Genomic DNA, 50,656 nt, shown 5'->3' on the forward strand with positions numbered 1-50,656 from the left:
GCGTGGGAATGCAGGTCTCGACGCTCTGCGTCGCAAGAGGACGCGGAGCTTCCAGAACGGCATGACGACGCGGAGCGTCGCACGATTATCCGAAGGCCTCAACGCCCCGGTTTTTTTCTGCCCATGACGTGCGAGAACACTGCATGCAAATCGTCCGAGGCACTGTCCTGGTCCAGGTTGAGCTTGCCGTCGATGTGGTCCATGTGATGCATCATCAACTCGACGGCGAGCGGCGCATCGCGCGCTTCGATGGCGTCGATCAGCTGGGTGTGCTCGTCGTAGGAACAATGTGTGCGGTTGCCGGTTTCGTACTGGGCAATGATCAATGAAGTCTGCGATACCAGACTGCGCTGGAAGCTGATCAGCGGCGCGTTTCTGGCGGCTACGGCCAGTTGCAGATGGAATTCACCGGAGAGACGGATGCCTGCACCTCGATCACCGTGGGCAAAGCTGTCGCGCTCGTCGCTGACCATCTGGCGCAGCTCGACCAGTTGCTCGGCAGTGGCGTGCGCGACTGCCAGTTCAGTGATTGCCTTCTCGACCATGCGCCGGGCAAAAAATACCTGGCGCGCCTCTTCGACGCTGGGGCTGGCGACCACAGCGCCACGATTAGGCCGCAACAGCACCACACCTTCGTGCCCCAACCGCGATAGAGCGCGACGAATGATGGTGCGGCTGACACCAAAGATCTCGCCCAGCGCCTCTTCACTCAATTTGGTGCCCGGCGCCAGCCGCTGCTCCAGAATGGCATCGAAAATATGCTCGTAAACGATATCGTCCTGAGTAACGCTGCGGCTGGCGCTGGTCGTGCCGCGCGGCTGTTTCTTGAGAGGCAGGGACTGGTCGTTCATGGGCACTCGTGCGCAGATGGATTACGGCTTTGGGACTGGCGCATTGTACACAGGGCAAAACCGGAAACGCGCGCAAAAAAAGGCCCGCAGTGTGGGGCGGGCAAGAGGTACTCAGCTGCCCCGATACGTCGAGTAGCTATACGGCGAGATTAACAGCGGCACATGAAAGTGTTCCTGACCTGCATCAATGCCAAAGCGCAGCACCACTTCATCGAGAAAGGCCGGTGCGTTCAACGCAACGCCTCGTGCACGGTAATAATCGCCAGCCTGAAAATGCAGTTGATAAACCCCGGACTGATAAGTGTCTCCCTGCAACAGGGGCGCATCGCAACGTCCATCGCTGTTGGTGACAGCGCTGACAACGTGCAGCAGCTGCTGGCCTTCGACCCGATACAATTCAATGCGGATGGCACTGCCTGGGCAACCGTGGGCAGCGTCCAGCACGTGTGTGGTCAATTTCCCCAAAACTTCACTCCTCACATCCGGCGACGGTGAAACAGTGCACCAATGAAGTGCTCTGCATGGTGCGATTGCAACCGATTAAGACACTTTCGCGAAAACCTGTACACAATAAAATCTTCAGCGGATTGCAGCTGACGCCTGTGCTGCTCGCCAGGCGTCGAATTACCTGAAAAGAAAGGAAGCAAAGGAAAAATATCAGATTTTTTCCGATTAGCTGACCACTCAGGCAGGTTTCTTGCTTGCGTTATCTGAACAAGCACGACTCGGTGACGAAACCTACAGGGTTACAAGCCGAAAATAAAATTGTATACAATCTGCGCATTGCAGTGCGTTGCCTGCCATTCGCAACGCACTTGGCCAAACGCACATAACGCACAGAAGGAAGCTTGCAGTGAGCGCTGACTACCCACGCGACCTCATCGGTTACGGTAACAACCCGCCTCATCCACGCTGGCCGGGCAACGCGCGCATTGCCTTGTCATTCGTGCTGAATTACGAGGAAGGTGGCGAGCGCAATATTCTGCATGGCGACAAGGAATCAGAAGCCTTTCTGTCCGAGATGGTTGCCGCGCAGCCACTCCAGGGCCAGCGCAACATGAGCATGGAGTCGCTGTACGAGTACGGCAGCCGCGCCGGTGTGTGGCGCATTCTCAAGCTGTTCAAGCAGTTCGATATCCCCCTGACCATCTTCGCCGTGGCCATGGCCGCGCAGCGTCACCCCGAGGTGATCCGCGCCATGGTCGCCGACGGTCACGAAATCTGCAGTCACGGTTATCGCTGGATCGACTATCAGAACATGGATGAAGCCGACGAGCGTGAACACATGCGCCAGGCGATTCAGATCCTCACCGAGATCAGTGGCGAACGGCCGCTGGGCTGGTACACCGGGCGCACCGGGCCCAATACGCGGCGACTGGTGATGGAGGAAGGCGGTTTTCTCTATGATTGCGACACCTACGACGATGACCTGCCGTACTGGGAGCCGAACAACCCTACCGGCAAGCCGCATCTGGTCATCCCTTACACGCTGGACACCAACGACATGCGCTTCACCCAGGTGCAGGGCTTCAACAACGGCGAGCAATTCTTTCAGTACCTGAAGGACGCGTTCGACGTGCTGTATGCCGAAGGCGAAGACGCACCGAAGATGCTTTCCATCGGTCTGCATTGCCGCCTGATCGGTCGCCCTGCCCGGCTGGCCGCGCTCAAGCGTTTCATTGAGTACGTCAAAGGCCATGAGCAGGTGTGGTTTACCCGGCGTGTCGATATCGCCCGCCACTGGCACACTGAACATCCGTTTACCGGCAAGGCCGAGCAATGAGCACGTTTAAAACACTGACACCTTCAAGCCTGGGCCGGGACGCATTCATCGCAGCCTTTGCCGACATCTACGAACACTCACCGTGGGTCGCGCAGCAGGCCTTCGATCAGGGCGCAGGCCCCGAACTGGATCAGGTCGAGGCCCTGCATGCCCGCATGAGCAAAATATTGCTCGGTGCCACACACACGCAGCAACTGGCGCTGATCAATGCCCACCCGGACTTGGCCGGCAAGGCTGCCGTTCAGGGCGAGCTGACTCAGGCCAGTACCGATGAGCAGGCAGGCGCCGGTATCCACCACTGCACGCCTGAAGAGTTTCAGCGTTTCACCGAGCTGAACGAGGCTTACAAGGCCCGCTTCGGCTTTCCGTTCATCATGGCGGTCAAGGGCAGCGACAGACATAAAATCCTGGCGGCGTTCGAGCAACGCATCCACCACTCGCCCGAGGCCGAGTTCGCTTGCGCCCTGGCAGAGATCAACAAAATCGCACTGTTTCGTCTACAGGCGCTTTGAGCGTCGCCGTTATCAACCTGTTCAGAAGGCAGACAACAAGCATGAAAGTTTACGCCGCACCGTTCGAGAAGTTCGTGAACCTGGCCGACGCGCGCCTGGGCACAAAGATTCTTTCGGTCACCGATGACTGGTTCGCAGACGCCAACCGGCTGTTCCAGCCGACCCCGGCGGTCTGGAAGGAAGGCGTGTTCGACGACAACGGCAAGTGGATGGACGGCTGGGAGTCGCGCCGCAAGCGTTTCGAAGGGTATGACAGCGCGGTGATCCGCCTCGGTGTGGCAGGCACCATCAAGGGTGTCGACATCGACACCTCGTTTTTCACCGGCAACTTTCCGCCTTCTGCTTCGCTGGAAGCGTGCTTTCTGGCCTCGGGCGAACCCGATGAAAACACCGCCTGGACCGAAGTGCTGCCGTCTGTGGAGCTGCAAGGCAACAGCCATCATTACCACGAGATCAGCAACGATCAGGCGTTCAGCCACCTGCGCTTCAATATCTACCCGGACGGCGGCGTAGCGCGCCTGCGCGTGTACGGCGTGCCGCATCGCGACTGGTCGAAAGTCAGCGAAGACGAGCAGATCGATCTGGTGGCGGCACTCAACGGTGGCCGGTCGATTGCCTGCTCGGACGAGCATTACGGCAGCATGAGCAATATCCTCAACCCCGGCCGTGGCGTGAACATGGGCGACGGCTGGGAAACCGCGCGCCGTCGCACACCGGGCAACGACTGGGTCATCGTGGCGCTGGGACACAAGGGCGAAGTCGAGAAAGTCATCGTCGACACCCTGCACTTCAAGGGCAATTACCCGGACAGCTGCTCGATCCAGGGTGCTTTCGTCAAGGGTGGCACCGACAGCCAGATCGAAACCCAGAGTTTGTTCTGGCGCGAGCTGCTGCCAAGCCAGAAGCTGACCATGCACGCCGAACACGAGTTCGCCGAGCAGATCAACGCCATCGGGCCGATCACCCACATCCGCCTGAACGTATTCCCGGACGGGGGCGTGAGCCGCCTGCGAGTACTGGGCAAGGTGGCCAGGTAACAACGCGTCGGAAGTCAGCAGAAGGCAACAGGTTATCGTTCCCACGCTCTGCGTGGGAATGCAGTTCCAGACGCTCTGCGTCCAGTCTTGAGTATGTGTGGCGCGGCGTAGAGTTGTGACGCAGAGCGTCACGAAATGCATGCCAACGCAGAGCATTGGCACGATAGTCATCAATACGAATGTGCAAACGACCCACCCTCAAACCATTGAAGAAGAATCCGCATGCGCAAACTGATAATCGAGCCGCTGACCAAGGAAGCTTTTGCGCCATTCGGTGATGTGATCGAAACCGATGGCAGCGATCATTTCATGATCAATAACGGCTCGACCATGCGCTTTCATCGTCTGGCTGAAGTACAGACCGCGCAACCGGATGACAAGGCGATCATCAGCATATTCCGCGCCGAAGCGCTGCCGATGCCGTTGACCATTGGCATGCTGGAGCGTCACCCGCAGGGCAGCCAGGCCTTCATCCCGCTGCTCGGCAACCCCTTTCTGATCGTGGTCGCGCCGGTTGGCGATGCGCCTGAGTCAGAGCTGACCCGCGCCTTCGTGTCCAACGGCAGGCAGGGTGTCAATTACCATCGCGGCGTCTGGCACCACCCGGTGCTGACGATCGAAAAGCGGGATGACTTCCTGGTGGTTGATCGCAGTGGCGAAGGCAACAACTGCGACGAGCATTACTTTGCCGAGAGCCAGTTGCTGGTTCTCGATCCCAACCCACTGGAAGGGTAAAACCGTGCTGGCACATATGATGGAATGGCTGAATCTGGGCGTACGCTGGATTCACATGATTGTGGGCGTGGCCTGGATCGGCGCATCGTTCTACTTTGTCTGGCTGGAGAACAACCTCAACCGCAGCAACCCGCGTGAAGGGCTGTCCGGCGATTTATGGGCGATCCACGGCGGTGGCATTTATCACCTGGAGAAGTACAAGCTCGCGCCGCCGACCATGCCGGAGAATCTGCACTGGTTCAAATGGGAAGCGTATTCAACCTGGCTGTCGGGCGTGGCCCTGTTGTGCGTGGTGTTCTACGCCAACCCTACGTTGTACCTGTTGGCGCCGGGCAGCAGCCTCAGTGGTGCAGAGGGCGTGCACATCGGCCTGGGTTCGTTGTTCGTCGGCTGGTTCATCTACAGCTTTCTGTGCGACTCGCCACTGGGCAAGCGCCCTGCCCTGTTGGGCGTGGTCCTGTTCGTGCTGCTGGTCGCGGCGGCATACGGGTTCAGCAAAGTGTTCAGTGGTCGTGGTGCCTACCTGCACGTGGGCGCGATCATGGGCACCATCATGGTCGGCAACGTGTTCCGCATCATCATGCCGGCCCAGCGCGCCCTGGTGGCCGCCATCGCCGAGAACCGCACGCCTGACCCAAGCCTGCCCGCCAAGGGCCTGCTGCGCTCGCGGCACAATAACTACTTCACCCTGCCTGTGCTGTTCATCATGATCAGCAACCACTTTCCGAGCACATACGGCAGTGAGTACAACTGGCTGATCCTGGCGGGCATCGCACTGCTGGCGGTCCTGGTGCGCCACTATTTCAATACAAGACATGACAGCCATCGATTCGCCTGGACTCTGCCGGTCGCTGCGCTGGGCATGCTCTGCCTGGCGTACGTCACCGGCCCTGCGCAACCTCCCGCGAAAATCGTTTACCAACCGCTGCCCGGCACCGCAGTCGGCGGTCATCGGGCCGACGAGAAACCTACGGAGCCGGTCACCGCGCCGGTCGAGGCCAAGCCTGCCAGCACCGGCGCGGACTTCGCCAAAGTGCATGAAGTGATTCAGCATCGTTGCACGGTGTGCCATTCGGCCACGCCTACCAGTCAGTTGTTCAGCGTTGCGCCTGCGGGAGTGATGTTCGATACGCCAGAGCAGATTCAGCAGCAGGCCCCGCGCATCAAGGCGCAGGCCGTCACCTCGCCGATCATGCCGCTGGGCAACATCACCCAGATGACTCAGCAGGAACGCGAACTGGTCGGTGCCTGGGTCGATCAAGGCGCACACACTAACTGAGTCCCTCGCTAACCAAGCGCCCCTGAAAAGGGGCGCACTCGCCCCACTTTCGCTCCAGACGCCCTGCGCTGGAGCACTTGAGTCAGATGACGCAAGTCAGTATTCTCCGCCGCCGCTGCAAAACCGGACAACCGCTCCCTGTACGCTGACGTTGACCGTACAGCCAACTAGCTGACTGTACGGTCAGGACTCTGTCGACCCGGAAAATGACTTGAAACCGACACGTTGATGCCGGTTTGGGGATTACTTCAACTTTTTTTCACTGTTTGGCGCAGCTCTTGCTAACAACACAAAGCTGACCAGACAGACAAATTACTGCAACCACAGACAAGGCGTCACTTAGAGAACGCCAGTCTGAAAAAATCACGATCTATTTCAAGGGACTCACCGCATGAACCGTACGTTTTCCAGCGTGTTACTGGCCAGCAGTCTGCTGGCCGCTGCGCCAGCCATGGCCGGGGATATCTTCCAGTGGCAGAGCAATAGCCTGACCTATCTCAATGGACGAGACTTTGCCGTCAACCCGGCAAACCAGCAGACGTTCACCTTTGAACATGCTGACAGCTGGAAGTACGGCGACAACTTCTTCTTCGTCGACAAGATCTTCTACAACGGCAAGGGAGACGCAACGGCTGGCGATAACACCTATTACGGTGAGTTCTCGCCACGCTTGTCGCTGGGCAAGATATTTGGCCAGAAGTTCGAGTTCGGCCCGATCAGCGATGTGCTGATTGCGGCAACTTACGAATTTGGTGAAGGCGATAACGAGTCTTACCTGATCGGCCCGGCGTTCGATTTGAAGATCCCGGGTTTCGACTACTTCCAGCTGAACTTCTACCAGCGCCAGACTGAAGGCAACCGTCCGGGCGATGGCGTATGGCAGATTACCCCGGTGTGGTCCTACACCATCCCCATGGGCAAATCGGATGTGCTGATCGACGGTTTCATGGACTGGGTAGTGGACAACGACAAGACGTCGCGTGGTACTTACCACTCCAACCTGCACTTCAACCCGCAGATCAAATATGACCTGGGCAAGGCACTGAATTACCCTGAGCGTCAGCTGTACGTCGGTATCGAATACGATTACTGGACCAACAAATACGGCATCAAGGACAGCCGCTCGTTCGACACCGACCAGAACACCGCGAGTTTGCTGGTGAAGGTGTTCTTCTAAGCACGATCCGGTTGTGAAGCTCGTTCCCGCGCTCAGCGCGGGAACGCATTTCTGAAGCCTCTGCGCCCAACCTTGAGAGGGTGTTGCTGCGCAGATCTGTGACGCGGAGCGTCACGGGATGCATGCCAACGCGGAGCATTGGCACGATATTCAACTCCTGCGCGGCGCCCGCCTCCACTCACTCCCTAGCCGCTTTCCAGACCTTGCCAATCAGCGTCACGACCAACACCAGCACCGCGCCAGCGATAACCCCGGCGACCGCATCGATCAGCGTCGGGACGACCATCGACAGCCCGCCCACCGCACCGGCTGCAGCTTCGGTCACGCCTTCGACCCAATGGTGAGCAAATGGCAGACCGTGAACCAGAATCCCGCCGCCGACCATGAACATGGCCGCAGTACCGACAATCGACAGTACCTTCATCAATACCGGCGCAAGCCATAGCAAAGCACCACCGATTTTCTGCGCCGCAGAGCTTGCAGTCCTTTTCAGGTACAGGCCCAAGTCGTCAAGTTTGACGATACCTGCCACCAGTCCATAGACACCCACGGTAATCAGCACAGCGACAATAACCAGTACACCGACCTGATCCATGAACGGTCGGGCCGACACTACGCCCAGCGCCAGCACGATGATTTCTGCCGAAAGAATGAAGTCGGTGCGAATCGCGCCTTTGATACGGTCCTTTTCGAACGCCACCATGTCCACTGAAGCATCCGTCGCCGCCTGCTTGCGCTGATCATGCTCTTCGCCGGTTTCGGGATGCAGCCATTTATGGGCGATTTTCTCGAAACCTTCAAAGCATAGGAACGCGCCGCCGATCATCAACAAGGGAAGAATCGCCCAGGGCGCGAAGGCGCTGATCAACAGTGCCGCCGGAACCAGGATTGCCTTGTTGAGCAACGAGCCCTTGGCCACGGCCCAGACAACGGGCAGTTCGCGATCGGCTGAAACTCCGGTGACCTGCTGGGCATTGAGCGCCAGATCATCCCCCAGCACACCCGCGGTTTTCTTGGTGGCCAGTGCCACGTCATCCAGCAGGGTCGCAATATCGTCGAGCAGGGTAAGCAAGCTTCCAGCAGCCAAAATAAAAATCCTTGAGCAAGTAAAAAAAGGAAATAGCACTGATTGAATCATGCGCCAGGGTCAATCGTGTGGCAGTCAACAACTCTGACCTTCATCAGACGTGAACGTTTGACGCTGCGTAGTACAAGCAGGCCACGTCGAGCAACCGGTTAAATGGGTAATTGCGTGGTCGACACCACCTGACGCAGTCCCATGAACGAGCGGATCTGTCTGACACCGGGCAAGTACAGCAGCTGTTCGGCATGCAGGCGGTTGAAACTCTGACTGTCTTTGGTGCGCAGCAGCATGAAGTAATCGAACTCGCCGGTGACCACATGAAACTCCATGCAGCCGGACACCTTCTGCGCGGCTTCTTCAAATTGGGCAAATGAATCCGGGGTCGAGCGGTCGAGCACCACACCGATCAGCACCACCATGCCCGCGTCCAGAACGTCGCCATTGAGCAACGCCACCACGCCCTTGATAACGCCCGCCTCCTTCAACCGCTCGACGCGCCGCAAGCACGCAGGCGGGCTCAGCTTGACCTTCTCGGCGAGCGCCACATTGGAAATCGAGGCATCACGTTGCAGGGTCTTGAGAATGGCGCGGTCAATCCTGTCCAGCAGCGGCGCTACATCGCCAGCGGACTTTTTAGTGCGTTCATTTATTGCTTTCATGATGGCTTTCACAAAATAAAAGTTTGCGTTAGTGCTATGACACTAACGCTGATTTTGCAAATAGACAATTCTTTGCAACCACGATTATTCAGCTATTTCCTATGATAGGAACCACTTCAGGCACACCGTTCAAACGTCGAACTCATTCCTTGCAGGCCTGAATCAACTTATCAACGGAGCCCCGATATGAACCTGAGCAAGTTCAAGCGCTACCCTCTGACCTTCGGCCCCTCGCCCATCACCCCTCTGAAACGCTTGAGCGAGCATCTGGGTGGCAAGGTCGAGTTGTATGCCAAGCGCGAGGATTGCAACAGCGGTCTGGCCTTTGGCGGTAACAAGACCCGCAAACTGGAATACCTGGTGCCGGAAGCCATCGACGGCGGCTACGACACACTGGTGTCGATCGGCGGCATCCAGTCCAACCAGACCCGCCAGGTGGCAGCCGTCGCGGCGCATCTGGGTATGAAATGCGTACTGGTTCAGGAAAACTGGGTCAACTATTCAGACGCCCTGTACGACCGGGTCGGCAATATCGAGATGTCACGCATCATGGGGGCCGATGTGCGCCTGGACTCGGCAGGCTTCGATATCGGCATTCGGCCGAGCTGGGAAAAGGCCATGTCCGACGTCGAGGAAAGCGGTGGCAAGCCGTTCCCGATTCCTGCGGGCTGCTCGGAACACCCTTATGGCGGCCTGGGATTCGTGCGTTTTGCCGATGAGGTGCGTCAGCAGGAAGAAGAACTCGGCTTCAAATTCGACTACATCGTGGTCTGCTCGGTGACCGGCAGCACTCACGCAGGCATGCTGGTGGGATTCGCTGCCGATGGCCGGGCACAGCGTGTGATCGGTATCGACGCGTCAGCCAAACCGGAAAAGACCCGCGCGCAGGTTCTGCGTATCGCTCAGAACACCGCAAAACTGGTGGAACTGGGCCGCGAAATCAGCGCCGAAGACGTGGTGCTCGACACCCGCTACGCCTACCCCGAATACGGCCTGCCGAACGAGGGAACCCTTGAAGCCATTCGCCTTTGCGCGCGTCTTGAAGGCGTATTGACCGACCCGGTCTACGAAGGCAAATCCATGCACGGCATGATCGACATGGTGCGCAATGGCGAATTCCCCGAGGGCTCAAAAGTGCTCTACGCCCACCTCGGTGGCGTGCCGGCGCTGAATGCCTACAGCTTTTTGTTCAAGGATGGTTGAGCCGAAAGCGTTCCTGCAGTCGATAACACACTTCGGCTGCAGTGTTCCCGGCTAAACCCGAAAATACTTCTGTAGCGCCTGCGCCAGCAGGCTCACCGCCTCGTCGTTGTGTGACGACGGCGAGCGCAGGAAGACGATTTCGTGCTCGGGAATTTCAGGCAGGTCATCGAGAATCTGCATGGCTTCCGTGACTCCGCTCCGATCAATAAGGCTGATCGCCAGGCCCGCTTCCACACAGGCTTTGATCGCCTGATTGGACGGGCTTTCGAGAACTACACGGATTTTGCGGCCGTTGTCTTTGAGCGACGCCATCATGGCTTCACGATAAGGACATTGCGCTGCGTGAATGGCCAGCGGCAACGGGTCCGCAGGTCCCAGTGCGACGCTGGCCGGCCCGACCCAGACCGGCTTGGTAGATACCAGAAACTGCGTATCAGCACTTGGCTGCCCTTTGGGTTGCGCGATCACTGCTGTCTGTAACTTGCCGCGCGCAACCTGCTCGCGCAGGGTGTAGCTGGGTGCGGTTTTCAATTCCAGCACCACATTGGGCCAGGCCGCAGCGAACACCGGCAGGATGTCGCGGATGACATGAACGGCGTACTCATCCGGAACACCCAGCGTGATGCGCCCTGCCAGATGAGTCCCCTGCAGGTCAGCCAGCACCCGGTCATGGGTGGACAACAACTCCGTCGTCGACAGCAACAAACGCTTGCCCAGCGCAGTCAGAGACACCGCCTGGTTGTCCCGATTGAGCAAGCGCCCGCCCGCCACCGTCTCAAGTCGCTGGATATGCACACTGACTGCCGCCGGGCTTTTGTGAAGTTGCTCGGCAGCCGCCGAAAACTTCCCTATTCGCGCCACTGCATGAAAAGTACGTATCAGTTCGATATCGAGAATTGCGCTCATGATTCATAAAACCTGAATAACTTATGCAGTTAATTTTGATTTATTAGATTACGCTGACTTCGTAACCTGTGTCCATGAACCAGCACTTATCGATTTGTCCGAGCGTAACGCGGCCTGCCTGGCATCAGGCCATTCCTCTTATCTTGCTGGAAGCAGCACTTGTCCTGACCTGGAGCTCAGGTTTCATCGGCGCACGGTTTTCGCTTGATTACGCACCGCCACTGCTGGTGGTGTTCTGGCGTTGTGTGGTGGTCACGTTGATCCTCTTGCCTTTCGTCGCCAGGCAACTGAGATCGATACCGCCTGCCACGCTGTTGAAAAATGCGGGCATCGGTCTGCTGGCCATGGCGGGCTATGTAGCAGGCGTCACGCAGGGCATCGCGCTGGGCGTACCCGCAGGACTCGCGGCGCTGTTTGCCGACTTGTTGCCGATGGGCATGGCGCTGCTGGCTGCCGCCGTGCTCGGGCAGCGACTTGTCTGGCAAATCTGGGCGGGGCTGGTGGTCGGTCTGGTCGGCGTGGTGCTGGTCACGTACAGCGCGCTGGCGGTGGGAGATGCGCCATTGTGGGCCTACGGCCTGCCACTGCTGGGCATGTTGTCATTGGCCATCGCGACACTGTGGCAAAAACAATCGACCCACATGCAGCCCATGGGCTTGCTTCCCAACCTGTGGCTGCAATGTTTTATATCGAGCTTCGCGTTCGCCATCATCCAGGGAACACAGGGCAGCCTGGCCCCCATTCCCAGTACCGGGTTTGCGTTGAGCGTGATCTGGACGGTGGGGCTGGCGACGCTTGGCGGCTACGGGCTTTACTGGGTGTGTCTGCGCCGCGCATCAGCCACCCGCGTTGCCAGTGTGCTGTACCTCAGCCCGCCGGTGACAATGCTCTGGGCCTGGGTGATGTTCAACGAGCCGCTGTCCTGGCAGATGGCGTCAGGCATGGCGGTGTCGGGCGTCGGTGTGTGGATGGTCGTACGGGCGGAAGCGCGGCAGGTCGCCTCGTGACCGAGTCACAAGGCGCCTGGTACAGGGAAGTTAAATCTTGAAACGCGCCACCATGCTCTGCAAATCGCTGCCCAGGCGGGCCAGTTCTACAGTCGATGCGGCGCTTTGCTCGGTTGCCGAAGCCGATTGATCAGCAATGTCGCGCACGCTGAGCACGCTGCGGTTGATTTCGTCGGTCACGGCGCTCTGCTGCTCGGCCGCAGCAGAAATCTGCTGGCTCATCTGCTCGATCGTACCGATGGACTGATTGATCTCAACCAGTGCCTGTTCGGCCTGTCGAGCCAGCACCACTGTGCCTTCGGTGCGTTGCAGGCTGGCATCCATCAGACCCGATGCGGCACCTGTACCTTTTTGCAACGCCTGAATCAGCGCTTCGATTTCCGTGGTGGAGTTCTGGGTACGCTGAGCCAGCGAACGTACTTCGTCAGCCACCACCGCAAAACCGCGGCCCTGCTCACCCGCACGTGCAGCCTCGATGGCCGCGTTGAGCGCCAGCAGGTTGGTTTGTTCGGCAACGGCCTTGATCACGTCAATCACGCTACCGATCTTGCCACTGTCTTCGGTGAGGCGCTGCATGGCTTCGCCCAGCTGTTTCACTTCACCGGCCAATTGGCCGATTTCGCGAGTGGCGTGCTGCACCACACTGCTACCGTGAGCGGCACGCTCGCTGGCCTGTTTGGCCGCCAGCGAAGCGTCTTCGGTGTTGCGTGCTACTTCCTGCACGGTCGACGCCATTTCGTTCATGGCGGTGGCAACCTGGTCGACTTCGTTTTTTTGCAACGTGACGCCGGCACTGGTCTGTTCGCTGACAGCAGACAACTGTTCGGCTGCCGTGGCGATCTGCGTCACACCGTTGCCGATGCCGCCGATCAGGCCGCGTAGAGAAACCGTCATGTGCTGCATGGTGTTCTGCAACAGGCCCAGTTCGTCCTGGCGGGTGGTGCTGCTGTCATGGGTCAGATCGCCGTCGGCAATCCGGCGCGCCGCAATTACGGTGCTGTTCAACGGCACGGTAATCTGACGCGTGATCAGGAACGCAGCAAAGATGCCGACCAGCAGCACTACCAGCGCAACACTCAGCAATTGCACAACAGCGGTTTGTTGTTCCTTCTTGGCACTGATGACCTGCAACGCCGCCAGATCATCTGCACGGGCAGCGGTCGCTATGGATTGCTGTTGCAGATCGGTACGGACTTGCTCGGTCTGCTGCAGCATGTCCGAAATCGACGTCATCAGCACCTTGTACTGTTTCAACGCGACCAGCGCGGCATCCACTGCAGTATTTGCCTCGATAGGCAACTGGCTGCGAGCGGCGTCCACTTGCGCGATCAGGGCGTCGGCGGCCTTATAGGTGGCCTGACGGTTGTCGGCATTCGGAACACTCAGGTAGCGGCGAAACACCAGACGGAAATTGGTCATGCCGTTACGCAGGTCGCCAGCGATCTTGACCTGCCTGATGCCGGTTTCATTCGGCGAACGCAAGGTGTCGTCAATGGTCTTGTTCAGCAGATTCTCAAAGGTCGCGCTGACATCATCGGAAACCTTGATGATCGGTTTCAACGCCTCGTCGACTTTCTGATTGATGCCGACCAATTGGTTGAACGTCTGCTTCAGACCGCCCACCTGCTCCTTGATCTCGCGCAGCTTGGCCAGGTTGCTCGATATCACGAACACCTGCAGGCCCTGATCGACACTGCGGTCCAAGGTATCCAGCGCGCTGGCGTAGTTCTGCACACCTGCGGCGGTAGGGCCGGTCGCATAGGCTTGCGCAGCAATCCGGGCATTCAGAACGTCAGCCTTGATCTCGGCGACCTTGCTGCTTTTGCCCATGCGCTCGATCAGCAGGTTGGTGCTGGAGTAACCGATGGCGGTAACGGTCAGCACGCCCAGCAAAATAGCGGCAAAGCCCAGCCCTAATTTCTTGCTGACTTTCAAGTTGTCCAACCATTTTGCGCTCATTGCGTGTGTGCCTTTGATTTTTCGGAATACCCGTGAGTCGGCGCTGAAAGATTTAACTTGATAGTTAACGTTATCGGAATCACGCACGCGCCAATCGAAGGCACCCTGAAGCCCAAGAATTACGTGGCCGGCGCGCGATGATGAATATTTATTTAAATCGCCTGAGCAGAATTTTTCCGATGATTGGCACCGCGCGAAACCGGAAGATCACGCAATGAAACTGCCTTGATCTTCGCCTGTACGGAGCCATCGGAGATTGGCAACAGCGTCAGACGTTGCGGTCGGTGAAATGAACATCCAGCCGGATGTTTTCCGGCTCGTTGATCGCCGCCAGATACTCGTCCACGGTGATCTCTCCAACGCACGCCCGTGCGCCTGGCTGCGGACGGTAGCCGCCGGCCATTTTGGCGCTCAGGGCGACGGCAGCACTGCCGGGGATCTCCGGACCCTTGTCGTTCAGTGCAGTCAATTGCGCACGCATGTGCAACGGCTGGCCGGTGAGGTCGACGCCATCGACATCGATGTACATCGCGCTCTTTCGATCACCCCACTGTTCAAAGCGCGCGCCCCAACGGTACAGGCGCTCGGCCCATGACGCAGGATCGCGCAGCAGCCCACAGCGAATCGCCAGCGCCAGCAGCCAGGTCGCGATGCCGCCGGCCTTGAGCGCGGAGCCGGCCTTGAAGCTCAGATGCTGCGCGGCATAACGTGTCGCGAATACATCCAGGTCCGGGACGTCGACATTGGCCACCAGCCGTGTGCCCATGCCGGACATCCGGCGCAGGGTCAGGTCCATCCAGCCATGGACTTCGTGAACCTTGCCGTTGCGCAGTTGCCTGATCGGCCGCCCGGCATTGGCCAGTACGCCACGCACGGTCGACAGACCGGGCATTTTCGCTGCCGAGGAGATGCCATGCTCTATCGAATCGATGCGCAGAAAACGCTGGCGATGCTGATCGATGATGGCCGCCGAAAGCGTCGGCACCGAGCTGCAACCGCTCAGCACGCTGACACCTGCCTCACGCGCCTGGGCATCAAGGCTGGCGATACCGGCGACAAACGCCCGGCAATCCGCCAGGTCGCAATAATTCACACCCGCCTTGATGCAATGCCGGGCCACGGCATACGACTGCCCCTGAAAAGGCCCCGCCGTGTGGATAAGCAGATCAATGCCCAATTCACCCAGCTCACTGCCCGCGCCGTCCTGCATGATGTCCACGCACCAGCTCTCGCAGAATCTGCCAGCCAGTGTTTGCAATGCGGCAACCTTTTCCGCCAGCTTACGCGGGTCGCGACCGGAAATGACCAGTTCGATGTCCGGCATCATCGCCAGATGATTGCAGATAAGGCTGCCGAAGTTACCGTAGCCACCAATGACCAATACGCGAAGTGCCATTTACTCGTCCCTGAAATGCTGAAGGGTATGACCATGCCTTGCTGCTCAGCGATTGCCGCGAGCGATGGCGATGAAATGCGCGTGCATTATTGATCATTGGCCGAATGCCGAGTACAAAACCCTGTGCCTTTTTCATCGTGCAAGGAGCAACGGATGCTGAAACTACACACCGAACGGCTTTATCTGCGGACCCTGTTCGCCAGTGACTGGCCGTTGTTTCTGAGGCTGCACTCCGAGCCTCAGACCATGCAGTACGTCTTCGGGGAAATCGAAGAAGCACAAGTTCGCAAAGGCTTTGATCATCGCCTTCCGGTATGGACGCCAGAGTCCGATCACTGGCTGTGCCTGGTGGTCGTCGACAAGCAGAGCGGCGTGGAGCTGGGGGTCAACGGCTTTCGCATCATGTCGCCAGGGCATGCCGAAGTGGGCTGTCTGTTGCTGCCGGAACATCAAGGCAAAGGCTTCGGCACCGAATCCCGCCGGGCAATCATCGACTACGCTGCCGCCATCGGCCTTGATTCACTGGAATCGACCGTGACCGATGGCAACATTGCCTCCTGCAAGGTGCTGGAGAAATGCGGTTTCTCTTTCGAACGCCGCGTCCCGCATGCCTATCAGATCGGCGATCAGTGGTTCGATGACCTGAAATATCACCTGCGACTGAGGTGACAAGCCCGCAGCCAAGCGTTAGCCAGGCTGCGGCAAGCGGCTCAGGCTTTGGGCCGCCCTCCCAGAATCGTCACCCGCTCGCCATAGCGCGAGTGCGGGAAGTAATCCCACACCGCGTGGTGCTGGGTGCAGCGGTTATCCCAGAACACCAGCGTGTTCGGCTCCCAGCGCACACGACAACTAAGCGAAGGTTCGCGGGCGATCAGATCGAACAGCATGTTCAGCACCGCGCGGCTCTCGCCGGGCGAGAGTTGCACGATATGCGAGGTGAACCCGGAATTGACAAACAGGCTGCGGCGTCCGGTTTCAGAGTGGCGAACCACCACCGGGTGCTCGCTTTTGGGAAGGTTGGCAGGCGGCTGGTAGCCCTTCCACGGAATCTCGCCATCGTGAATGGCCGTCAGTTCGCCAAGAAACGCCTGCATCGCAGGCGAGAGCATTTCTATGGCCAGGTGCATATTGGCAAACAGCGTGTCGCCACCGGTTCCAATGGCGGGCGTCTCTTTGACATACAGCATCGAGCCCATCGACGGCTCCAGGTCAGCGGTGCCATCGGTGTGCCACAGCTCGCCAGCAGCGAAGCGTGACTGGGCGTTAGCGCGCACCACGACCAGCTCCGGGTCATCGCCATCAATGCTCTCTACCGGCAACGCACGTAACGGTCCAAACAGCCGGCCAAAGGCTTTGTGCTGTTCGACCGTCAGGTGCTGATCACGAAACACCAGCACGTGGTTTTCCAGAAAAGCGCGGCGAATTTCCTTCAGTTGCTCCTCACCCGGAGGCTGCGACAGATCGACCCCGCTGACCTCTGCACCGATTATGGGTGTCAGGCGGTTGACCGTGATGCTGTGATACGGCGCGCGAGGCGCCCCCGCGATGCCTTCGATGGCCTTGAGTGCCATTTGATCCATGATCCCTCACCCTTGAATGGTTGGCATGGCCGATCACCATGTCCGTGGTTCGTCTACGGGAACGTCAGCCCCGCCTGAAAAACGTGCCGCTAACGCGTTCAGCCCTCCCCCACTGGCAGATCTGCGTTGATCATCTCGGCAATCATTTGCACCCAGGGCGCTGCGACAATGCCGTAATGATCAGTGTCCAGAGGCTGCCAGCTCAGCAGGTGCGGCAACATGTCCTGCCAGGCACGCTGCAGGTCTGCCATTTGCCAGGCGCTGCCCATGCCATATGGATTTGGACGCGTGGCAATGAACAATCGCGCTCTGGTATCAGGCAGTTGCGCGGGCCGATGATCAGCCATGCTCGCCATGTTGTTCTGGCAGCAGACAATCAGGCTTTGCAGGTAACGTGACGCCTCTTCGCTGGCCGTGCTGGCGGCAGTGTTGAGGGCCCGCCGTGCAGAAAACTCGCGCTGGAAGACCTGCTGAATATGTTCTTCGTCGATCCGCGCCAGCTCGGTGCCAGCGTCCGGCGCAGGCGGATCGATCAGGTACAGCACCGGCTGCTCGCAACCGTCCGCCAGCAGGTTGCACATCGCCTGCGCCACCCACGCGCCGAACGACCAGCCGGCCAGCCGCCATGCTGTGCCGTCGGGGTGATGGGCCTGCAACGCGTCGAGATACAGCTGCGCCCGTTCGGCCAGGCTGATATTCGGCAGCTCGGGCAGGCGCAAGGCCGGGTCGGCGATTACCCACACACCCAGATCAGGGTGCAGCGCCGAGGCCAGCTCGCGATACGCCTGAACATCGCCGCCCACCGGATGGATCAGGTACAGGCGCTCGCGGTCAGCCCCCGCATGCCATTGGTCAATCCTAACCGCGTCGGTCCATTGGTCTTCGACTGCAGCCGCACCGCCCTGCGCTGACTGCACCAGCGCCAGTACCTCGCGCAGGCTGACCTTGTGGCTGAACTGTGACAACTGGAATACCACACCCGTCGCGGCCTGCAATTCGTCGATCAGGTCCAGCAAGGTCAGGGAATCAGCGCCCAGCTCGTACAGCGAGTCATCCGGATCCAGATCGCTTACGCCAAGCCATTTGCACAGGCAGCCATGCAGACGCTCCGGCAGACCGGCTTCTGCCGCAACGGCTGGCGCAGTGTCGACCAGCGTCAAGCCAGCACCGCTATGGCGAGCCGGGTAAAACTGGCGTGCTGTGTTCAGATCGGTCGTCGAAATCAACAATTGCGGCAGTTGTGCAGTCATGGCGGCGTCGAATACCCGGCAGCCCTCTTGCGCCGACATGCCGACCGCCAGGTGCCGCTGATGCGCTTCATCGCCGACGCCGCTGGCAGCGGCCATACCGGTTTCACTCCAGATGTCCCAGTTGATACCCAGCCGCACGCAGCCATTTTCGGCATTCGGGCGGTAATGGGCGAAGCCGTCGAGCACCGCGCTGGCGGCGGCATAATCCAGATGTCCAGCGCCGCCGAACAGTGCCGACATTGATGAGCAGTACAGCACAAACCCTGGCGTCATCTGTTCGATCAACGTTTCGACCGCCAGCATGCCGCGGGTCTTGCTCGCCATCGCTTCAGACAGCATATGAGCATCACGCTGACGGATCAGACTGCCCGCTCCGGTCCCGGCAGCATGGATCACTCCATCAAAGCGTCCATAACGCTCGCGCAGTTGCTCAAGCACCTTGGGCCAGCGTGCCAAATCGGCGATATCCGCCTGAACGCTATCGATACGCGCGGCATAATCGCGCAGCTCCTGCGGACACTCCCCACTGCGTGACAGCAGCACCACCCGCCGCTGGCTTGATTGCAGCAAGTGTTCGCACAACGTACGGCCGATACCGCCTGTACCGCCGAGCACCAGAAACGTGCCGTTTACCGGCAACAGATTCGAAACGACCGTTGGCAACGCGAGCGAGCCGGGCTGCAACTGTGGCTGCCACAGATAACCGTCACGAATGGCCATGCGTCGTGGCAGCGACGTCGGCTCGGCGAGCAGCGTCGCCAGTTGCCGAGCCTGCATGCCCCATTGCGCAGTGGGCAGATCCAGCCAGTGACAACGTATCGGGTACTCCTGCGGGGCCACTTCGGTAATACCTGCCAGCGCCGCCAGTTCCGGACGCATGACCTGACCATTTACCGGGTACGCCTGCCAGGACAGCAGCCAGAGTCGCAAAGCGGTCTTCTGTACGCGTTGCCCCCAGGCCTGCAACAACGCGCTGACCGTGTCCAGACACGCCCATTGCGCGGCCGCCAGGCTTTGCTCGTTGACCACCCCGCCAACCGACAGTGGCAAGGCATGCAGCCAGTCGAGTTCGGTCGCCGCCTGCCCACTCTGATCAAGTTCGGCGATCAATCGGCTAAACGCCAGCGGGTCCAGTGGATCGAGCTCATAACGGTTCGGGCCAAGCTGCTGATAGCCATTACCGGCCTGCACCTCGATGACGTGCCGATAAACACCCTGCAGGCTGCCAAGCAGTGCGGCATCTATGCGCTCGTGACTGCACACCACCAGCCTGTCGCGACGCTCGCCAATCGGTTGTGTGCCCAGACGACGCACCCGCTGCCACTGACGCTGATAAAACCAGTCCGCCATCGGCTGGCGCTCAGCGGTTTGCGGCGGCTGCGGCTCGACAGCGGCGGATGGCTTGAAGCGGAAGGTCTGCAGGTCGAACGCCGAGGGCGGCAAGTTCCACGGTGGCGGTGCCGAACGCGTCGCCACCTCGATACTGGCTCCCGCATACCAGGCTTCCAGCAACGCCTGCGGCGAGTGTTCGCTGGCCTTCAGACGCACGTCCGAGACCGTCACCCGTTTGATCGAAGAAGGTTGCAAGCGCAGCGTGTGACCCGGCTGGCAGATCACCGCAAAGCGCCAGGGCAATGCGCGCCGCCCGTTTTGCAGGTAACGCAGCAACGCAGCTTGTTGTTCGGGAAAGGTATTGAGCCATGCGTCGATTGCCGTGACGTCCCGCTCCAGCGCTGTACGGCTGTGCGCCGACAGCAGCAGGCATGGCGGGCATTCCTCGGCGCTGTCTGCCTGCGATGGCGGCGCGCCGACAATCACGTGCGCATTGGTGCCGCCGATACCAAAACTGCTTACCCCGGCCAGCCGTCGACGGCCCTCGGGCCATGGCCGTGAGGTGGTGGGTATGTAGAACGGTGAGTGCTGCAGGTCGATTTGCGGGTTGATCCGGGCAAAGCCCAGATTGGGCGGGATCACACCCTGAAATACCGCAAGCGTCGCACGAATCAGCCCGACCACACCCGCTGCCGCGCCCAGATGGCCGACCTGGCTTTTCACTGACGCCAGAGCGCAACTGGCGGCGGGCGTTGCGCCGAACGCCTTGCTGAGTGCGGCCACTTCAACCGGGTCGCCCAGCAACGTGCCTGTGCCGTGGGCCTCGATGTAGCCCATGTCAGCCCCTGTGACACCCGCCTTGCGCAGGGCCTCGCTGATCACCGCGCTCTGCCCCGCCACCGACGGCGCGGTGTAGCTCATCTTGGCCCGGCCATCGTTGTTCAGCGCAGAAGCCTCGACCAGCGCATAGATCCGGTCGCCATCGGCCTCGGCGCGGGCCAGCGGTTTGAGCACCACCACCCCGTAGCCGCTGGCCCCGATGGTCCCGCTGGCGTCATCACTGAACGGACGGCACAGCCCGTCACGAGAGAAAATGTGTTGCGGGCGATAGCGGTAGCCATCGGTCAGGGTAGGGTCGACAAGCACCCCGGCGGCCAGCATTACATCACTGTCGCCCTGGCGCAGCATCGCCGCCGCAAGGTGCACGGCAATCAGCGAACTGCCGCACGCTGCCTGAACACTCAGCGCCGGGCCGCCGAGGTCCAGGTGATACGCCGCCTTGGTGGCCAGAAAGTCCTTGTCGTGGTGCAACGCCATCTGGAAGCCGTCCGGCAGATCACCCTCGGCAGTTTCACGCAGCATCTGCTGGAAATACGTGGTTTCGCCGCAACTGGCGATCAGACCAATGCGTGGGCCGTCGGCTGTGGGCGTGATTGCAGCATGTTGCAGCGCCTGCACACAGCCCATCAACAGGTGCCGCTGTTGCGGGTCCATCAGCCGTGCTTCCTGAAGGCTGATGCCGAAATATTCCGGGTCGAAATCCAGCATTCCCGACAATTGACTACGCGCGCCGACCAATCCATCGGCGGCGTCGAACAGCTCGATGCCCAACTCGTTTCCCTGGACCATTGCCCAGAACTCGGCAAGGTTGCCCGCCCCCGCCACATTCACCGACATGCCGATGATTGCCATCGGCTGTTCGTCAGCTTCGGGCCCTTGCGCACGCGCCACCGAGACCGATGGCGAGGCCGAAAGGTGCTGCGCCAGACGGCGCACGGTGACATGTTCGAACAGCGCTGCCATCGCCACCGGTTGTGGCAGTTGCTCGTTGTAACGGGCATGCAGGCGCATCAGGCCGAGGCTGGTGGCACCGGCCTCGAAGAAGGTCTGATCAAGCTCGATATCACGGCCGATGACCGCCACGAACAATTCACTCAGTTGCTGTTCAAGCGCGCTAAGCGGCACTTGCGCAAGTGCACTGCGACGCCGTGGCAGTGCCTCGCCCAGCGAACTCAACGCCTTTCGGTCGATCTTGCCGCTGGGCGTACGCGGCCAGGCATCGACACAGCGGTATTCGTCGATACGCACATGCGCAGGCAAGTGCAGCGTGACCTGACGATCAAGCTGCTGTATGTCAGGCGGCGTGCCTTCGACCTGCAACCAGGCCACCAGACACGGCGGCTCGCCGTGCATGGCCACCACCGCATTGCTTACCTGAGCGTCCTGCATCAGTGCGGCTTCGATCTGCCCCAGCTCAAGACGCTGGCCACTGACCTTGACCTGCTGGTCGTCACGGCCAAGGTAGTGCAGGCAGGCATCGGCATCAGCCCGGGCGAGGTCGCCGGTGCGATAGAACAGCATGTTGCCCTCGGGCTGCGGCAACTCGACAAACCGCGCGGCATTCAGCGCCGGGTCGGCCAGGTAGCAGCGCGAAATCATCGGCCCCGCGACCAGCAGATAACCCCGGCTGCCACCTGGCACTGGCCGGTCGTGTTCGTCCACCAGCAGCAGCCGCGCGTTGTTCACCGCCAGCCCGATGGGCGCTCGCAGTGGCCAGTCCTGAACCGCCGCTGGCAAACGCCAGGCGCTGACCACGTGGGTTTCGGTCGGCCCGTAATGATTGAACAGACGCGCCTGCGGCATGCCACCAAACCAGCTGCGCAGTGCTTCGGTGCAGAGCAGTTGTTCGCCCGCCGTGATCACTTCGCGCAACGCCTGCGGGTAAACGCCCTGGCTGACTGCCGTCTGCGCCAAGTGCTGCAAGGCCACGCACGGCAGGAACAGCCGCTCGATGCGCGCCTGCTGCAGATAGCTCAACAATGCCTCGGCATCCTGCCGCCAGCGTGGGTTGATCAGGTGGTAGCAGCCACCGCCGCAAAGCGTGCTGAAAATCTCCTGAAACGACACATCGAACGACAGCATGGAGAATTGCAGGGTCACTGACTTCGCTGGCAACTGACCCTGGTTACGCTGCCAGTGCAACAGGTTGCACAGGGTTCGGTCCGGCACCTGAACGCCTTTCGGCGTACCCGTCGAGCCGGAGGTGAACAGCGTGTACAACGGTCGCTCGCCCGCATGACGGCGACGCTCGAATGACCGTGGCGCAGCGCTCAGGTCGACCCGATGACGGGCCACCCGACCAGCGTTCAGTTCATCCAGCGCCGCCTCGGTGGCTGTGCTGTACAGCAGGCAACACGGCTGTGCCTGCTGCATGACCTGACGCTGCACCGCCAGCGGATAACCAGGGTCCAGCGGTACGGCCGTGAGGTTGAGTCTGGCCAGCGCCAGCAAGGCCACGATGTGCTCGACCGACGCTTCGAGGTACAGCACCACTTGCTGCGGTGCTTCATACCCTTCCGGTAATGGGCATTGCTCGACCAGGGTCGCCGCCAGGGTGTCGGCCAGCGCATCCAGTTCGGCATAGCTGATACGCTGCTGATCCGCGACCAGTGCCAGGGCATCTGGTGTGCAATTGACCTGATGTTCGAACCAGTCGGCCAGGGTGCCGAACGGCGCCGCATCGCTGCCACCCTGACTGGCGGGCGGCAGGCTGAAGCGGTACGGCGTGAGCAGATCGTCAAGGATGGCCGCGGGTTTTTCCAGAAGCAGATCAAGGCCCTGTTGAAACACCTGGTTGACGGCGGTCATTTGCACGGCGTCGAAATAGCTGCACTGGTATTCCCACCAGCATTCCAGCTGTGAACCGGCATCGACCACCGACAAGGTCAGCGGGCATTTGGCCTGCACGGTCTCGGTGAGTTCGAACGTCGCTCGCAAGCCGGTACCAGCGAGTCTGGCGTAGTCGGTGTTTTCCAGCACGAACATGAAATCGAACAACGCACTGCTCGACGACAGCCGCAGGTCTTCGACCAGATCAGCCAGGGCGACGTCCTGCAAGGCCAGCACCTCCCGCACTGTGCCAGTCTGGCGGTGCATCTGCTGGTCGAGCGTCATGCTGTTGTCGAGCACCGTCGGGATCAGCACGGTGTTGGCAAACATGCCGATTGCGTCTTCGAACTCGGTCAATGGACGGTTGGAGACCGGGCTGGCGATTCGCGGCCGTTCGCAGCCGGTCAGCGCGTACACGCTCCAGGCATAAACGCTGAACAACACTTCATAACGGGTGACGCGTTGCTGGCTGCAAAACCGATCCAGTGCGGCGCTGCGCATGGCACCCAGCGGCTGGCGGTACAGCCGTGCCTGCGGGCCTGGTTCGCGAACCGGCACCAGCGGTGGCGAACACACTTGCTGCTGGCGGTGCAACCCGGCCAGAGCACGGCGCTGGTCGCGATAATCCGGGTCGACACGCCATTGCCGTTGCCAGAGCGCAAATTCCAGCGTGCCCAGCCCAGGCAAAGGCTCGGCACTTGCCCGCCCGTGCAGCGCATCGTCGTACAGTTGCAGCAGATCATCGAACAACAGGTTCATCGACCAGCCATCAATGACAACGTGGTGCAGGTTCATCAGCAAGCGACAGCTGCCATCGGCAAACGGCAATAGCCAGGCCTGGCACAGGGCTGATGTCGCCAGATCGAAGGGTGTATCGAACACCAGCGTCGCGAAGCTGCGCCAGGTCTGTTCGCTGAACGCCCCCACAGCAAAGGTGCGGCACAGCACGTCACGCTCGCAAACCTCCTGATACAGCCCGTCGGCCGCGGACACGAAGGCCGTGCGTAATCCGCTGTGTCGGGCCAGCAGACGCTGCACGGCTTCGGCCAACGCAGGCAATTGAATGCCTGCCGCAAGGTGCAGAATGAGCGGCACGTTATAGGCCGTAGCTTGCGGCGTGCGTTGCTGCATCAGCCACAGGCGGCTTTGCTCGGCAGTGGCTGGCGCACGCCCGACCCTGTTGACGGGTGGCGCGGGTGGGTAGGCAGACGCAGCGCCTTGTTCATCGCTCAGGCGTTCGGCCAGTGCTGCGAACGATTCGCTCAGCACCGCGCCCAGCATAATTTCGCGCCGCCAGTGCGTGCGGATTGCAGAGCGCAGGCGCATGGCCTTGAGAGAGTCGCCACCACTGCCCAGCCAGTCATCCTGGCCGTTGAGGTCGGGCTGCGCCAACAGCCTGCGGGCCTGGGTCAACAGCCAGTCCAGTGCGGGCGAGTGTTGATCGTCAGGCAGTGAGCAGGCTTGCGGTCGCCAGGGTTTCAAAGGCCGGGCCAGCAGCGCACGCTGATCAATCTTGCCATTGGCAGTCAGTGGCAGACGCTCAAGCAGAAACAGCTGATGCGGGCGCATCCATGCCGCCAGGTGTTCGCGCAGGTGCTGGTCCAACTCGCGATACTCCAGCCCTTCGCGTGGCACGATGAACGCCAGCAACTGATGGTCTTCGGCCGCTTGCCTGCGGGCACAGACATGCACCTGCGCTACCCGCGGGTGGTCCAGAATGCGTTGTTCGACCTCGCCCGGCTCGATACGAAAACCGCGCACCTTCACCTGGCGGTCGATGCGGCCCAGGTACTCGATCAGCCCCTCGGCATTGACCCGTACCTGATCGCCGGTGCGGTAATGCAGCACGTCCCCGGCCTCGATTGTCGGCAGGCGCAGGAAATGCTGCGCGGTCTCTGCGGGACGCTGGCGGTAACCCCGTGCCACCCCGCTGCCACTCAGGTAAAGCTCACCCGCCTCGCCTTGAGCAACCGGGCGCTGTTGCGGGTCGAGCACTTGCACGCCGGTGTCGGGCAATGGCCGACCGATCGGCACCGCATCACCGCAAAAGTCGCGGGGGATCGGATAGCACACGGCGAAGGTGGTGCATTCAGTGGGTCCGTAGGCGTTGAAAATCCGGCAGCGGCTATCGGGATTGGCTTGATACCAGGCGCGCACCGCAGCGGCGCTGACTTGCTCGCCGCCGATCAGTAGCTGGCGCAGGCTGGCAAAACAGCCGGGGTCATCCGCACTCAGCGTGTTGAACAGCGAAACGGTCATGAACAGGTTATCGACCTGTTGTGTTTCCAGCACTGTGGCCAGCCGCCGTGCGTCCTGCAGGTCTGCGTCGGCAATGATGACGCAGCAACCGCCATTGAGCAGCGGTGCCCACAGTTCGAAGTTACAGGCGTCAAACGCCGGATTGGACAGGCAGGCGAAACGGTCGCCTGCACGAATCTCGATGTAGCTGTCGGCCCGGGCCAGACGCAACAGGCCGCGCTCGCCCACTTCCACTGCCTTGGGTGTGCCGGTGGTGCCCGAGGTGTAGAACAGAAAACTCAGCTCGGCGAAGTCATCAGGCACAGGCTGCGGCGGCTGATCAGGGTAATCCAGCAGCGCCTCGACGCTGATGTGCCAGCCACGCAGCGTCGAAACGGCATTAGAATCTTGACACAGGGTAACCAGCCCGACACACCCGCCATCTTCCAGCATCAATTCCCGACGCCGTAGCGGGCTGGCACGATCCAGTGGCACCACGACGGCCCCCACCTTCAGGGCCGCCATGATTGTCGCCACCCACTGCCAGCCACGGGGCATACACAGGGCAAGCGGATCACTGCGCCCTGCGCCTTGTGCCAGCAACCCCCTGGCGATGCGCTCGCTGGCGCTGGCCAGTTGCGCGTAAGTCAGCCGTACGTGCTGATCGATCACCGCCAGTGCCTCGGGATCGCGTCGCACCTGCTCGGCAAAGCGCGACAGCAGAGTTGCGGGTTGCCGGGCCATACCCTCCTTGTGGCTGCTCATCATTGCGCCTCCTGCGTGTCGAAACGTTGCAATTCCTGCCTGAGCGTCTGCGAGACCCGATGCACCTCGGCACTTTCCAGCATGTCCCAGTGCCCGCCGTGCACCAGCCTGGCTCGATAACCGTTGCCCGCGCGGCGACGCCAGAACCCGCGCAACTCGTGCAACTGCGCGCGGCTGAAGCCTTCACGGGCCTGAATCAGCACGACGCGCCCGGCGTGCGGCTCGCATTCGTAAGCGGCCATGGCCAGGCGGTTGTGGTTGTAGAGGTGGAAATAACGCTCGACCTGCGCGTCTTCGATACCGGGGTACATGCCGTTGAAGCGCACCAGCTTGTCGCGAAATTCAGCCATGTCGACGGTGCCGATCTGTTGCCGAAAGCCTGGGTCATCCGAGCCCTGGGTATCGAGCAGCACCACCGTGACCTGACGATTGCCAGCAGCCGTCAGGCGCCGGGCCATTTCGTAAGCCACCAGACCGCCGAACGACAGCCCGGTGAGTATCAGCGGTTGAGACGTTAATGGCGCGATGCGCCGTAGATAGGCCTCGGCCATCGCTTCGACGCTCGGCTCGGTGCTCTCTCCAGGGTTCAGCCCCGGCGATTGCACACCGTACACACCGATAGCGTCCGGCAGTTCCTTGGCCAGCGACAGGTAGCAGAACGCAGTGCCGCCCGCCGGGTGAATGCACACCACGTTGCGTTGCCCGGCACCGCGGCGGAATTCGATCAGGTTGCCCTGTGCCGAAGTCAGGCTGGCCCCGGTCCGCAGCCAACCGCCCAGCGCCTCGATGGTCGGGTGGCCGATGATCACGCGCACAGGCACCTCGACGCTGAACGCCCGGCCAATTTCGTAGGCCATCTTGATCGCCGCAATCGAGGTGCCGCCGACGTTGAAGAAGTTGTCGCGAATGCCAATCTGCGGCACCAGCAGCAGGTCTTTCCAGATCTGATACAGCGTCAGCTCGATATGGTCCCTGGGGCTGCCGAGGTTGACCTGCCGTTCGGCCAGGTCCTGATCGGCCAGTGTCGCGAGAGCCACACGGTCGACCTTGCCATTGACCGTCAACGGCAAGGCGTCCAGCCACAGATAAGCGCTGGGCATGACGGCGCTGGACAGGGTCGTCGCCAAATGCGCACGCAGCGCGGACTCGTCCACTGCGCTGTCGGCAACGCAGCACGCCACCAGACGCTGGTTCTGCGCGGTATCGCCAACGATCAGCGCCACACTGCTGCGGATGCCGGGGAACAGGTCGAGCCGCGCCTCGATTTCACTCAACTCAAGGCGGATGCCGCGCAGCTTGACCTGAAAGTCGTTGCGACCGAGAAACTCCAGCTGACCGTCCGGGCGATAGCGCGCCAGATCACCGCTGCGATACAGCCGGTCGCCAGCAACAAACGGGTTGTCGATAAACCGCTCGGCAGTGAGTTCGGCCAATCCCATATAGCCCCGCGCAACGCCGACGCCGCCAATGTGCAACTGACCGGTAACACCGGCTGGAACTGGCGCATTGCGCTCGTCGAGCACATAAAAACGGGTGTTGGCGATAGGTCGGCCGATGGGCAGTTGGCGCGGCGGAACCTCTGCGCCAGGCTGCAGCGTCCAGACACTGCTGATCACTGTGGTTTCGGTCGGGCCATAGACGTTGTGCAAGCGGGCATGCGGCAGACGCTCCTGAAACAGCCTGGCCACTGCGGGCGACAGCTCCCCGCCGCCACTGAACACATCCTTCAGGGAGTGACAGGCGCTGACCTCTTCGACCTCCAGAAACAGTTGCAGCATGGCCGGGACAAATACCATCGCGGTGACGCTTTGTTCGCGTACCACCTGCGCTAGGTAACCGGGCTCGAAATGCCCGCCGGGACGGGCGATGACCAGCCTGCCCCCGGTAAGCAATGGCCAGAAGATCTCCCAGGCCGAAGCGTCGAAACCGAATGGAATCTTGTGCAGCATGCTCCCGCGTTCGCCGCAGAACTGCTGACACCAGAGCAGCAGGTTGCTCAGCCCGCGATGCGTGACCATCGCCCCCTTGGGCAGCCCCGTGGTGCCGGAGGTGTACAGCACGTACGCCAGATGGTCGGCGTTGACCCTGACACGCTGCGGGTCTGGATTGTCTGGCGAGCATTGAGCCCAGAGCACGGCATCAGCCTGCACATCGAGGATCGGCACCTCGCAGTCTGCACCTTGCAGGGCCTCGCGGAGAATCTTGCGCGTCGGCCCGAGAGCAAGCAACACCACCGGGCAAGTGTCGTCGAGAATATGACGCAAGCGCCCTGACGGATAATCCGGGTCCAGCGGCACGTAGGCGCCCCCGGCCTTGAGCACCGCCAATAAAGCCACCGGCAGTTCCAGCGAGCGCTCGATGCAGACAGCTACACGCACGTCCGGGCCGACGCCGAGGGTGAGCAAGTGCTGCGCCAGCCGGTTGGCCTGGCTGTTGAGCTGGCTATAACTCAGTGACTGACCTTCGAAAATGACCGCGCACTCATCTTCGCGACGCGCTACCTGAGCCTCGATCAGGCGATGCACGCAATCGACAGGCTGCGGCAGCGCTGCCGGGCTGTTCCACTCGTGCAGAATCTGTTCACGTTCGGCGTCAGTGATCAGCGTCAATGCGCCGACCGGCTGTTTCGGGTCCAGCGCAACCTGCTCCAGCAGGTGTCGATAATGCCCGCTCAGGCGCTCGATGCTGGCCTGATCAAACAGGTCGGTGTTGTACTCAACCAACAGGTTCAGCGCACCGTCGCGCTCGACCCATTCGAAGGCCAAGTCGAACTTGGCCGTGGCACTGCCGGTGCCATACGGCGTCATGCTCAGCCCCGGCATCTGCGCAGCGTTACCCGGGGTGTTCTGCAGCACCATCATCACCTGAAACAACGGCGAATAACCGGTATCGCGCTGCGGGTTGACGGCCTCGACCACCCGGTCGAAAGGCACATCCTGATGAGCGTGGACATCCAGCAGCGTGGCGCGTACCTCGCGCAACAGTTCGGCAAAGGTCTGCTGCGCATCGAGGCGCTGGCGAATCACCTGGGTGTTGACGAAATGGCCGATCAGCGGCTCGATTTCGGGACGGCTGCGGTTGGCAAACGGCGTACCAATGCACAGGTCCCGCTGACCGCTGTGGCGCCACAGCAGCACGGACAGCGCGCCGATCAACACGTTGAACAGCGTGCCCTGGGTTTGTCTGGCCAGTGCATTAAGGCCGCGCAAGGTGCTGCCATCGACTGTCGAACTGAAGGTCGCCCCGGCGTAACGCTGCACGGTCGGGCGCGGCCGGTCGGCAGGCATGTCGAGCAGCGGCGGCGCGTCGGCCAGCGTGCGCTTCCAGAAGGCCAGTTGCCCCGCCAGCGCCTCGCCGCTCAGACGCTGTTGCTGCCAGCAAGCGTAGTCGGCGTACTGCACCGCCAGCGGTGCCAGACTGGACGCCTGACCGCGCAAAAAATCGCCATACAAGGTGCTCACTTCGTGAAGGATCACCCCCATCGACCAGCCATCGGCGATGATGTGGTGCACGCTGTACAGCCACAGATACTCATCATCGGCCAGCCGCAGCAGCGAAGCCCGCAACAGCGGGCCGCTGGCCAAGTCGAACGGCGCTTTGGCCTCCTGCTCCACCGCCATGCCAACCTGCACTTCACGCATCGCTGGCGACAGGTCACGCAGGTCGACCTTAGGCATCTCCAGCGCCATCACCGGGTGCACAATCTGCCGTGGCTCGCCGTCCACACTGGCAAACGTGGTGCGCAGCATTTCGTGGCGCATGATCAGCTCGTTCAGCGCCTTTTCCAGCACCGGCACATCCAGCGTGCCCTTCAGCACTACCGCAGTGGGCACGTTATAGAACGCATTGCCCGGTTCCATCTGGTCGAGAAACCACAGCTGGCGTTGCGAAAAGGACAGCGGCAACGCCGTTTGCCCGACAGCACGACGGGGGATCGCCGCCGGGTCGGTGCCGCTCAGCAAGGCGATCAGCTCTGCCTTGTGTTGCTTGAGTGCCTGCAACATCTCGTCATTGAGAAACCCGCGTGGAGCCTTGCAGCGCAGTTTGTCGCCGTCCACTTCAAGCACCACGGCGTGACGACCGAACAACTCCAGCAATTGATAGGCATTCATATCTCTATCTCCTCCATGTCGCTGGCATCGTCCGTTTGATCCGCGGCAGAAGCGAACGCCTCGATCTGCGTGCGGCGATGTTCATCGGCAGTGCGCAGGCCGCCCACCATCGAGTAGATCAACTGATGATTCGGTCCCAGATCGAACAACGCCGACAATTGCCGCTCCTCGAGCGAGCCCATGCCGCACAGGCCAAGGCCCTGCTCGACCGCGGTCATGGTCAGCAATTGCGCCATGCCTCCGGCTTCGATATGGCAGAAGTCGCGACTGCGCTCGCCATACAGCGGCCGGATTGCGGCCATGTCGGCGATAAAGAACAGCGAGAAAGCAGCGCTTTCGAACACCGGACGATTGACGAAGTAGTCGTAGGTATCCGGGTCCAGCACGTCACTGTCCAGCCTCAGCAGGCGGTGCTGAATCGGGTCGTAGTAATAGGCACCCGCTGCGACACCGGTTACCCGCTGCGGCTTGACGTACAGGTAGCTCTGAATCGGGTACAGGCCGCCTGCGGACGGAAACTGGTACTTGATCTCTCCATCAAGTTGCCCCTGGGCCAGGCTGGCCAGCAAGCCTGCAAAGGCTGCGGTCGGAATCGGCTGTGCAGCGAACTGGCGTACCGAGCGGTAATCGCTGAAGCGCCGCGCCAACGCCGGGTCATCCGGGCGTGCAAGGTCAAGCGCCGCAACCTGCGCGTTGAAGGATCGACGCCCGCGCTGGTCGGCCTTGAAACGCGCGCGCTGCTGCGGATCTTCAATCACCTGCTCGGGCGCAGCTGCCCGCTGCCGGACGCTGTCGACCACGCTGCCATCAGCCAGAGTCTGGCGGTACATGCCGAGCAGATTGAGCAGGGTCGGCTGCGCCAGCAGTTGCGCAACATTGGGGCGGAACTGCAGTTCGCCGGACAGCGCATTGCTGATCCTGACAATGTCGATCGAGGTTGCACCCAGGTTCAGCAGATTGGCGTCGGCAGCAATCGAAGGACGCTTGAGCACGCCCTGCACAATCGTCACCAGTTGTTGCTCCTGTGGCCCTTCGACTTCAAGCGCGGGGCCTGACGCCTGAGCCTGCGTCGGTTCCGGCAGGCGTTTCTTGTCGACCTTGCCGTTGGCCGACAGCGGCCATTCCTGCACGAAGGTAAACGAGCTCGGCACCATGTAGGCGGGCAATTTGTCTGCCAGGTACTGGGTAAAATCACTGGCCTGCAACGAGACATCGGCCTTAAGTACGTAGCCCGCAAGACGCTTCTCGCCCAGCGCTTCGCCCAGCACCCGCACCACAGCGCTTTGCACGCCGGGATGGCGATTGAGCGCAGCTTCGATCTCGCCCAGCTCGATACGGTGCCCCTGGACTTTGACCTGGGTGTCTTCGCGACCGAGAAACTCGATATTGCCATCGGGCAACCAACGGCCCAGATCGCCAGTGCGATACAGACGCTCGCCGGTCAGCGGGTGAGCGAAGAAGCTCCCGGCACTCAGGGTTTCATCGCGCCAATAGCCCTTGGCCAGACCGATACCGCCGATATACAACTGACCGGCCACCCACGTCGGGCGAACCTGCAACGCATCATCCAGCACATAGAAGCGCTGGTGATCCATTGCCTTGCCGTAGGGAATGCTGCGCCAGTGGGGATCGACCTGTTGCAACGGATACAGGATCGACCAGATGGACGCCTCGGTTGCCCCGCCCAGGCTGATCAGTTGCAAGGTCGGCTGCAACGCCCAGGCGCGTTCGGGCAGCGTCAGGGGAATCCAGTCGCCCGACAGCATCGCCACCCGCAGGCTCGACGGCAATGCACTGCGCTCGCCTTCGGCATACTCCAGCAACATGCCGAACAAGGCTGGCACCGAGTTCCACAGGCTGATCCGATGCCGCTCGATCAGCGCCAGCCAGTGCGCCGGGTCGAGCGCCTGTTGCGGCTCGAGCAACACCACCGCAGCGCCCGCGGCCAGCGTGCCGAAGAAGTCATAGACCGACAGGTCAAAACTCAGCGAAGAAATCGCCAGCGCCCGGTCCGTGGCACCGACGGCAAAGCGCCGGTTGATGTCGAGCAAGGTGTTGACCGCACCGCGATGATCGATGACCACGCCCTTGGGCATGCCGGTCGAGCCCGAGGTGTAGATCACATAGGCGAGGTCGTCTGGCGTAAGGTCTACAGCGTGCAATTCAGGCTGATCGGAAATGGCATCGCCGGATATGACCGGGTCGGTCACGCTGATGACCTTGATCTGCTCGGGCCATTCGATGCGTTGCAGCAGTGCGGGCTGAGTCAGGGCCAGACTCGCTTCGGCACGCTGCAGAATGTGCTCCAGGCGCTCGGTTGGCAGCGCCGGGTCGAGCGGCAGGTAGGCACCGCCTGCGTACTGGATCGCCAGCGTCGCGACGACCTGCTCCCAGCCACGCTCCATGACCACCGCAACCAGCCTGTTGGGCACCACGCCCATACGCTGAAGCCGCGCCGCCAGATGCCGCGCTTCGGCTCGCAGCTGTCGATAACTCAACTGGCGCTGCGTGCCGATCACCGCCAGCGCGTCCGGGGCAGCAAGCGCCTGACGGTCGAACAATTCGTGCATCAGCGTCGAGTCGACAGGAGCGGCATCCGGCACAGGCAAGCGTGCCAGCGGTATCAGCTGCGCGGTGTTGGCGCTCCAGGCATCCGGCGCCAGCAGACGGTCCAGCAGCGCGTTGTAGGCGACGAACATCTGCTCAATCATGCCCGCCGGAAACAATTCGTCGATGCTGTCCCAGTTGAACAGCAGGCGCCCTTCCAGCTCCAGCAACGTGTGGTCCAGCCACACCTGCGGGGTCTGGGTGATGCTGTGCATGTGCTCGGCGTTCAGGGCGTCGGCCAGATTGAATTCGGCCAGTTCCGGTGCGGCCTCCGACAGCGTGCTGTTGAAGACAACCGGCATGGCGGTCTGCTGCACACCGCGGGCCTGTGACAGCTCGCGCAGTACCCGGACCCCGCTGACCACTGAATGGTCGATGTCTTGCCACAACCTGGCCTGCACGGCACGCGCCTTGTCAGTGAAGCTCGCTGTCGCTTCAAGGCTGACTTCGAGCAAGATCAGCGAGGTGAAGTCGCCGATAATGTCATCGACATCCGCGTGCAAGGGCATGCGGTTGAACAGCGGCAGACTCAAGGTGAAGCGCGGCTGCCGACTCCACAGCGCCAGCACTTCGCTGAACGCGGTCAGCAGCATCACCGACGGCGTCACGGCAAATTGTCGGGCCAGTTCCTTGAGTCGCGACCACTGCTGCACCGACAGTTCGCGGTCGCGGCGGGTAAAGTGCGGCTGACTGATGCTTTCCGGTTGACACACCAGCGGCAGGTCCGGTGCGGGCGCCAGCGTGGCAACCTTCTCGCGCCAGTAGCCCAGCGCCTGTTCGTAGCGGCGGTCACTGCGCAAGCGCTGTTCGGCCAGCACGTAGTCGCGAAAGGTCAAACCCGGCTCAGGCAGTTGCAACTGCGGGTCGGCATAAAATGCCATCAGTTCGCGAGCCAGAATCTGCGTGCTCGCCGCGTCGACGATCAGAGCATCAAGGCTGATGTGCAGATGGCTGATGTCGTCATCGAGCAACGACAGACCGAACTCGAACAATGGCCAGCGACTGGCGTCCAGCACCTGATGGGACTGACGTTCGCGGGTCTCTTGCAGGGCCTGCTGCGCGGCGGCGACGGGCAAGCCGCGCAGATCACTGCGTGGCATCCGATACGTCGGTACGCTCTCCAGAACCTGCTGTGTGCCGTCGCTGCGAAACACCACGCGCAGCATGTCATGCCGCTGGATCATGCGGTTCAGCGCCTGCTCGAAACGTGGCACGTCGAGGCCGGGAATGCGCAGCTCTTCGTAGCCGTGGGCACTGACACCGCCGAGGCTGACCGAAGACTCGCGGCCAAACCAGTACGCTTGCTGGATATCGGTCAATGGAAATGGCGCGTAACGTGCGCCGCGATCAGCTTCGATGGGGGTAAACGGCGTTTCAACCGAATGACCTTCGCCACGCCCGAGCCGTACCTGCTCTGCCAGATCCACCAACACAGGCGTCTTGAACAGGCTGCTCAGGGACAACTGCGCGCCCATGCGCTGGTTGATCATGTAGACCATCCGCGTGGCCAGCAGCGAATGCCCGCCCAAGTCGAAAAAGTTATGGTGGAGGCCGACCTGCGCGCATTTGAGCACCTCGGCCCAGATCTGCGCCATCTGCCGCTCGGTCTCATCACGCGGGGCCACGTAAGTGCTTGCGTTCTGGCGCTCTGGTGCAGGCAGGGCTGGACGGTCAAGCTTGCCGTTGCGGGTCAGTGGCAGTTGCGCCAGAGAAACCCAGGCGGTCGGGACCATGTGTTCCGGCAGATGGCGCTGTAGCCCGGCGCGCAGGGTTTCAGCGCTTGCCGGGCCCACCACGTAAGCCACCAGACGCTTGTTGCCCGGCACGTCCTCGCGCAGCAGCACGACCGCTTCCTGCACGCCCGGCTGTTGTTGCAGAAGGCTGTCGATCTCGCCGAGTTCGACGCGAAAGCCGCGCAGCTTGACCTGCTGGTCGATCCGTCCCAGATACTGCACGTTGCCGTCGGCATGGAACCGCGCCAGGTCACCGCTGCGGTACATGCGCGCGCCGGGCTGCGGATCGAACGGGTTCGGCAGGAAGCGTTCGGCGCTCAGCGCCGAACGATTCAGGTAGCCACGGGCCAGACAGGTGCCCGCGATGTACAACTCCCCGGCCACGCCAACCGGCACCGGGTTCAAGTCGCCGTCCAGCACATACAGACGCGCATTGGCGATGGGCCGGCCAATCGGTGGTGCGTCCGGCCACTGTCCGGCTTCGTCACAGTTCAGGCTGAACTGGCTGACCACATGGGTTTCGGTCGGGCCGTACTGATTGTGCAACTGAGCGCCACCAAGGCCGCAAACAAAGGCACGCAGTTCGTCATTGATCAGCAACGCCTCGCCGGCCGTGACGATTTCGCAGCCATCCGCCGGACGCGCGGCATCGGCCTCGCTGAGACCGGCCAGTTGCTGGAGCACGGCAAAGGGTAGAAACGCCCGTTGTACGCCTTCGGCCACCAGCGTCGGACGCAGTGAAGCGAGGTCCTTGCGAGCAGTTTCGCTCATCAGCACCAGACTGCCGCCCTGACACAAGGTGCTGCAGATTTCCTGAAAGGACACGTCGAAGTTCAACGAGGCGAATTGCAACACCCGTTGCGACACGGGCGCCTGTTCCAGTTGCCAGGCGATCAGATTGTCCAGCGCCGCACGACTGTGCGCCACGCCCTTGGGCCGCCCGGTCGAGCCGGAGGTGTAGAGCACGTAAGCCAGATTGCCGGGGCTGACGGGCACGTGCGGATTGGAAGCGGAGCAATGCGCCCACTGCTGCGCATCCACGTCCAGGCAGCAGATCGACAGCGTGTCGCGCAGCGACGGCAGGTCTGCGCGCAGGGAGGCCTGAGTCAGCAGCAGCGTTGGTGCGGCATCATCGAACATGAACGCCAGCCGCTCGGCCGGGTACGCGGGATCGAACGGCACGTAAGCGGCACCGGCCTTGAGAATGGCCAGCAAACCGATAACCATCTGCGCCGAGCGCTCCAGACACAGGCCCACGCGCTGCTCGGGCTTTACGCCTTGCTGGATCAGGTAATGTGCCAGCCGGTTGGCAGACTGATTCAGCTCGGCATAGGTCAACGTTTGCTCATCGGCAAGCAACGCCACGGCATCGGGCATACGCTGCGCGATAGTCTCAAAGCGCGTCACACAATCGGGCTGCCGCGAGGTGTCACGTTCAGTGCGGTTCCAGTCGTGCACAATCTGGCGATGCTGCTCGGCGTTCAGCAGGGCGACCGTCGCAAGGGGCTGCTCACTGTCCTCGACCATCTGCGTCAGGATGCGGCGCAGGTACTCGCCCATCTGCACCACGGTCTCGGGCTCATACAGGCCCGAAGCATATTCCAGACCGCCGACTATCTGCCCGTCACGCTCGCTGAGCGCCAGTTGCAGGTCGAATTTGGCCACTGGCTGACTGCTTTGCAGCACGCTCACGTCAAGCCCGGACAACGTCAGGTCCGAATCCTGATGCTGCTCCCAGGCGAACAGCACCTGAAAGACCGGGCTGTAAGCCAGGCTGCGCGGCGGGTTGAGCACTTCCACCACCTGATCGAACGGCAAGTCCTGATGTTCCTGGGCTGCAAGCGCGACGTGGCGCGCCTGTTGCAGCCAGCTCGCCACTGTCGGGCTGGCGGCGCGGGTCATGCGCAAGGACAGGGTGTTGACGAAGAAACCGATCAAGCCCTCCAGCTCCTGCTGGCTGCGGTTCGCCGAAGGCACACCGATAACCACATCATCCTGACCCGACAGGCGCATCAACAACAGCGACCAGGCGGCCAGCAGGTTCATGAACAGCGTGGTGCCTTGTTGCGTTGCCAACGCGCGCAGCCGTGCGGTCAGCGCGCGGTCAAACATCAGCGGCACGAAGCCGCCACGGTAATTCTGGACCGCTGGACGTTTGTGATCGGTAGGCAACTCCAACAGTACCGGCGCACCGCTCAACGTTTCACGCCAGTAACGTCGCTGCGCTTCCAGCACTTCGCCAGACAGCCACTGGCGTTGCCAGACTGCGTAATCCACATACTGGATCGGCAGGGACGGCAATGGGTCGGCATGTTTGTGGAGTGCTGCTTCGTACAACAACCCCAGCTCACGTGTCAGCACGCCCATCGACCAACCATCCGAAATGATGTGGTGCTGGGTCAGCAGGAGCACGTGATCGTCTTCGGCCAGCTTCACCAGGCTGACGCGCATCAGCGGCCCGACCGCCAGGTCGAACGGCCTGCTGCCCTCCTCGTCCATCAGCTCAAGCAGGCGCGCCTGTGCATCGTGCTCGCCATGCAGGTCGATGATCGGCAAGGCAGCAATCGTTCCGGTCGCAGCAACCCGCTGCCGCCCCTCACCCTCGACGGCGATGAACGTGGTACGCAATGCCTCATGGCGGGCCACCAGCCGGTCGAAACTGCTTTGCAGCGCAGCCACCTGCAACGGCCCGCGCAGGCGCAGATTCAACGGCATGTGATAGGCCGCGTTGCCGCCCTCCATCTGTGCCAGAAACCACAGACGCTGTTGGGCAGACGACAACGCGTGTGCGCCGCAACGCTCTATGGCTGTGATGGGCGGACGAGCGCTGCCCGAAGCGCTGCTCAGTTGCTCAGCAAACTGCTGCAGCACAGGGGCGGCAAACAGCGCAGCCGGCGACACGTCCAGACGCAATGTCTGCCGAACCTTGGCCAGCACGCGCATCACCAGCAGCGAGTGGCCGCCAAGCGCAAAAAAGTGATCCTGACGACCGACCCGCTCCACGCCCAGCACCTCGGCCCAGATCGCCGCGAGGATCGTTTCCAGCGGGCCCTGAGCCGCCTCGAACGCGTGTTGATCGAACGCATCGGCACCCGGTTCCGGCAATGCGCTGCGGTCCAGCTTGCCGTTGGCGGTCAGCGGCAGCGCGTCCATGCGCACGAACGCTGTGGGGATCATGTAGTCCGGCAGGCTGAGTTGCAGGTGCTGGCGAAGGCTTTTCGGCGTCAGCCCTGCATCAGCCTGTTCGTGAAAATAGGCGACCAGCCTGGGCACACCGCCGCTGTCCTCACGCAGCACCACCAGGTTGTCACGCACGCCGGTAACTTCGGCCAGACGCGCCTCGATTTCACCCAGCTCCAGACGCAGACCACGCAGCTTGGCCTGCGAGTCATTGCGCCCGAGAAATTCCAGGTTGCCGTCTGCGCGATAACGCGCCAGGTCGCCGGTGCGGTACAAGCGCTCACCGGCCACGAACGGGCTGTCGACAAAGCGCTCAAGAGTCAGTTGCGGCAAGTTCAGATAGCCGCGCGCGACACCTGCGCCGCCGATATACAGCTCCCCCGTAACACCTGGAGCAACCTGTTCGGCAAACGCATCGAGCAGGTAAATCCGCGTATTGGCCAACGCCCGCCCGATGGGCAGCACCGCATCAACCTCGCTGTTGCTATCGAACTCAAAGCATGTGCTATCGATGCTTGCTTCAGTGACCCCGTAAGCCTGAACAATCTGCACATGCTCGCCACACAGACTGCGCAGTTGCCGCGCGCTATGGGCATTCCAGATGTCCGATCCGCAGACCACCGTGCTCATGAACGACAGGTCGTGCCCGGTCTCCTGCGCCCAGACCAGCAACGGGTTGAGCACCGCAGGCACGAAGTCCGCAAAATCGATGCGCGCCTCGCTCAACAAGCGATACAGCGCGGGCGGGTCCATCAGCGTGTCGCGCGGGCACAGAACAAGCGTGCCGCCAAAGCCCAGTGCGCGAATCAGATCGGCGCTGAACACATCGAAGGAAAACCCGGCCATTTGCAGGTGATTGAGGGGTTTGTGCAGTGCGTATAGCCGCTCCCATGCAGCGCTCACCGCCATCAGCCCGCGATGCTCGACCATCACGCCCTTGGGTGTGCCGGTCGAGCCCGAGGTGTAGATCACATAAGCCAGATGGCGCGACGTGAGTCCGACCTCACGCGGTTCCGGGTTGTGTTCCGGTTGCGCTACCCACAGCCGGGTGTCGGCCAGATCAAGCAGCGGCGCTGACGCCGCACACTCCTCAAGCGCCGCCAACAACGCCGGACGCGCCGCTGCATGGCTCAGTAGCACACGCGGTGCACTGTCCGCCAGCATGTGTGCCAGACGCGCTTTTGGGTAAGCGGGGTCCAGCGGTACATAAGCGCCGCCCGCCTTGAGTATCGCAAGCACGCCGACCAGCATGTCCAGCGAGCGCTCCAGGCACACACCGACGCGCACATCCGGTCCGACCCCGAGGCTGCGCAGGTAATGGGCCAGACGGTTGGCCCGGGTATTGAGCGTCGCGTCGTCCAGCGTGTCCTGTTCGAATCGCGCGGCTATGGCGTCGGGATTGCGCTGCACCTGAGCCTCGAACAGGCTGTGCACACACTGGTTTTCGGCAAAGGGTTGCTCTGTATCAGGATGAGCGAAGCCCGTCCCGCGCGAGGAAGATTTGTCGACCATCAGGAACCACCGTCCGTGAGCAGATTATTTTTATGAACGGACAGAGGCACAGAGCGTCCCGCCCGTCAGGCACGGCATAGGAAATGCCGGATGTACCTCGAGACTCAGGGAGAAGGTGCGGCGCGTGCTCTTGCGCTCACGTCATGACCAGACATGGAAGCGCTTGCGGGGATTGCAGAGAAATGACGGGCGAACGCGGCAAGGCGCGACTCGCATACAGAAAGGGGGGTGGCTGGCTCGTTGACGAGACTGATCGCTCTGCCCTTGAAACTGACGTTTGCATACCGCGTGACCAATTGAAACCTCATCTTCCGTTTGAGGGTCAACGACGGGGAACGGCCTGCGCCGGGTGTCAGCGCCAGGGTGGACCCGATCGGCTGCGACTGCGGGGTTGTAGACCCATGGCAATCATTGACGCTGGGTTTTTGGCCCTGAGCGCCCCGGATAATAACCATGATTTTTGGCAGCGAGGCAAACAAAAAGTTACAAACCCCCAAAGTGTCCGTCAAACGGCACTGCTGCGCGAATCCGACATCTGTTTAAAACCCAGCGTGCGGTTAAGACTTTTCCCGCCTCCGGGTGCAATACTCGACGCCTGAATCAGACGAATCCTGCTTTCATGACCATTACTTACCGACGACTGACACCGACCGATGCAGTGGCTTATCGCGCCTTGATGCTTGAGGCATATGATCGCCACCCGGACGCCTTTACCTCTGATGTAAAAGAACGTGAAACGCTGCCTGGCGAATGGTGGGAAAACAGACTGGATGACAGCAATGCTTCGACCGAAGCGGTGTTTGCCGCCGTTGAAGACAGTCAACTGCTGGGCGTAGCCGGACTGTCAGTTGAAACCCGAAATAAGGCCCGGCACAAGTCAACCCTTTCGGGATGTACGTGCCTCAGGCTCACAGAAAAAGAGGCATTGGCTACCAGTTGATGTGCAGCGTGCTCGAGCATGCCAGATCCCGTCCTGAGCTTCTGGTCGTACAGCTCACCGTCACGCAGGGTAATGCCGCAGCACAGGGGCTTTATGAGCGCATGGGCTTTGTGACCTTTGGCGTTGAACCACTTGCAGTTGCCGTAGGCAGCAGGTTCGTCTCCAAGGTGCATATGTGGAAGGATTTACGGGAGTGAGTTATCCCCTAGCCATTATCTGCGCTCAGCATCCGAGCGCCTCGGCTGCGTCGGTAAGGGAATCGACAATAATGTCCCAGTCCTGTTCGGCAGTAAGGTCAGACGTCTGGCCTGGCCCGTGCTCGGACGGGCGTCGGACGAACACGGTCTTGAAGCCATTCGCACGGGCTGCCGCGAGGTCGGAATTATGCGCAGCCACCATCGCGACTGCTTGCGGGGCCAGACCCACGGCGTCTGCCGATTTCAGGTAGGTCTGCGGCGTTGGTTTGTAAGAGCCCGCGATTTGCGCGCCGACAATCACGTCCCACGGCAAGCCAGCGAACTTTGCCAGGTTGAGCATGCCGGCAATATGCCCGTTGGAAAGCGTGCCAATCGAGAACCTGCGTTTGAGCCGCGTGAGGCCGGCGACGGAATCGGGCCATGGGTCCAGCCGTTCCCAGGCCTTGTTAAGCTCCGTGAGTTCGGTATCCGGAATGCTGCCGAAATCCACCTCGTGCCGCGCCAGCACGGTTTCGAGGCTCTCGCGATTGAGTACGTCGAGTGTCACGAAAGGACGCTCACCCGAGCGAACGCGCTGCATGGAAGGCTGGTAGAGCCCGCGCCATTGATCGGCAAAATCGAGGGGGTCGACGTTCACGCCATGACGCAGCAGAAAGGGCGCCGCGGCGCGTGCCACACCACCTCGCCAATCCACAACAGTGCCGAATACGTCGAACCCGAGAAAACCCACCTGTGCAAATCTGGCCATATTATCGCTCCGGTAATGTGTATCGTCGCTTATAGTTCTACACAAGCAGTCGCTCGGAGGACAGTCGTTTCCGGGCAGACATTGCCCTCGTTGAAGAGGTAATGAGTGATATCGAAACCGGTCGGCGACTGGCCAATCAACGATGGATGGAGAATTCATGAACTACGTGAAGCTTGGAAACACAGGGCTGGATATTTCCAGACTGTGCCTTGGGTGCATGACCTTCGGCGAACCTGATGCCGGAACGCATCCCTGGACACTGGGCGAAGAAGCAAGCAGACCGATCATCAAGCACGCCGTCGAGCAAGGCATCAACTTTTTTGACACCGCCAACAGCTACTCGGCAGGCACCTCGGAAACCATCGTCGGAAAGTTGCTGAAAGAGTTCACGCGCCGCGACGAAACCGTGATCGCCACCAAGGTGTTCTTCCCGGCAAACATGTGGGAAGGCTCGACAAGGCCCAACGAGAAAGGGCTCTCGCGCAAAGCCATCATGTCCAGTATCGATGCGAGCCTGACGCGGCTCGGCACTGATTATGTCGACCTGTACCAGATTCACCGCTGGGACTATGACACGCCCATCGAGGAAACCATGGAAGCCCTGCACGATGTGGTCAAGGCAGGCAAAGCCCGATACATCGGCGCCTCGTCCATGTATGCGTGGCAGTTCGCCAAGGCCCAGCAGGTCGCGGTCGCGCACGGGTGGAGCAAGTTTGTGTCCATGCAGAATTATCTGAATCTGGTGTATCGCGAAGAAGAACGCGAGATGATCCCGCTGTGTATCGATCAGGGTGTCGGCCTGATGCCCTGGAGCCCGATGGCGCGTGGCAGGCTGACCCGGCCCCATGGGCAGCAGACCGAGCGGACCAGGACCGACATTTCCGGTCAGTCGTTTTACCAGGCGACGGAAAAAGAAGACGGCCGGGTGATCGACGTTGTGGAACAGGTCGCAGCAGAACGGGGTGTGCCGATGGCGCAGGTCGCACTCGCTTGGGTATTGGCCAAACGAGGGGTTTCAGCGCCGATTGTCGGCGCGTCCAAAGCGTCCCAACTGGACGATGCCATCGCCGCACTGGAGCTGGTGCTCAGCGACGAAGAGATCCAGCGCCTTGAGGCACCGTATGTACCGCATCTGGTGACCGGCTTCGTCTGACCGGCGCAGCAGAAACCCAACGCCGGCGAACGTTACAGCGTCGCCGGTAACCTGATGGACCGCCGTTGCCCGATAGAACGGTGGCCAGCAACGCTTATCTTATGAACACATCATCACAACCCTCGTAACTGTCACACACTTCTGAAATAACACCTTTCTATCTCGCCGCACGCAAATATCTATTGGGCGACCGACCGGCTGCACGGTATTGTCTGACTATTCGCAATGAATGGCCGTTTGCCAGCGCTTGATTCGACTTTATCCACTTCCCCCGTTCGAGTTCCTTCCATGAAAAATCCGGTTTCTCTGGCTACCCGCATCGGCTTGGGGTTTGCCGCGGTCGTTTCACTGCTCATATTGATCACCGCTGTCGGCATTCAGCGGGTTGGCTTCATCGACAGCACCCTGGAAGACGTTGGAGACAATGCCGCAAAGGTGCAACGCTATGCGATCAACTTTCGTGGCAGCGTGCATAACCGGGCGATCGCCCTGCGCGATGCGGTGCTGGTCAACAATGATCAGGACCTCGCGCTCCATCTGGCAGAGATGACCCGGCTGGAAAAGGACTACATCGATTCGGCTGCACCGATGGATCAACTGTTCTCCAGGCCGACCGTAAGTGCCGAAGAGCGGCAACTGCTGCGTGGCATCAAGGAAATCGAACAGCAGACGCTGGGCTCTACCAAAAGCGTCATTGCCTTGCGCCGTACCGGTGACATCGCCGGTGCCCAGGCCCTTTTGCTGAGCCAGACATCGGGGGACTACAGCGAATGGCTGAAGCGCATCAACGCGCTCATCGACCATGAGGAAGCCTCGATCAGGGTTCAGCTGGATAATGTGCAGGCGACCGCCAGCCAGTTCCGTGGCCTGATGCTGCTGGCAACGGCTTTCGCCGTGCTGCTGAGCATCGTGCTGTCGGTTTTCATCATTCGCTTTGTGAAAAAGACGCTTGGCGCGGAGCCTGTAGAGGTTGCGCAGGCCATTCGACGATTGGCGGCCGGCGATCTGCAGCAAACCATCACCACCGCGCATCCCGACAGCGTCATGGGCGTACTGAAAACCGCGTTGACTCGTCTCTCGGAAACCATCACAGAGGTGAGGACGGCTGCCCAAGAGGTCAGCCAATCATCCACCGTGCTGTCGGCGGCTTCATCTGCCAACAATACCCAGATCATGGTGCAGACCCGTGAAGCCGAACAGGTGGCGACCGCCATCAGCCAGATGGCCGCCACGGTCAATGAAGTCTCGGGCTATGCAGCACAGGCAGCGGACGCTGCACGTTTGGCAGACAGCGAAGTGGCGACCGGTAACCGCCTTGTCGAAGGCACTACCACTGCCATCGAGCAACTGGCGGCCACGCTGACTGAAACAACAAATACTGTGGAGCAGGTGTCCAGGCACAGCGAGCAGATCGAAACGGTGATCGAGGTGATCAACTCGATTGCCTCGCAAACCAATCTGCTGGCGCTCAATGCGGCCATTGAAGCAGCCCGTGCGGGTGAGCACGGCAGAGGCTTTGCGGTCGTCGCCGATGAAGTTCGCTCCCTGGCGAATCGTACCCAGCAGTCGACCCAGGAAATTCAAAACATGATCAGCACGCTGCAAGGCGGTACTGAAACTGCGGCGCAGAACATGCGCGACAGCTGCGAACTGGTCAATCGCGCCGTTGACCAGACACGCAACGCACAAAGTGCTCTGTCCAGAATCAATCAGGAAGTGGGCGCGATCAATCACATGAATGCGCAAATCGCCAGCGCTGCGGTTCAGCAAAGCTCGGTGGCAGAAGATGTTGCCATGAACATCAACAGCATTCACGACTCGACACTCAAGTCCGCCAATGGATCGCAGCAGGTGGCAAGCGCCAGCGAAGAGCTGGCACAGCTTGCAGATCGCCTTACCCGCAAGGTCGCGTTTTTCAAAGCAGGCTGACGGTGTGAGCAGGTATTCGGCGATGGATGCTGCATCGCCGAATACCTCATTAGCGGTTAATCAGTCTGTGCAAATGACCGGCCTGGAGCGGCGCAGCGCCAGCGCAACGGTGATCATGGACAGTGCGGCACATACCGCACCGATGACGATGGCGGCGGTGAAGCCGGCCCGACCGGACACCACGCCGCCGATGAACGCCCCGCCGCCAATCGACAGATTCACCACACAGACCAGCAGCGCCTGAACACCTTCCACGCGATCATTGGAGGCCTCGAAACACCAGATCTGCGTGGTGATGGGGATCATCCCGAAAGCGAATCCCCAAACCAGAATCACCGGCCAGAGCAGCCACGGGTTGCCGACAAACATCAGCAGCGCAGTCAGCGACCCCAGCATCAGCAGGGTCATGATCAGCACCGAGGACGGTGCGCTTCTGGCTGCCAGGGCTCCACCGGCCAGATTGCCTGCCACCGCCGCCAGACCGAAGGCGAACAGCAATGCACCCAGGGCCTGCCCCTGGATATGCGCGAACTCCTGCACGAAGGGCGCGAGGTAGGTGTAAGCCGCGAAGTGCCCGACATAGATCAACAGTGCAGCGGCAAACATGCGGCGAATGCGTTGCTCGCCAGCCAGCGACAGCATCTGACTGATGCCGGCAGAGCGCTCGCCCGGTAGCGCAGGCAGCAAGGTTGCAATCAACAAACCCACGGCAACTGTGACCACTGCCGCTGTTTCAAATGCCGCCCGCCAGCCGAACGCTTCACCGATCAACGTGCCAGCCGGAATCCCGGCAACAGTTCCGATCGAGACGCCCGCCAACACATACGCGGTGGCCTTTACGCCCTCCTTGCCGGGCCTCAAGCGAGGCCCGAGCGAACCGGCAATCGTCCAGAAACCTCCCAGTGCGAAGCCAAGCAGGACCCGGCCGGCAAGCGTCAGCCAGAAGTGCGTCGACAGCGCCACGATCAGGTTGGACGCCAGCAATATCGACAGCAGCCCCAGCAGCAGGCGCTTGCGATCAACATGACTGAACAGAGCGATACAGGAAGGTGCTGAAATGGCCGCTAGGATGCCGGGGACAGCCATCATCAAGCCCGCTTGGCTGATGCTGGTCCCCAGGTCACGAGCAATATCGGGCAGCAGCCCGACAGGGAGAAATTCAGTAGTGACGGTAGCGAATGACCCAAGGGATACACTGCCTACAGCCCACCATGAAGCGGGGTTTATTACGAGGTTTCCAGCAGTTTCAAAACGACTCACAGCGGTTCCAGAATTCGGGGATGTCAGCAGCTGACCCGTCGGGCCAGCGCGTGGATGCGCGTAACCCTACCGTGTAAAGCCTTGACGAAGCCACCTTGCGAGAGAAATTCTGTGTCAACGACCCGCGATAATTTCTGCGGAAACTGGCTATCAGGCCGATGCTCTGCGTCGAGGTTTCGTGGGTGACGCAGAGCGTCACGAACGGCGTTCCCACGCGGAGCATGGGAACGATCACTGACCGACTATCGTGCCGACGCTCTGCGACGGCACGCAGTTCTTGACGCTCCGCGTCGAGGCTCATTGCCTAGCGCAGAGTGTCAAAGGCATTCCCATGCGGTGCATGGGAATGATCACACAGGCAGTCGTGACCTATTTGTTGCGGGTCACTCTCCAGACGGTGTTGGCCAGGTCGTCGGCGATGATGAGTGCGCCTTTCGGATCAACCGTCACGCCCACTGGCCGACCGCGAGTCTTGCCGTCAGCTCCGCGGAAACCGGTTGCGAAATCCACAGGCTCGCCGGCAGGACGTCCATTGCTGAACGGCACGAAGATCACCTTGTAACCCACCGGATTATCGCGGTTCCAGCTGCCGTGCTCGCCAACGAAGACGCCGTCAGCGAACTTGTCACCCATGGCCGGGATGGAGAAATCCACACCCAGAGCGGCAACGTGCGAACCCAGGCTGTAATCCGGCTTGATCGCCGCAGCGACCTTGGCCGGGTTCTGTGGCTGGGCACGCGTGTCTACGTTCTGGCCCCAATAGCTATACGGCCAGCCATAGAACGCGCCCTCCTTCACCGAGGTCAGGTAATCGGGGACCAGGTCCGGGCCCAACTCGTCACGCTCATTGACCACCGTCCACAACTGCCCGGTACCCGGCTGAATCGTCAACGCGGTCGGGTTACGCAGACCGGTCGCATAAGGCTTGTGGGCACCGGTTGCGGCGTCGATCTGCCAGACCATCGCGCGATCGATTTCGACTTCCATGCCACGCTCGGTCACGTTGCTGTTCGAGCCGATGCCAACGTACAGGGAGCGACCATCAGGGCTGACAGTCAGTGCCTTGGTCCAGTGGTGGTTGATCGCCGAAGGCAGATCGGTAACCTTGACCGGCTCACCGCTGGCCTTGGTCTGACCGTCCTGATAATCGAAGCTGACCAGCGCATCCTGGTTGGCCACGTACAGCTTGCCGTTCGCGAAGGCCAGGCCATAGGGCGCATTCAGGTTCTCGGCAAAGACCGTTTTCAGCTCATACTTGCCGTCGCCGTCCGCGTCCCGCAACAGTGTCAGACGATTACCGCTCTTGACCTTGGTGTTGCCCTGGGCCTTGATGACGCTGGCAATCACGTCTTTGGGTTTGAGCTTGGCAGCGCTGCCGCCGCGCCCTTCGGCAACGATGATGTCGCCATTGGGCAAAACGATGGACTGACGTGGAATATTCAGATCACTGGCAATCGCCGTGATACTGAAACCCTCAGGCACGGCAGGCTTTTGATCGCCCCAAGCCGTCGGTTCGGCAATCTTCATGCTCGGCAACAGGCCGCGTTGCGGGTCCGGCAACTTCGGGTCCGGTCCGCGCGCCTGAGTGCTGTCGGCTTCACCACCGCAGGCGCTCAGCAGCAGCGCCATGCTCAATGCAGTCAATGCGTGGATATTTTTCATTCTGCACCTCCGGAACGCAGGCTGGTGAGCCCGGTCCACGTCGCAACGCAGGCCAGAACAGTAACAATGACCGACAGGATCAAGCCAGACGGCATGACCGCCCAGGCGTCTTTCGCATGCTCGAAAGCATTGACCAGCCCCAACACCCAGGTGACCAGCAACAACAGGAAGTACACCACGGGACGACCGGCCTTGTGATCCGCACGCACTAGATTGACCAGTGCGAACAGCAACGCCAGCCCGCAGAACAGCAAGCCTCCGGCAATCAACCAGGCGGCAAAGTTGCTCCACTGAATCTGAAAGGTCTGGTAGTAGGCGATGTCGCTCAGCAATCCGCCAAGAAACAAAGGCACGGTTCCGGCGAGCAGGGTCGCGTGTAGCGGGCCTGGCGTATATCGGTAGTCGGGATGGGTGGTTACGGTCATGACGGCTCCTTTTCGTTCGGCGACCCTGGATCAATGCTCAGTGCGAATGCACTCGCCTGTCGGGGTCGCGCTGAATGCGCATAGAAAGGGATCATTCTGGCGAAGCGATAGTTCAGCACTTTTCATTTCGAAATATTTTGAAAGCGTTACTGGCTCGCCGATGGCTTGTTTCGACGACAGCGTTCAGAGCAGTAGCGCACCTCATCCCAGCAGCGTGCCCACTTCTTGCGCCAGGTAAACGGCAACCCGCAGACCACACAGGTTTTGACCGGCAGCTCAGTCTTTTTCAAAGCGCCTCTCCAGCATCGAGCCTGGCCAGCAACGCCTCGCCCCGCTCCCACAACGCCTGCTGTTTGGGTTCAGCCATGCGATCAAGGTTCTTGTAAATAATGCCCATACGCTGACTGCGCCGCAAAAGATCGCCATGGCGCATCAGAAAGTGCCAGTAGAGCGCGTTGAACGGGCAGGCATCGTCAGTCGTGCTTTCAGTGACCTTGTAAGCGCAGCCACGGCAATAGTCAGACATGCGCTTGATGTACTGGCCGCTTGCGCAATAGGGCTTGGAACCCAGATAGCCGCCATCGGCGTGCATGACCATGCCCAGCGTATTGGGCAGCTCGACCCAGTCGAAAGCGTCCATGTAAATCGCCAGATACCACTCGCAGATCTGGTTCGGCACGATACCGGCAAGCAGCGCAAAGTTGCCGGTCACCATCAGGCGCTGAATATGATGGGCATAGGCGTGCTTGAGGCTCTGACCGATCGCCTGACTCATGCAGTTCATCTTCGTCTCGCCGGTCCAGTAAAACTCCGGCAGCGGCCTGCTGTTGCCGAACAGGTTGCCATCAGCATACTCGGGCATTTTCAACCAATAGACGCCACGCACATATTCCCGCCAGCCGATCAACTGGCGAATGAAACCTTCGGCGGCATTCAGCGCCACCCTGCCCGACCAGTACGCGGACTCCACGTCACTGCAGACCTGACGCAGATCCAGCAGGCCGATGTTCAGCCCAGCGCTGATCCGCGCGTGAAACAAAAACGGCTCATCGGTGGCCATTGCGTCCTGATAATCGCCGAAACCGGCCAGCCCGAAATCGAGGAAGTAGTCCCACAGCGCCTGTGCATCGACATGCGTCACCGGGTAATCGAAATCATCCAGCGAACCGTAGTGACTGGCAAAACGTTCAGCTACCAATGTCAGCACGTCGCGAGTGATCCCGTCTGCCGAGAAGCGCATCGGGTAAGGCGCCGCTACGCCCTTGGGCAGCGCCTTGCGGTTTTCCGCATCAAAATTCCAGGCACCGCCCACCGGTGTGCCATCGCCGTTCAACAGCAGCCTGCTCTTGCGCCGCATCTCCCGATAGAAGAACTCCATGCGCAACTGCTTTTTACCCTGCGCCCACGACGAAAATTCTTCGCGGGAACAGAGAAAGCGCGTATCGGCATGCCATTGAATCGGCAACCCGCTGTCCTTGATCGACTGCTCCAGCCGCCAGTCACCGCACTCGGTGACGTGCAGCTCTTTGGCTTGCAGCAGGGCCTGCCAGCGCCGCAACTCACCCGGCACCGACCCGGTGTTCTGCGGGTCATCAAGCATGACGTACTGCACCCGAATGCCGCGCTCGCGCAGCGCCTCGGCAAAATGACGCATGGCGCTGAAGATCAGCACGATTTTCTGCGGATGATGCGGCACATGGCTTGCCTCCTCCATCACCTCGACCAACAGGACCGTATCGCGCTCTGGGTTCAGGTCTTTCAGGGACGCCAGGTCGAAAGACAGTTGATCACCGAGGACGAGGTGGAGATGGGGGGATTCGGTCAATGGAAAAGGCTCCGCATGGCGTCTGCAAGAATCTGAAAAGCTGTGGCGTCAGACGATTGACCTGTACCTCAGGGCCAGCTATCCAATACTCCGAAGCCGCAAAACTTGTACCAATGTAATTTCATGTACAAGATTTTCATAGCGTTTTTCGATGAGTTACCTGTCATGGTTGTTGCAGGTCTTGACTGGTCCGCGCAAAGCCAATTGTCAGAGATGAGAACACGTGTCAGCGCCATCGCTTTTAAAAGTGCATAAATCTTCTTGTGAATTGACCAGCGCCCTTGTTAGCCATCCCACATTATTAACTGCCGCATCAGGAGTGGCATCGTTGATGACATATCCCTGCAATTTCAAAGTGTAAGCCCGGCAAGAAATGTATAAACTCCTCAATCTCTATCTATACAGCACTCTCAACCGGCAAGAGGCGCTGACTCTATAACGGAGCAACAATGTTAAAGGATCTAACGGCGCTGTTTGCGCCACAAAACCGTCGTTTGATCAAGCTGACGACCGTTGCCCGTGACGAACAGGAACTCCTGCTGGAAAGTTTTTCCGGCACTGAAAGCCTGTCCGAGCTGTTCAGTTTCGAGTTGTCGATGATCAGCCGCGATGCCAGCCTGGAGCTCAAATCGCAGATCGGCCAGCCTGCACAACTGGCAATAGAACTCGCCACCGGCGAATCGCGCTTCATCAATGGCTATATCAGCACCTTCAGCCTGGAAGGCAGCGACGGCGGCCTGGCCCGCTACAGCGCCACGCTAAGCCCATGGCTGTGGATGCTCTCGCGACNGCCTACGGCGCATTGCCCGACTTCGAGTTTCAACTCAGCCAGCCACTCAAGACGCACAGTTACATCACTCAGTACCGTGAAAGCGATCTGACCTTTGTATTGAGGTTGCTGGAACACGAAGGCCTGTTCTTCTATTTCGATCACAATCAGGAAAAGCACAC

28 protein-coding genes and 3 pseudogenes are annotated in these 50,656 nt (G+C 60.8%); 13 read left to right on the plus strand and 18 right to left on the minus strand.

Going from position 1 to position 50,656, the window contains the following annotated elements:
- Positions 1 to 98: 98 nt before the first annotated feature.
- Positions 99 to 851 (minus strand): GntR family transcriptional regulator, encoded by a 753-nt coding sequence (locus AO068_RS19605; RefSeq protein ID WP_058409218.1) that lies wholly within the window; start codon positions 849 to 851, stop codon positions 99 to 101.
- A 111-nt stretch (positions 852 to 962) separates the two neighbouring features.
- Positions 963 to 1,316: a hydroxyisourate hydrolase gene (gene uraH / locus AO068_RS19610; RefSeq protein WP_058401970.1), complete on the minus strand. Its 354-nt coding sequence runs from the start codon at positions 1,314 to 1,316 to the stop codon at positions 963 to 965.
- A gap of 388 nt (positions 1,317 to 1,704) precedes the next feature.
- Between uraH and puuE the strand changes: the two genes are divergently transcribed.
- From puuE to AO068_RS19640, 6 genes are all read left to right on the plus strand, one after another.
- The gene (gene puuE / locus AO068_RS19615; RefSeq protein WP_058401969.1) at positions 1,705 to 2,634 is read left to right on the plus strand and encodes an allantoinase PuuE; all 930 of its coding nucleotides are present in this window, start codon (positions 1,705 to 1,707) and stop codon (positions 2,632 to 2,634) included.
- The gene (gene uraD / locus AO068_RS19620) at positions 2,631 to 3,146 is read left to right on the plus strand and encodes a 2-oxo-4-hydroxy-4-carboxy-5-ureidoimidazoline decarboxylase (protein ID WP_058409219.1); all 516 of its coding nucleotides are present in this window, start codon (positions 2,631 to 2,633) and stop codon (positions 3,144 to 3,146) included. Before puuE ends, uraD begins: the two co-directional genes overlap by 4 nt.
- A 41-nt stretch (positions 3,147 to 3,187) precedes the next feature.
- Positions 3,188 to 4,183 carry an allantoicase gene (gene alc, locus AO068_RS19625; RefSeq protein ID WP_058401967.1) on the plus strand — a complete coding sequence of 332 codons (996 nt, stop codon included), beginning with the start codon at positions 3,188 to 3,190 and terminating at the stop codon, positions 4,181 to 4,183.
- Between the two features lie 222 nt (positions 4,184 to 4,405).
- The gene (locus AO068_RS19630) at positions 4,406 to 4,918 is read left to right on the plus strand and encodes an ureidoglycolate lyase (protein ID WP_004643995.1); all 513 of its coding nucleotides are present in this window, start codon (positions 4,406 to 4,408) and stop codon (positions 4,916 to 4,918) included.
- 4 nt (positions 4,919 to 4,922) lie between these two features.
- Positions 4,923 to 6,197 carry a urate hydroxylase PuuD gene (locus AO068_RS19635; RefSeq protein WP_058409220.1) on the plus strand — a complete coding sequence of 425 codons (1,275 nt, stop codon included), beginning with the start codon at positions 4,923 to 4,925 and terminating at the stop codon, positions 6,195 to 6,197.
- Between the two features lie 391 nt (positions 6,198 to 6,588).
- On the plus strand, positions 6,589 to 7,374 hold the full coding sequence (locus AO068_RS19640) for an outer membrane protein OmpK (protein ID WP_002552796.1): 786 nt from the start codon (positions 6,589 to 6,591) through the stop codon (positions 7,372 to 7,374).
- Between the two features lie 178 nt (positions 7,375 to 7,552).
- Here the strand turns inward: AO068_RS19640 and AO068_RS19645 are convergent, their stop codons facing one another.
- Both AO068_RS19645 and AO068_RS19650 read right to left on the minus strand, forming a co-directional pair.
- Positions 7,553 to 8,461, minus strand: coding sequence for a DUF808 domain-containing protein (locus AO068_RS19645; RefSeq protein ID WP_057402397.1), 909 nt, complete (start codon positions 8,459 to 8,461; stop codon positions 7,553 to 7,555).
- Between the two features lie 149 nt (positions 8,462 to 8,610).
- Positions 8,611 to 9,117, minus strand: a complete 507-nt coding sequence (locus AO068_RS19650) for an Lrp/AsnC family transcriptional regulator (protein WP_002552794.1) — start codon at positions 9,115 to 9,117, stop codon at positions 8,611 to 8,613.
- 186 nt (positions 9,118 to 9,303) lie between these two features.
- Here AO068_RS19650 and AO068_RS19655 point away from each other — a divergent pair, with 186 nt between their 5' ends.
- Positions 9,304 to 10,320, plus strand: a complete 1,017-nt coding sequence (locus AO068_RS19655) for a 1-aminocyclopropane-1-carboxylate deaminase (protein ID WP_058401963.1) — start codon at positions 9,304 to 9,306, stop codon at positions 10,318 to 10,320.
- A gap of 51 nt (positions 10,321 to 10,371) precedes the next feature.
- On the opposite strand, the gene AO068_RS19660 is transcribed toward AO068_RS19655, so the two are convergent.
- The gene (locus AO068_RS19660) at positions 10,372 to 11,226 is read right to left on the minus strand and encodes a LysR family transcriptional regulator (protein WP_058409221.1); all 855 of its coding nucleotides are present in this window, start codon (positions 11,224 to 11,226) and stop codon (positions 10,372 to 10,374) included.
- 74 nt (positions 11,227 to 11,300) lie between these two features.
- Here AO068_RS19660 and AO068_RS19665 point away from each other — a divergent pair, with 74 nt between their 5' ends.
- Complete coding sequence (locus AO068_RS19665; RefSeq protein WP_058409222.1) at positions 11,301 to 12,233, plus strand: DMT family transporter; 933 nt, start codon at positions 11,301 to 11,303, stop codon at positions 12,231 to 12,233.
- Between the two features lie 30 nt (positions 12,234 to 12,263).
- Here AO068_RS19665 and AO068_RS29785 read toward each other — a convergent pair whose 3' ends face one another.
- From AO068_RS29785 to AO068_RS19675, 3 genes and pseudogenes are all read right to left on the minus strand, one after another.
- The gene (locus AO068_RS29785; protein WP_371911635.1) at positions 12,264 to 13,136 is read right to left on the minus strand and encodes a methyl-accepting chemotaxis protein; all 873 of its coding nucleotides are present in this window, start codon (positions 13,134 to 13,136) and stop codon (positions 12,264 to 12,266) included.
- A gap of 33 nt (positions 13,137 to 13,169) precedes the next feature.
- Positions 13,170 to 14,192 (minus strand): annotated as a pseudogene (locus tag AO068_RS29790) (methyl-accepting chemotaxis protein); the annotation flags it as partial.
- 268 nt (positions 14,193 to 14,460) lie between these two features.
- Positions 14,461 to 15,588, minus strand: a complete 1,128-nt coding sequence (locus AO068_RS19675) for a saccharopine dehydrogenase family protein (protein ID WP_058409224.1) — start codon at positions 15,586 to 15,588, stop codon at positions 14,461 to 14,463.
- A 153-nt stretch (positions 15,589 to 15,741) separates the two neighbouring features.
- On the opposite strand from AO068_RS19675, the gene AO068_RS19680 reads away from it, so the two are divergent.
- Complete coding sequence (locus tag AO068_RS19680) at positions 15,742 to 16,257, plus strand: GNAT family N-acetyltransferase (protein ID WP_058409225.1); 516 nt, start codon at positions 15,742 to 15,744, stop codon at positions 16,255 to 16,257.
- 41 nt (positions 16,258 to 16,298) lie between these two features.
- Here AO068_RS19680 and AO068_RS19685 read toward each other — a convergent pair whose 3' ends face one another.
- The 4 genes from AO068_RS19685 to AO068_RS19700 all read right to left on the minus strand — a co-directional run bounded on the left by AO068_RS19685 (position 16,299) and on the right by AO068_RS19700 (position 39,566).
- The gene (locus tag AO068_RS19685) at positions 16,299 to 17,168 is read right to left on the minus strand and encodes a TauD/TfdA dioxygenase family protein (protein WP_058409226.1); all 870 of its coding nucleotides are present in this window, start codon (positions 17,166 to 17,168) and stop codon (positions 16,299 to 16,301) included.
- 98 nt (positions 17,169 to 17,266) lie between these two features.
- The gene (locus AO068_RS19690; protein WP_058409227.1) at positions 17,267 to 26,422 is read right to left on the minus strand and encodes a non-ribosomal peptide synthetase; all 9,156 of its coding nucleotides are present in this window, start codon (positions 26,420 to 26,422) and stop codon (positions 17,267 to 17,269) included.
- Positions 26,422 to 30,534, minus strand: a complete 4,113-nt coding sequence (locus AO068_RS19695) for a non-ribosomal peptide synthetase (RefSeq protein WP_058409228.1) — start codon at positions 30,532 to 30,534, stop codon at positions 26,422 to 26,424. Before AO068_RS19695 ends, AO068_RS19690 begins: the two co-directional genes overlap by 1 nt.
- Positions 30,531 to 39,566 (minus strand): non-ribosomal peptide synthetase, encoded by a 9,036-nt coding sequence (locus tag AO068_RS19700; RefSeq protein WP_058409229.1) that lies wholly within the window; start codon positions 39,564 to 39,566, stop codon positions 30,531 to 30,533. The genes AO068_RS19695 and AO068_RS19700 overlap by 4 nt, the downstream gene beginning before the upstream one ends.
- 619 nt (positions 39,567 to 40,185) lie before the next feature.
- Between AO068_RS19700 and AO068_RS19705 the strand changes: the two are divergent.
- Positions 40,186 to 40,703: pseudogene (locus AO068_RS19705) on the plus strand (GNAT family N-acetyltransferase).
- Between the two features lie 25 nt (positions 40,704 to 40,728).
- Here the strand turns inward: AO068_RS19705 and AO068_RS19710 are convergent.
- Positions 40,729 to 41,451: a haloacid dehalogenase type II gene (locus tag AO068_RS19710; RefSeq protein WP_058409230.1), complete on the minus strand. Its 723-nt coding sequence runs from the start codon at positions 41,449 to 41,451 to the stop codon at positions 40,729 to 40,731.
- 157 nt (positions 41,452 to 41,608) lie between these two features.
- Here AO068_RS19710 and AO068_RS19715 point away from each other — a divergent pair, with 157 nt between their 5' ends.
- Together AO068_RS19715 and AO068_RS19720 are read left to right on the plus strand one after the other, a co-directional pair.
- Positions 41,609 to 42,604: an aldo/keto reductase gene (locus tag AO068_RS19715; RefSeq protein WP_044320592.1), complete on the plus strand. Its 996-nt coding sequence runs from the start codon at positions 41,609 to 41,611 to the stop codon at positions 42,602 to 42,604.
- Between the two features lie 288 nt (positions 42,605 to 42,892).
- Entirely contained in the window at positions 42,893 to 44,533 is a 1,641-nt protein-coding gene (locus AO068_RS19720; RefSeq protein WP_002552778.1) for a methyl-accepting chemotaxis protein, read from the plus strand.
- A 60-nt stretch (positions 44,534 to 44,593) separates the two neighbouring features.
- Here AO068_RS19720 and AO068_RS19725 read toward each other — a convergent pair whose 3' ends face one another.
- The 5 genes from AO068_RS19725 to AO068_RS19740 form a co-directional block, all read right to left on the minus strand.
- The gene (locus tag AO068_RS19725; protein WP_058409231.1) at positions 44,594 to 45,793 is read right to left on the minus strand and encodes an MFS transporter; all 1,200 of its coding nucleotides are present in this window, start codon (positions 45,791 to 45,793) and stop codon (positions 44,594 to 44,596) included.
- A 369-nt stretch (positions 45,794 to 46,162) separates the two neighbouring features.
- Positions 46,163 to 47,455, minus strand: a complete 1,293-nt coding sequence (locus AO068_RS19730) for a PQQ-dependent sugar dehydrogenase (RefSeq protein ID WP_058409232.1) — start codon at positions 47,453 to 47,455, stop codon at positions 46,163 to 46,165.
- The gene (locus AO068_RS19735) at positions 47,452 to 47,880 is read right to left on the minus strand and encodes a DUF2231 domain-containing protein (RefSeq protein WP_058401950.1); all 429 of its coding nucleotides are present in this window, start codon (positions 47,878 to 47,880) and stop codon (positions 47,452 to 47,454) included. The genes AO068_RS19730 and AO068_RS19735 overlap by 4 nt, the downstream gene beginning before the upstream one ends.
- A 146-nt stretch (positions 47,881 to 48,026) precedes the next feature.
- On the minus strand, positions 48,027 to 48,170 hold the full coding sequence (locus AO068_RS27300) for a DUF2256 domain-containing protein (RefSeq protein WP_080394996.1): 144 nt from the start codon (positions 48,168 to 48,170) through the stop codon (positions 48,027 to 48,029).
- Positions 48,167 to 49,705 carry a cryptochrome/photolyase family protein gene (locus tag AO068_RS19740; RefSeq protein WP_058409233.1) on the minus strand — a complete coding sequence of 513 codons (1,539 nt, stop codon included), beginning with the start codon at positions 49,703 to 49,705 and terminating at the stop codon, positions 48,167 to 48,169. Before AO068_RS19740 ends, AO068_RS27300 begins: the two co-directional genes overlap by 4 nt.
- Before the next feature lie 596 nt (positions 49,706 to 50,301).
- On the opposite strand from AO068_RS19740, the pseudogene AO068_RS19745 reads away from it, so the two are divergent.
- Positions 50,302 to 50,656, plus strand: a pseudogene (locus AO068_RS19745) (phage late control D family protein); the annotation flags it as partial.

The sequence above is a fragment of the Pseudomonas sp. ICMP 3272 genome (assembly GCF_001466905.1).
GTDB lineage: Bacteria > Pseudomonadota > Gammaproteobacteria > Pseudomonadales > Pseudomonadaceae > Aquipseudomonas > Aquipseudomonas amygdali.

Bases quoted from the DNA above. Each gene is read 5' to 3' on its own strand.
- AO068_RS19730 (WP_058409232.1), bottom strand. From the start codon at position 47,455: ATGAAAAATATCCACGCATTGACTGCATTGAGCATGGCGCTGCTGCTG.
- AO068_RS19660 (WP_058409221.1), bottom strand. From the start codon at position 11,226: ATGAGCGCAATTCTCGATATCGAACTGATACGTACTTTTCATGCAGTG.
- AO068_RS19715 (WP_044320592.1), top strand. From the start codon at position 41,609: ATGAACTACGTGAAGCTTGGAAACACAGGGCTGGATATTTCCAGACTG.
- AO068_RS19685 (WP_058409226.1), bottom strand. From the start codon at position 17,168: ATGGATCAAATGGCACTCAAGGCCATCGAAGGCATCGCGGGGGCGCCT.
- AO068_RS19680 (WP_058409225.1), top strand. From the start codon at position 15,742: ATGCTGAAACTACACACCGAACGGCTTTATCTGCGGACCCTGTTCGCC.
- uraD (WP_058409219.1), top strand. From the start codon at position 2,631: ATGAGCACGTTTAAAACACTGACACCTTCAAGCCTGGGCCGGGACGCA.
- AO068_RS19695 (WP_058409228.1), bottom strand. From the start codon at position 30,534: ATGAATGCCTATCAATTGCTGGAGTTGTTCGGTCGTCACGCCGTGGTG.
- AO068_RS19735 (WP_058401950.1), bottom strand. From the start codon at position 47,880: ATGACCGTAACCACCCATCCCGACTACCGATATACGCCAGGCCCGCTA.
- AO068_RS19700 (WP_058409229.1), bottom strand. From the start codon at position 39,566: ATGGTCGACAAATCTTCCTCGCGCGGGACGGGCTTCGCTCATCCTGAT.
- AO068_RS19655 (WP_058401963.1), top strand. From the start codon at position 9,304: ATGAACCTGAGCAAGTTCAAGCGCTACCCTCTGACCTTCGGCCCCTCG.
- AO068_RS19675 (WP_058409224.1), bottom strand. From the start codon at position 15,588: ATGGCACTTCGCGTATTGGTCATTGGTGGCTACGGTAACTTCGGCAGC.
- AO068_RS19690 (WP_058409227.1), bottom strand. From the start codon at position 26,422: ATGAGCAGCCACAAGGAGGGTATGGCCCGGCAACCCGCAACTCTGCTG.
- AO068_RS19665 (WP_058409222.1), top strand. From the start codon at position 11,301: ATGAACCAGCACTTATCGATTTGTCCGAGCGTAACGCGGCCTGCCTGG.
- AO068_RS19650 (WP_002552794.1), bottom strand. From the start codon at position 9,117: ATGAAAGCAATAAATGAACGCACTAAAAAGTCCGCTGGCGATGTAGCG.
- AO068_RS19720 (WP_002552778.1), top strand. From the start codon at position 42,893: ATGAAAAATCCGGTTTCTCTGGCTACCCGCATCGGCTTGGGGTTTGCC.
- AO068_RS19710 (WP_058409230.1), bottom strand. From the start codon at position 41,451: ATGGCCAGATTTGCACAGGTGGGTTTTCTCGGGTTCGACGTATTCGGC.
- AO068_RS29785 (WP_371911635.1), bottom strand. From the start codon at position 13,136: ATGCAGCACATGACGGTTTCTCTACGCGGCCTGATCGGCGGCATCGGC.
- AO068_RS19640 (WP_002552796.1), top strand. From the start codon at position 6,589: ATGAACCGTACGTTTTCCAGCGTGTTACTGGCCAGCAGTCTGCTGGCC.
- AO068_RS19605 (WP_058409218.1), bottom strand. From the start codon at position 851: ATGAACGACCAGTCCCTGCCTCTCAAGAAACAGCCGCGCGGCACGACC.
- alc (WP_058401967.1), top strand. From the start codon at position 3,188: ATGAAAGTTTACGCCGCACCGTTCGAGAAGTTCGTGAACCTGGCCGAC.
- AO068_RS19630 (WP_004643995.1), top strand. From the start codon at position 4,406: ATGCGCAAACTGATAATCGAGCCGCTGACCAAGGAAGCTTTTGCGCCA.